Source organism: Bacteroidota bacterium (genome assembly GCA_016195025.1).
Classification (GTDB): Bacteria; Bacteroidota; Bacteroidia; order Palsa-948; family Palsa-948; genus Palsa-948.
Map to the genome: position 1 here is coordinate 1 of JACQAL010000058.1, position 45,455 is coordinate 45,455.

A 45,455-nucleotide genomic window follows, 5' to 3' on the forward strand; every position below is an offset into this window, starting at 1 on the left:
CATAATTCAATTTTTTGCCACAAAGGCACAAAGGCACGAAGAAATACACACAAAAAATACAGGGCTGTTCTTGGTGAATCTTGGTGACTTTGTGTTTTAGTGGCAAGTTGTTTTTTCTTTTCTGAAATGAATTATGAAAGAAGTCTAATAGCCCCGATCTTAAGGTCGGGGAATAGAATGAAACAGGACTTACGCAAAAACAAAAAGCAATGCCACAAAAGCACAAAAGCACAAAAAAATACACACCAAAGTTTAGTGGGATTTGGTGCTTTAGTGTTTTAGTGGCGAAACTGCGTAAGTCCTATGAAAATAAAAAATGCCTGTCTTTTTTGTTCCCGAACTCACGTTAACTGAATAAATCGCCCGCAATTTTATCTGCAAAAAGTTTTCCTTTTTGCGTAAGGAAAAGAAAATGGCTTTCTTTGGTAAGCATTTTTTCAGATACGTATTTCTTCGCTTCCTTATTTATATGCGCAATGAACTTCATTCCGAAATTTTGTTCGATGTAATTCAAATCGGTTCCCCACCGGGTGCGCAGCGAAGTCATAACATACTCGTTGTATTTTTGCTCATGCGATAAAATTTCTATCTGATAGGGAATATTATTTCTTTTCAGTGAATTAATATAAACTGCGTTGCTGCTTTTATTCCATTGCCTCGAAGCGCCATTGTAGGAATGTGCCGAAGGCCCCAACCCAAGATAAGTTTCTCCCCGCCAGTAATTGCTGTTATGCTTCGAGTAAAATCCTTCTTTGCAGAAATTGGAAATTTCGTAATGGACGAATTTTTTTTTCTTCATTTCATTCATGAGAATTTCAAATTGCTTTGCGCTTTGTTCCGGTTTAACCTTTTTAATTTTTCCTTTGCGGATATAAATATCCAGCGCGGTGCGCGGCTCTACGGTAAGTGAGTAGCAGGAAATATGCGGAACATCCAGTTCAAACGCCTGCGCAATATTTTTTTTCCATTGTTTATCCGTTAACGTTTGTGTTCCATATATCAAATCAATTGAAATGTTGGTGAATCCTTCGTGCTGCGCATTTTTTACAGAAGCGGTTGCTTGCGCTGCAGTATGAATCCGGTTCATGAATTTTAAATCTTCATCGGAAAAACTTTGTATGCCAATGCTCAGCCGGTTGACAGGCGTTTGCGCGAGTTCTTTCAGTTTTTCTTTTGTCAAATCATCGGGGTTTGCTTCCAGCGTGATTTCAGAATTTTTATCTATTAAAAAATGCCTGGAGAATTCGGAGAATAGTTCAAGCAGTTCTTCTTTTGAAAGAAGGGAAGGAGTGCCTCCTCCGAAATAAATTGTTTCAAGTTGTGTTTTTTCTGTTTCGGAGGAATTGCCAAAATAATTTTTTTGCAGTTCAATTTCTTTTTTGAGTGCGTCAATAAACTCGCGCTTCTTTTTCAGCGAGGTGGAAAAATGAAAATCGCAATAGTTGCACGCCTGGCGGCAATAGGGAATATGAATGTAAATGCCGGACATTATTTATTCAGAACAATTCGTATGGTTGTTCCTTTGCCAATTTCCGAACGCTTCACAAAAATTTTTCCTCCGTGATAGTTCTCCACAATTCTTTTCACCAGGGAAAGCCCCAATCCCCATCCGCGCTGCTTGGTGGTAAAGCCCGGTTGAAAAATGGTTTTGAATTTGGTGCGCGAAATTCCTTTTCCCGTATCGGAAACGTCTATGTAAATATATTGGAGTTGGTCGGTAACTTCAATGGTAATGGAGCCGTTTCCGTTCATGGCATCCACAGAATTGCGGCAAAGATTTTCAATCACCCATTCGAACAGCGGAACATTCAGTTTGACATAAATGGAATGAGCCGCCATTGCCTGAACAGAAAAGTCAACGCTTTTTGACGTGCGCGTTTTCATATACTCAACTGATTTTTTCACTACTTCAAGAATGTCTGTCTTTTCCAAAACGGGAATAGAACCGATTTTTGAAAACCGTTCAGTAATTGTTTCGAGGCGCTTCACATCCTGCCTTGCTTCTTCGAGCATTTTTTCATCCACTCCTTTCATTTTTAAATATTCCAGCCATGCAATAATGGACGAAAGCGGAGTACCCAACTGATGTGCAGTTTCTTTTGCCATGCCGAGCCACACCTGGTCCTGCTCCGCCCTTCGCGCAGTGCTGAAAAGAATGTAGGAGATGAGAAGAAAAATTCCGATGATGCCGAACTGGAAGTACGGATAATAGCGTAGTTGCGTGAGTAAAAAAGATTCTTTGTAGAAGATAAAATTTTTCTGCCCGTCACCCAAATCCACTTCAATGGGAGGATTTTCCTTCGCCATTTCTGAAATTGTTTTTTCCGTAAACGCAGAGTCGCGCATTTTAAGGGAATCCATGTTTCCGAAAGCGAGGATAGTTGTCCGGGTTGAATCGGTATAAATCACCGGCACCGATGCGGTGTTTACCGCCACTTCCGAAATAAATGATTTGATTAATCCGTCAAACACCGATTTGAGTTCAGTGAATAAATGCGAATCGCGGTAGTAGAGATAATTTTTTTTGCCTGGTAAATATTCTATTTCAATGGGCGTGTGCTGAAAATTCATCGTGTCAATTTGCCCGCGCAGGTACATCGTGTCTTTGAGCAGCGTGGAGTCAAGGTTTTTTGAAAGAAGCACATTTTTTTTATTGTCGGAAATAATTACGGGAATGGTTTGGTTGTTCTTGATAACTTCCAGCACAAAAGTGTAATCGCTCAACTCCCGCCCGAGTTGGCGGTTGGCTTCCGCCCAGAGTTTAATTTTCTGCCGCTCTTCGTTTTCTATTTTATGAAAAAGCTCATTGGTGTATTTTACAAGATTGGCTTTTCGCTGAATGGCTTCCGCCCACAGGCGCACTTTGTTCCGCTCATCGTTCGCAATTTTTTTTACCAGCAGGTGGGTGTACCAGAGCGAAACCATGACAATGAGCATGGCGCCCAGGAGCAAAAAAAATTTCCATCGCTGTTTACGGGAGTAAATATTCATGGGTGCGGATAATGAACCTGCTGCACGCAGGTTTCTACGAATATACGAAAGAAGAAAAAGAGAAGAAGAAAATTATTCCTTAATGGAGAAGGAAACATCGGGCTGAGCAACCTGCGTTACGCCTTTTCCGTTTGGCTCGAGCATGAGAATTTTTTCGAGCGTAAACACCGCGCCTTTGGTTGCGTATTTATTAATTTCTTCTTTTTGCTTTTCGCTCCATTTTCCCCCGGGTCCTGTTTCAGAAATTGCAGAGGTGGCATTATCGGCATTTGTTGCCGTGGTCGTGAGCGCAAAATTCCGGATTAAATATTTTGAATAATCCTTTTTATCTATGGCGCCCAGCAGCGATTGAAGATTGGGAAACGCCAGCAATTCTGCTTTTGTGAATTGCGCATTGCCTTTGGAAGCAGCGGTTGCCTGTTGCGCAAATGTGCATCCGACAGATGCAACAGTGAAGAGCGAAAGGAAAAGTAATTTTTTCATTGGTGTGAATTTATAAGCAAATGTACTATAAAAAAATAAAAAAGCAACTATCCGTGGCGCAGATATGTTTCCACTCTCAGTTTGGCATTCTCGCGGATGTTCATCCAGAAAAGATTATAGTCGAGAATATGATAGCGCCTTTTTCCCGGATAACCTTTTTTATTTTTCTTATGCACCCACAACAATCCATCGGGAGAAACTTTTGCATCGGCAATTCCTTTATCAATTCCGGTGAAGCCATAGGGCACGCTTCCGAGATTCAGCGATACATTCGCGCAGCATGTATCGTGTTTCCACGTTAACGGGTTTTCGCACTCAAGATTTTTTCCAAAATATTTATCGGCCGGCACATTCCAGCAGGTAGAATTCCAGCAAATGATGCAGCTCGTTTGCGAAGCGGAATCAGAGGCGGGAATAGTTGAGTAAGAATTCTTTTTTATTCCATAGCCAATCGCATACGCGGCAACTAATTTTTTCCGGAGTGCAGAGTCCTTTTCAAAATAATCGTGAAGCAAACGTTCTGCGTGGCCGCTTCCCTGGCTATGCGAAGCAAGGATGATGGGTCGTCCGTTATTATAATTTTTCAAATAATATTCAAATGCTTTCTTCACATCTTCATAGGCAAAATCAAGCGCCTTGCCTCCGCTTCCTTCGCGCATGGCATACGCCCAAAGGACTGCCTGCCGGTAACGCGGTGCATATATTTTGCAACTTGCGTTGAACACACTCGCCTGATGGCGAATGGTGCTCTTGTCTATTCTGCGATTTAGTTTTTTATTATTCACATCTGCGTTCCAGTGTTTTCCTGTCAGATAAATTGTCGGATAAATAAAAAACACATCTGCTTTTGCATTTGCCTGTTCGTCTTTCAGATTTGTTCCGTAGGGAATTGCGTCAGCGCTGTCTTTTTTCGTGGGAAGTGCCGCCCAATATTTTTCTTGTGAATAATCTGGCGCAGAGGGAGCTTTGCTTTTTTCAAAACTGCGAAGCGGAGCGAGGCAGGAAGAAAGAAAAATAGAAAAACAAATAAAAAAAAACTTCCTCACAAAATTATTTATTGATGTGATAACTTACCAAAGTGAATTTAGTAGTAATAACTGTGTCAAAGGGGGTATTTCTTTCTTCACGTTTAATAAGTCCAATATCTTTCGTGTAATATTCTCGAGTCATCCAATATTGTTCTGCGTTATTCATCCCGATTCCAAAATAACCAGCATCGTATTGAAGTGTTATTAATGTATGGCTATATATCGTTGGATTAATTACAACAGAAGTATCGGTTTTCCAAATAGCAAGCGACCATTGATGTCCTGAAAAATAATCCCAGTGTCCCTCTCCGCAATCTCCATTAGGATCGCATAATATAGGTACAAAATAACTTCCACACGTTCCTCCGCAAGTTGAAAGAGAATAACCTTTCACATATACAGTATCATAGAAAATTGATTTGGCTAATAATCGCGGGAGAACATATTCTTCATATTCCGGAGTAGTTCTATAATCATTCTTATTATACCTCAGGTCAACATATTTATCTGTTTTCATTGTAGCGCCATTGCTGTAAGTCCACCAGGAACCCGGATAAGTGGGGAAATAACTTTTAGGAAAAATAGTATCAATTTTAGTTGTATGAGATTGAGATACCGTTGCTATATCCTTTGAACAAGAATAAAAAGAAATATAAAAGATAGCAAGAAAACATATCGATAAGAACACTTTCATGTTTCAAATGTATGAAAAATAAATTTTAAACTACATTTGTTAAATGAACTTCAATAAAATAACGCCAACTCACATTGATTTGTTCAAAAATATATGTGGAGGTGAATTTGTTTTATATGATAAAGATTCGCTCGATAAATATTCCTCCGATGAAACAGAAGATTTGAAATTTCTTCCTGAAGTTGTTCTGAAACCAAATTCCGCAGAACAGATTTCTGCGATATTAAAAATCTGCAATAAAGAATTAATTCCTGTTACTCCCCGTGGAGCGGGAACAGGATTGAGCGGAGGCGCGCTTCCGGTTTTTGGCGGAGTAATTCTTTCCACGGAGCGATTAAATACTATTATTGAGATTGACGAACGGAATCTGCAGGCAACTGTTGAGCCGGGAGTCATCACACAAATTTTTCAGGAAGCAGTAATTGAAAAAGGTTTGTTCTATCCTCCCGACCCATCGAGCAGGGGAAGTTGTTTTCTAGGTGGGAACCTTGCCGAGTGCGCGGGTGGTCCGCGCGCGGTGAAGTATGGCGTAACGAAAGATTATGTTTTGAATCTTGAAATGGTTGTGCCCACCGGAGAAATTATCCGGACGGGCGCAAACGTTCTGAAAAATTCTACCGGATATAATCTTACTCAACTCGTGGTGGGCAGCGAAGGAACGCTTGGAATAATTACGAAAATTGTTTTCAAACTTCTTCCGTATCCGAAAAAAAATGTGGTGATGCTTGTTCCGTTTTTCTCAGCCGAGAAAGCATGTGAAGCAGTGTCGGCAGTTTTTCGCGCGGGAATTATTCCCTCCGCTATGGAATTTATGGAGCGTGATGCGATTGATTGGGCAATGAAATATGTGAGCGGAATAACTATGAAAATTAAAAATGAAATTCAGGCACATTTATTAATTGAGGTGGACGGAAATGATTTGGAAGTAATAATGAAGGATGTTGAAAAAATTTCCGAAGTACTTTCACAATTTGAATGTGATGAAATTCTTTTTGCAGATACTGAAGAGCAAAAGCAAAATCTCTGGCGTATGCGCAGAAGCATTGGCGAAGCGGTGAAATCGCATTCTATATATAAGGAAGAAGATACGGTGGTGCCCCGCGCTGAACTCCCGAAACTTTTGAAAGGCGTGAAAGGAATAGGGGAGAAGTATGGATTCAAATCGGTTTGTTACGGACATGCGGGCGATGGAAACCTGCACGTGAATATTATTCGCGAAAATCTCAGCGATGAAAAATGGAACAATGAAATTCCCAACAGAGCCATTCCCGAAATTTTTCAACTCTGCGTTTCGCTCAAAGGAACTTTATCGGGCGAGCATGGAATCGGCTGGGTGCAGAAAAATTATATGAACATTGCTTGTCATCCAAAAGCAATTTCACTTCAGAAGGAAATCAAAAAACTTTTTGACCCGAACGGAATAATGAACCCCGGGAAAATATTTGTGTGAAATTTAACTAATGAATTTGCTGTCCCACTCAAACTCGCTGAAGTTTTGATTCAGCCGTATGTAGCCGATGTGAGCGAACGTAGAGGAGAAAAAAATATTTGAGAGAAGAAAAATAAACAGGCGGGAAGGATAATCAACCGGAATTAAAATTGTAATAAAGATAGAGAGCGTAAGAAAAGTAAGAATGAAATTTTTTATTGTCCGAAGAGGGAATGCAACTATTTTCCTGAATGCATTCAAATCATTTCCCCATTTATAAATGAATAAAAATTTATTTTCTCCTACTTTGGCAAATAACAGCGGGTCTTTGTTCCTGTCTTCCAATTTGAAAAGAGAAGCGGGCGCAAGAATTTTAAACTCCGAAAACTTTACCTGATATTTTTTCTCAAGTTCTTTTACGTGAAGAATTGCTTCATAGGGAATTTCGCCCTTAAAAAGTTTTGAATCAAGAAAACGAAGGCGGTAAGTGATGGCTACATTTTTTATTTGGTCAGAAGTAAAAATATTCTCAGAGGAGATAGAAATAGTTGATAGGGAAGATTCGGGATTAAAAATCCTATCATAAATTTCTTTTTCTTTTTTAATCTCCGCGTTAAAAATAGAATACGCTTCATCTAGAGGAGAATATTTTTTCTTCTCTTTGATTAATTCATTCTCTATGTTAATGCGCGAAAACATTTTTAGAATTATCTTCAACAAAGTTAGGAATTTTTACTTTTACATCAAATTATGCAACGGATATTTTATTCACTTATTGCAATAGTGTTTTTTTGTTTAACTGCTTTTGCCGAAAATGGCGATTCGCTTAAAGCCGCTCTTTCAAATGCAAAAACTGATTCTTCGAGGTTTAATGTTTTGGATAAACTCGCGTGGGCTGCACTTTATTCAGACATTGACAAAGCCCAGTATTTTGCAAATGAAGGATTATTGTCAGCAGTAAAATCAAAAGAGAAAAAAATCATTGCTCGGGCGCACCATACGCTTGCCACAGTTTTCCTGCAGGAAAATAAAAATGACAGCGCACTGTTTCATTTTCGCAAAGCCATAAAACTTTTTTCAGAAGCAGGAATGGAAGAAAAATCTGCGGGCTCTTACAATGGAATGGGAAATGTTTGTCTTTATGAAGGCGCCTATGAAAAGGCGCTCGATAATTATTTGCAGGCGCTCCGGCTTCTCGAAAAAAATCCTAAGTATAAAGACAAAACCGGTTTGGTGCTCGGCAACATCGGCATTGTGTATTACAATCTAGATAATTTCGATAAGGCAATTGAATTTTATAATCGCGCATTGGAAATTCATACAATCACAGGAGATTCTGCGGGAATGGCAAATACATTATCCAATCTTGGAAATATTTACAAAGACAAAAATGAATTTGATAAAGCGGAAAATTATTTTAGCAAGGCATCCCTGCTTTTTGAAACTCTTCATGAATTATATGGCGCTGCAACATGTTACGCAAGTATTGGATTGATTAATGCGTCCCGGGAAAATTATGTACAGGCACTTGGAAATATTTCCCGTGCGCTGGATATGTATAAAGACCTGAAGAATGAAGATGGCATTACAAACATTTATTGCGACCTTGGACAAATATATTTTCAGATGAAGAAATATCAGAAGGCAATTGAGTATTTGAATCAGAGCATTGAAATGGCAAAAAAAATAGGAGCAAAGAACAGAATCATGGAAGCATACGGATGGCTTCATAAAGTTTACGAATCAAAAAAAGATTTTGAGAACGGATATCGCTATTTGAATTTATACCTGCATGCGAAAGATTCCATTCTAAACCAGGATAATTCTAAAAACATTGCGCGGATGCAAACCATTTATGAAACGGAAGAAAAGGAACAGCAGTTGGAAGCAAAAGAAACAGAACTGAAAAAAGAGCAAGCAGAACTCCGTCAGAAAACCATTCAGCGGAATGCATTTTTATTCGGAGGAGGATTGATTTTAATTCTGATGATAGTGATTTACATAGCGTATGCGCAGAAGAAAAAATCAAACAAGGCAATTACTTTTCAGAAGGAAATCATTGAGCAGAAAAATAAAGACATTACCGACAGCATTAATTACGCCAAGCGGATTCAGACGGCAATTCTTCCCGGAAAAGAATTTGTGCAGAAATTATTTCCTCAGTCATTTGTTTTTTATCATCCGCGCGATATTGTGAGCGGTGATTTTTATTTTTTCGCAGAGGCGGGAAAGAAAAAAATTGCCGCTGCCTGCGATTGCACCGGGCATGGTGTTCCGGGCGCATTCATGAGCATGATTGGAAATGATTTGCTTCATAAAATTGTGAATGAAAATAAAATTACTGATACTGCAAAAATTCTGAGTGAACTTCATAAAAATATTTTGCAGGCATTGAACCAGGATATTCAGAACAGAACATCGTTTGACGGAATGGATGTTTCCATTATTTGCTATGACGAAGAGAAAAAACAAATTCAGTTTTCCGGAGCAATTCGCCCGTTGTATTATTTTACTTCAGCAGGATTTCAGGAACTGAAAGGCGACAGGAATTCCGTTGGAGCGGAAGGCGCAGCATTTTCTTCGCAGCAGATTTCTTTGAACGGCTCTTCCACTTTTTATCTTTTCTCCGATGGATATGTGGACCAGTTTGGCGGGAAGAATGGGAAAAAATTTATGGCGAAAAAATTTAAAGACGTTCTGAATTCTGTTCAGAAGAAATCCATGCAGGAGCAGGAAGAAATTTTATCGAAAGAATTATTTGAATGGAAAAATGACAGAGGGCAAGTAGATGATGTGCTTGTAATCGGAATCAGGATTTAATGTAATCTCTCCACAACTTTATTATTGTTTTCATATCATCCGGCAAATCAGTTTCAAAATCCATTTTCTTTTTTGCAGTGGGATGTTCGAACGAAAGATATTTTGCGTGAAGCGACTGCCGCGGACAAATCCGAAAACATTTTTCAACCATCTCTTTATATTTTCCGTGAGTGGAACTTTTCAGAATTTTATTTCCTCCATAATCCGCATCTCCAAAAACTGTGTGCCCGATGTGTTTCATGTGAACTCTGATTTGATGCGTGCGCCCGGTTTCCAATTTACATTCAACCAGCGAAACATACTTGAAATTTTCCAGAACTTTATAAAGCGTAATTGCGGGCTTGCCGTGATTTCCCTCCGGGAATGCCGCCATTTTTTTCCGGTCGCTTAAACTTCTTCCTATGTGAACATTGATGGTTCCTTCTTTTTCTTTCGGCTCTCCCCAAACCAGCGCAACATATCTTCTTGAAATTTTTCTGTCGAACATTTCCTTTGCAAGTTTTGCAAGTGATAATTCATTCTTCGCGACAATTATTAATCCGGAAGTTTCTTTGTCGAGGCGATGAACTAATCCGGGACGAACCGAAGCATCTTGCCCTTGCCCTGAAGGGAGTAGGGGAGATTGCACTTTTTTCTTTTCTCCTTTTAGCGTTGAGATTTGGTTGAGATAATACAACAACGCATTAATGAGAGTTCCTGAATAATTTCCGTGCGCGGGATGAACCACCATTCCGGCTTTTTTATTTATGACAAGCAAATCATCGTCTTCATAAATTATTTCAAGCGGAATATTTTCAGGAAGAATATTTATTTCCTTCGGAGGATGTGCGAGCACAATGCTGATTTCATCGGCAGGTTTTACTTTGTAACTCGATTTTATTTGCCTGCCGTTCACCAAAACATTTCCGGCTTCAATGGCAGATTGAACTCTCGTGCGCGTGGAATTGGCAATGTGAGTGAAAAGAAATTTATCTGCGCGAAGCGGTTCTTGTCCTTTGTCAACGACAAATTTTTTATGTTCGAACAATTCTTTTTCTTCGGTTATGCTTTCCAAATCTTCAGACATAGTACAAAAGTAAAAATCCCCCGATTGTGTCGGGGGATTCTTCGAGCGGAAGACGGGACTTGAACCCGCGACATTTACCTTGGCAAGGTAATGCTCTACCAACTGAGCTACTTCCGCATTGGATTGCAAAAATAGAAAAATCTATATCTTGTAAAATAGGGAAGGAGATAAGTATTTTTGTAACTTCGGGTATGAACGAAAACCATAATCCTCTTTTTGCTGTTTCACCGATTGACGGGCGCTATCATTCGCAAACAAAAGAGCTTTCAGATTATTTTTCAGAATACGCTTTAATCAAGTACCGTTTGTTTGTTGAGGTGGAATATTTTATTGCGCTTTGTGAATTGCCCCTGCCTCAACTGAAAAGTTTTGCAAAAAAGAATTTTGAGAAACTCAGAAAGATTTATATGGAATTTTCTCAGAAGGATGCGGAGAAAATAAAACAAACGGAAGCCATCACCAATCACGATGTGAAAGCAGTTGAATATTTTCTGAAAGAAAAATTTGACGCGCTGAAGTTTTCCGAATACAAAGAGTTCATTCACTTCGGGCTTACTTCCCAGGATATAAATAACACCGCCACTCCGCTTCTTTTTAAAGATGCGATGAATCACGTTTATCTTCCGTTGCTGGAGAAAATTATTTCCGATTTAAAATGGATGAGCCAGGAATGGAAAGATATTTCCATGCTTGCGCGCACGCACGGGCAGCCGGCTTCTCCCACGCGCTTGGGAAAAGAAATGCTTGTGTTTGTCGAGCGGCTTGCCATGCAAAGAAAATTGTTGCAGGAAATTCCTTTCTCTGCAAAGTTTGGCGGAGCAACAGGAAATTTCAACGCGCATCACGCAGCATACTCAACTATTAACTGGGTGGATTTTGCAAATCATTTTGTGAAAGATAAATTGAGTTTGCACCGCTCGCAGTACACTACGCAGATTGAACATTACGATAATCTTTCCGCGCAACTGGATGCAATGAAAAGAATAAATACCATTCTCATTGATTTATGCCGCGATGTGTGGATGTATGTTTCGATGAATTATTTCAAACAGAAAATTAATAAAGATGAAATTGGTTCTTCGGCAATGCCGCATAAAGTAAACCCGATTGATTTTGAAAATGCAGAAGGAAATCTTGGTGTTGCAAATTCTTTCTTCGAACATTTATCTGCAAAGCTTCCCGTTTCGCGCCTGCAAAGGGATTTGACGGACTCAACTGTGTTGAGAAATATTGGAGTGCCGTTCGCGCACACAGTCATTTCATTCAAATCAGTCCTGAAAGGTTTTGGAAAATTAATTGTGAATGAAAAAGCAATTGAAAAAGATTTGGAAGACAACTGGGCTGTGATTGCAGAAGCCGTGCAGACAATTTTAAGAAGAGAAGCTTACCCGAATCCTTATGAAGCGCTGAAAGAACTCACGCGCAAAAATTCTTCCATTACTAAAAAAGATTTTGAAAAATTTATTTCCGCACTGAAAGTGGAAAAGAAAGTAAAAGATGAATTAAAAAAACTTTCTCCTGCAAATTATACCGGAGTTCATTAATTGTTCCAGATTCTCCATGCTTCTTCCGCCTGCAAATGCAGCATCTCTAATCCGTTTTTGATTTGCGAGCCCTTCTCTTTTCCTTTTTTCAGAAATAATGTTTCCTCCGGATTATAAATTAAATCGTAAAGGAGATGCTTGCGGGTAAGAAACTCAAAGGGAATATCCGGGCAATTATTACTATTTGGAAACATTCCAAGGGGAGTTGTATTGATTATTAATGAACATTCCTGAATAATACTTCGGTTTATATCCGAATAGGAAAAATGATTTTTACTTCTTGACACTGACCTAAAACTAATTTTAAGCATGTCTAAAATATACTTTACTGCTTTTGCTGCACCGCCTGTTCCAAGTACCAATGCTTTTTTAGGATGCAGTTTTAGCAGCGGCTGAAGAGATTTTTCAAACCCAACAATATCTGTATTGTATCCCTTCAATTTATGATTTGAAATTTTTATACAGTTAACCGCTCCAACTTTTTTTGCCGCTTCATCTATCTCATGAAGAAACTTCAGTATGCCTTGCTTGTGCGGAATGGTTACACTCAGCCCTGCGAGGGAAGGGTTTTGTTTGAGCAATTCGGGAAATTCATTTATGTTTTCAATCGGGAGGTTTCTGAACTCGCAATCAGAAATATTTTCACGCTTGAATTTTTCTGTAAAATATTTCTGCGAGAAAGAGTGGGCGAGAGGATAACCAATCAATCCAAACAGCCGTTTGATGTTTGATGTTTGATGTTTGATGTTCATGAAGTTCGCTGCGGGCTTTGCGTCTTTGCGAGAAATATTTTACTTCTTAGAATGCTTGATGAATTCAAAAACAATAGGAAGAATGGAAATAAAAATAATTCCGATAGCAACCAATTCAATATTCTTTCTTATCCATTCAATTTCTCCGAGAAAATATCCAGCGAATATCAAACTTGCAATCCAGATTCCTCCTCCGAGAATATCGAACGAAAAAAACTTTTTATAATTCATTTCGGCAACTCCGGCAACAAACGGTGCGAACGTTCTCACAATGGGAACAAAACGTGCGAGGATAATTGTTTTCACTCCGTATTTTTCATAGAAGGAATGTGTTTTATCCAAATGTTTTTGCTTGACTAAATTTCTATTTCCAAATTTCAAACGGGTTACTTTCAATCCGAGTATTCGCCCAATCCAGTAATTGGAATTATCTCCCAGAATGGCGGCAGCAAACAGAAGCAAAACCAACACACTCACATCCATAAACCCGGAACGCGCAAACAATCCGGCAGTGAACAGCAGCGAATCTCCCGGGAGAAAAGGAAAAATCACTACACCTGTTTCAATAAAAATTACAAGAAACAAAATTACATACACCGCTGTTCCGTATTGTTGAAACAGCCATTGGAAATCAAGATGAAGAATATGTTTGAAAAGTTCGAACAAGCGGAATTAATATTTTGTAATGGCGGCATCAATTTCATCCGCCCACCGATGAATTCCGCCTTTAAGATTGAAAACATTGGTAAAGCCCTGCGCTTCGAGCGCCTGTGTGATTACACCCGAACGGTTTCCGGTTCTGCAATAGAAGACAACTTTTTTGTCGCGAGAAATTTTATCGAGATTAGTCATTACTTCTCCCATGGGAATTAATTCTCCGCCAATGCTCGCAATATCTCTTTCATAGTCCTCGCGCACATCAATTAACTGGAAGTCCTCTTTAGCGTCTTTCATTTTTTTTAATTCGGTACAGGTGATTTCTTTCATAAAAAATTATTTGATTGCTTTAGAAAATTCTTTCGGAAGAAAAGTGAAAAAAGTATCTCCGCGCAAACCAAGGCGCAATGTTTCAAGCGGCAATGCTTCTTCCGGAGCAATGTTTCCAAGATTCACATTTGCTCCTAATTGTTTTATCCACCAGACCTGCTGTGATTTTTTGGGCGCTTCCCAGATAATATTTTCTTGTTTCACTTTCGCTTTTATTTTCTGAACAAGCGTTTCGTGCGCGTGTCCGCTTGCGCGGTAAATTCCCACCGTTCCGCTTTCACGCGATTCGGCAATCACTTTCCATGAACCGGCTTCCAGTTCTTTGTTCATCATACTAATCCACAGGTTCGGGTGAATGATGATTCCTTCTTCTTTCGAACCCACTTCAGAAAGCACTGTATAATTTTTTGCGAGTTTGGAAATGTATTCACATTTTTTATTGTGGCTGAGTTCAATGGAACCGTCAGATACCTCGGCTGTATCGAGTTTGAATTTATCGAGGAACGCGCAGTATTCGTCAAACAATCCGCGAATGATGAATGATTCGAAGAGGGTTCCGCCAAAATAAACTTTGAGTCCGGCATCTTTGTATAATTTTATTTTCTCAGAAAGATTTTTTGTGATGACGGATGTTCCGAAGCCGAGTTTTACAAAGTCAATAAATTCTTCGGAAGAATGAATCATGTCTTCCGCCTGGCGCAAACTCAATCCTTTGTCCATCACCATGGAGATGCCGTCTTTTCTCGGCTTCTTCGTTCGTTTGGGAATATGAGGCAAGGAAACGTTCATGGGCAATTTTAAAAGTTGAACGGCAAGTATAGGGAAATTTCAATTTCGCGAACCTGATTCTTCTCAACGTTTTATTTTGTTATTCGAAAACTTCTTTCACTTCCTTCTCAATCTTATTAGCAAACTCTTCGACATTCATCGTTCCAACATCGCCTTTGCCGTGTTCGCGCAGAGCAATGGAGTTTGCAGCAATTTCTTTTTCGCCAAGGATTGCCATATAGGGAACTTTCATTGTTTCCGCATCGCGGATTTTCTTTCCAATCTTTTCCGAGCGGTCATCTACCGATGCGCGTATGTTATGCTTTCGGAAAAGTTCGAGAATGTTTTTTGCATTCTCGTTGAAGCGGTCGCTGATGGGAAGAATAGTAACTTGTTCAGGCGCGAGCCACACAGGGAAATTGCCCGCGTAATGTTCTATGAGAAAACCGATGAAGCGCTCGTGCGTTCCCAGCGGTGCGCGGTGAATGCAGATGGGAGTTTCCGCGTGATTATTTTTGTTAATGTATGTCAAGCCGAATCTTCTCGGCTGCGCAAAGTCAACTTGATTTGTTGCCAAAGTAAATTCTCTTCCAATGGTGCTCCAGATCTGCACATCAATCTTTGGTCCGTAGAAAGCGCCTTCATCGGGAACTTCCTTGTAAGGAATTTTTGAATCAATCAAAACATTGCGCACCATGTCTTCTGTTTCAATCCAGAGTTCGGGTTCGTTCACATATTTCTTTCCGAGTTTTTCTTTTGAATGCGTGGAGAAGCGCATTACATATTTATCTATTCCGAAGATTTTAAAATACTTCAGGTACATTTCATTCACCGCTATGAATTCCTGCTCGAACTGTTCCTTGGTGCAATAAATATGCGCATCGTTCATTTGCATGGAACGCACGCGCATCAATCCGAATAATTCACCGCTTTGTTCGTAGCGGTAAACAGTTCCGTATTCCGCAAGGCGGAGCGGCAACTCTTTATAACTCGGATTCAGCGAAGCAAATATTTTATGATGGTGCGGACAGTTCATCGCCTTGAGATAATATTTTTCATTGTCCATTTCCATGGGAGGAAACATGCTGTCGGCATAGTAGGGGAGATGCCCGCTGGTTTTGTACATAGATTCTTTTGCGAGGTGCGGAGTGCGCACGCGCTTGTAACCCGCGCGCTCTTCGGTAACTTTCGCAAGCGTTTCCAATTGCTCAATCATCACGCCTCCGTTCGGAAGCCATAGCGGAAGACCGGGGCCCACATCATCATCGAAGGTGAAAATCTTTAACTCCTTTCCAATTTTTCTATGGTCGCGCTTCTTTGCTTCTTCAAGCATTTTCAAATACTCGTCCAGTTCTTTCTGCGCAGGGAAAGTGATTCCGTAAATGCGCGTGAGTTGCTTGTTCTTCTCGTCACCGCGCCAGTATGCGCCAGCAATGTTGAGCAACTTCACTGCTTTTATGAATCCTGTATTAGGAATATGCGGACCTCTGCATAAGTCAACAAAATTTCCCTGCTGGTAAAAAGTAATTTGTCCGTCCTGCAAATCGTTAATCAGTTCGAGTTTATATTCATCTCCTTTCTTCTGAAAATATTCGAGTGCATCTTTCTTCGAAACTTCTTTTCGCACGTAGGAATTTTTCTGCCGCGCGAGTTCGAGCATTTTATCTTCTATCTTTTTAAAATCTTCCGAAGAAATTGTTTTGCCTCCAAGATCAACATCGTAATAATATCCTGCATCAACAGGAGGACCGATTCCGAATTTAATTCCCGGATAAAAAGTTTCAAGCGCTTCCGCCATCAAATGTGCGGATGAATGCCACATCGCGCTTTTTCCTTCGGCATCGTTCCATGTGAGAAAAAGAATTTTAGAATCTTCTTTTATCGGACGGGTTGCATCAATGACATCCCCCGCCTCCGCTGCGCGGAGTCGAACTTCGTTCCCAACCTTCCGGTTGCCTTCATTAAGGGGGACAACTTTTGCTGCAAGAACATTGCGCGCAAGCCCTTCGCTTATGCTTTTGGCAATATCAAGCGCGGTGGTTCCTGCTGCGTATTCTTTAATCTTTCCGTCAGGAAAAGTTATTTTAATCATAAGGACGGCAAAGATAGAAAAAGAAGAAGAAGGAATAATTCAACTAAGATTAATTGCCGAACCGGAGGTGAATTTCTTGTACAGAAATATCAAATGATTCTAAACTAACGCATACATGAGGACGGAAGACCTGACGGCAGTTAAAAATAAGAAAAGGAAATTTATTCCTTTATTCCGCTGCTCGTATTTTTCAATTTCCCGTTTCATATATTTTATATACTGGCTGCACATAAAGTTTCTGAAAATGTCTATATTGTTTTTTTCTCTTGAATCATTTAATGCTTTTATGTAAGCGGATTTGTCTTCAAGAAATACAATGGAGAGCGGTTTCTTATGTGCTGCCTGAATATAATTCATCAACAGGCGGGCAGTGCGCCCGTTGCCGTCAAACCAGGGATGAATGCTCACTAAATAATAGTGCGCGTTAAACGAGAGTTCATATACTTCTTCATTCGTTTTTATTGAATTGATTTTGCTTTGCAGTTTTTGACAAAGTTCATTTACCATAGAAGGAACTTTATCGTAGTTCACAAAATAAGTTGTTCCTGCCGTAACATTGCCGAGCCGGAAGTCGCCTTTTGTATCATCGCACATTCCAAGCGGAGTGCTGCGCTGCTGCCCTGTGTTTTTATTCACGAGTGCGTTTATCTGTTTCAGAAATTCAGGGGTAATCCCGATTCTGTTTTTTGCTTTGTCAAGGCAAAACAGCAATGCTCTGTAATGGTCTTTCACCATTTCATGTTCACTCATTGATTTTCCCTTTGCAGTAATGCCTTCGGTTATGAGCAAAGTGGTTTCTTCGAGTGTGAGCGTGCTGCCTTCAATGGCGCTGCTGTGGTGCACAATGGCAATGCGGTTGAACTGCTCAAAGTCAACAACTATATTTAGTTTGAGCGATTCAAACTTTTGAACCCATTTATTTAGTTCATCCCATTGCATGATGCAAAGTTAATTTGTTTAGAGATTGGAGAAGTCACAGACGCGCGCCACATTATGGGTTGAACACTATTCACAATAAAATTCATTTATAGCCATTTCAATTCTTATTTCTTTTTTCCGTTCAGCAACCTTCCGATTACTTTATCTTCTAATTGTCACGATTGAAAGTAACTGTCTGTCCGCTGTGTTTCTTTATTTGTCAGTCTTAGAAATAAACCCCGCCCACGATTCGAGAGTAAGAAACACGCAGTGAAAAATAAGTCCTCCGGTGCGCATAAAAAGTCCACCCTCAATAGTCGGGAAAAAATTCCAGTGGATAACATATACGATAAGAATCAGCGCATGAGCGGCAGCGCCAACGCGGTTCCATTTTCTCACATTTTCCTGGCGCGAACCCATCAGCAAAACAACTCCGATGAGCGCAAACAGCGTGTATGCCTGAAACAAACCAACATGCCCCAATTTATCTGCCTGAAGAAATTTGAAAACACCAATGCCATTCATCATTCCTATTGTTGAAGCGATGGCAAAACCTGTTCCGGCTGCCACGGCAATTGTACCATGAACTTTTAAGATTTTTTTTCGGATCAGTTCCATGGGCTGCCACGGCAATTGTACCATGAACTTTTAAGATTTTTTTTCGGATCAGTTCCATGAGTTTTATTTGATTAGTTACTTTTTGTTGTTTTCAAAGTTAAGAATAGTTTGTCTGGTCTGCCGAGCGCAACTGTCAAGCCGAGAAAATTATTTGTCGGTGATTACTAATTTCTCCGTAACAACCTCACCCCCGCCCTCTCCTTGCAAAGGAGAGGGAGTTGTCAGCCGAGCGAAATTGTCGAAATCTTTATTTGCTATATTGCTCTGGTGTGACCTTTATATCAAATAAATATTTCCCGTCTTTGTCTTTATAGTAATAAATTAAAGTGACTTTATTGTCTCGCATTATTTTATAGCTTGGATTTGATGTTGCTTGATTGATAATAGAAGGTTCATAGATTTTTTTAATTGCGTCTATATTTGAAATTCCTTTTTGAACATTAACTAAAGTATAATTCCACTGCATTTCATTATTTGGATAAGCAATGCAATCGTCCAAGCGAATATCTTTATTAACAGTGATTGGACAATCTTTGTTTAGCTTATTTGCTGATTCTAATAATTCCTCGTGAATTGCTGAAGTAGATTTTCCGCGAAAAAGCTGGACGATGAGTATTATTCCTATTACTGCAAGTATTACAAAGAATTCTCTTTTTAGAAAATTTTTGATTGTCCATGGTTTTTTTTCAAGTGGATTCATTTTAAATTTTATTTATAAAGTTATTGTCGACCATGCGCAACTGTCAGCGAAAAATTGCCTGGGTGAAAACTGCCGTCATGGTTTTTGATTTTGGAGATGAGAATTGCTATCGAGATGAGAAAAAGGTTTTTCATTTAATATTTTTTAGTTAACGAAAAATTACTGTATCATTATTTTTTTCGTTGCAGTTCCTTTTTCGGAATTTACTTTGATGAAATAAATGCCTTGGGGTTTGTTTGATAAATCAATAGTGAGATTCATCGCTCCGATCGGAATGACACGCAGTATCATTTTTTCTCCTATGAGATTTGAGATTTCAATGTTTGAAAGTTTCTCTGAACATTGAAGTGAAATTACTCCGCTTGTTGGGTTGGGAGAAATAGTAAAAAGCAATCCATCAGCATAATTTGTTTGACCGTTTGGATTTGAAAATGTAATATGAATGGTATCGCTGCCCCAGCATCCTACGCTATCGTAAACTTCTACAATATATGTTCCCGTATCCGTTACAAAAATCGTCTGTGTATTGTCGCCTGTTGACCAGTAATATGTATTCCAAGGTCCGGGGTTTCCAGCATCAAGTATTATAGTATCACCCGGTGTTATTACCGTATCGTTACCGAGATTAACAAATGGACCAATTGTTAGAGTTTTTATTATTGTATCCACCCCGTCAACTATTAGCGTTACTGTATAATAGCCGGCAGAGTTAAAAATATGACATGCGTATAGTGAGCTGTCAATATTTGCAAAGCCAGAAGCGGTATCACCAAAATTCCAAACCCAATTTTGTCCGGGACAGGTAATTGGATCAGGATAAAAGCAAACCGAACTCCATGTACAAGAATCACTATAAGTAAAATTAGTAATAGTTTGTCCGGAAATTATCAAGGTTTTTATTATTGTATCTGTTCCGTTCACTATGAAAGTAACTGTATAGTTGCCGGGTGTATTATAAAAATGGCTAGGGTAAAGTGTCGTGTCAATATTTGCCGGACCGGAAGCAGTGTCTCCAAAATTCCAAAGCCAACTTTCACCTGCACAAGCAGAGAAAACGGGATTAAACCAAACCTGACTTCCCACACAAGAGTCACTATAAGTAAAATCAGTAATGGTCTGACCTGAATTAATTGTGACAGTATTTATTATTGTATCTCCACCATTCATGATTAACATGACTGTATATGTTCCGGCAGAAGAAAAAGTATGCAAAGGTGTCCATGAAGTATCAGTATTTGCAGGACCGGAAGCAGGATCGCCAAAATTCCAAAGCGTATTTAGCGCAGGACAAGTAGGCCAAGTAAGAAGATATGGATAAAACTGAATTGGATTTCCTGTACAATAACCACTATAATAAAGACCATAATAATTAAAATTAGAGGCAGGAGGAATACCACTTGTTGTTACATAAGCCGAAGTTGAAGGAGAAACGCAGCCATTGGTTAGGTTAACTGCCACATTGAAGGAGCCATAAGTATTAACGGTTATACTTTGTGTTGTTGCCCCATTCGACCAAAGATAATTGCTTCCGGCAGTTGCAGTTAATATTACACTGTCACCAGGACAAATAATAGTTGTTCCGCTTGCAGAAATTCCTGCCTGACAGGTATCTGTCCATTCCCAAAAATCTTTCAAATAACCTGCATAATTACCTGTTCCTATATATCCTTTATTTCCTATGGAAAACCCGACTGCTTGCCAACGTGCTAGTCCACAGAAGTTGGATATTTGTTTCCAAGTATCTGTTGCTTGGTTCCATTGCCACACATCCTGTTTTTCTCCGATTGAATCAACGCCTGTTCCTATATATCCTTTTGTGCCGATAGAAAAACCTACAGCAAATCTTCTTTTCGTTCCTCCAAAGTTTGCCTTTTGCACCCAAACATTTGTTGCTTGTTCCCATTCCCAGAAATCATTGAAGAAAGTAGTACCGTTAAGTCCAGTTCCAATATATCCCTTGGTGCCGATTGAAAAGCCAACAGGATTTTGTCTTACTACGCCAAGAAAGTTTGCTTTTTGTGTCCAGGTATTGTAGGATGGGGAAGCCATGTCGCCATCCCACTCCCAAAAGTCACTTCTTAAAGAATCATCATCTAAGCCCGTTCCTATATATCCTTTTTTACCTATGGAAAATCCAACAGCAAAATATCTTCCAGTTCCTCCAAAGTTGGCTTTCTGTGTCCACATATTTGATGCTTGATCCCATTCCCAAAAGTCATTCAAATTATTTGGAAATTTATATCCAGTACCTATATACCCTTTTTTTCCAATAGAAAATCCCACAGCATAACCTCTTCCTATTCCTGGAAAATCTGCCTTTTGAGTCCATGTATCTGTTACTTGATCGTATTCCCAGAAATCATCTGGATTGCTGCCCGATGCAGTACCAATGTATCCTTTCAAACCAATAGAAAATCCAACAGCGCCATCTCTTGCATTTCCGCCAAAGTTTGTTTTTTTAATCCAGTCGCATGGAGGAGGAGGAGCCGGTGGATTCAATTCCCAGAAATCCTGAAGAGAAAAACCTGATGAGTTATCATGTCCTGTGCCTATGAATCCTTTTGTGCCTATAGAAAAACCAACAGCATGGTCTCTTTTTGCAACAGATGCTATTTGCGTCCAGTTATCATATCCTGGATTGTATCGCCAACAATCGAACAATGAGGCGCCATTACTATTTGCTTCGCCAGTACATATTAATCCTGAATTTCCGATTGCAAAACCAACTGCATTTTTTCTTGATGTTCCGCCAAAGTTTGCTCTTTGTATCCATGTATCTGTAGTTTGATTCCATTCCCAAAACTGATTGCCATTATTTCCGGTTCCTATATACCCTTTTGTTCCGATAGAAAATCCAACTGCACCATAGGCAGCAACGCCACCGAAATTCGATTTTTGAATCCATATATCGCTTGCCTGATCCCATTCCCAAAAATCATTATATGTATTTGACAAATCTTCTCCAGTTCCGATGTATCCTTTTGTTCCGATAGAAAAACCTACGGCATATTCGCGTGGCGCTCCTCCAAAATTAGATTTTTGCGTCCAAATATTTGTTGCCTGATTCCATTCCCAGAAATTATTTGTATATCCTGTTCCGTCATATCCTGTTCCAACATATCCTTTTGTACCTATGGAAAAGCCAACCGCCCCATAACTTCCGGTAACACTTAAACTGGCTTTTTGTGTCCATGAACCTGCAACTGTATCATATTGCCACAAGTCGTTCATGAAATTTCCAAGGTCATCATTACCCATTCCAATATAACCTTTAGTTCCAATGGAAAAACCAACCGCACCCTGTCTCAATCCTGCTCCATAAACCGCTTTCGGTGTCCATGTGCCTTGTGCTGTTGTCTGTTTGTGGACGACTGTTAAGAGGAGGGAAACTGTCGAGATGAGAAAAAGTTTTTTCATTTAATATTTTTTAGTTTTCTTTTTTTACTGCGGTTTATATTCATACCAATCTTTTGATTTTCCTGCGCCTGCTCTTTGTCCCAATCCTCCGAAAATACGATTGCCAATTGTAATTGCTATTGCTCCTTTATTGCCGCTGAAAATTCTTCCGAATTCTGTTACCTCATTTATAGCGGGATCGTACTCAAATAAATCTCGCGGAACTGTATTATCTCCGCATTCTCCGCCACCGAAATATGCTTTTCCTTTATATGTAAAGCAAAACTCTCCCCCGCATGTTTTGCCTTTATATTTTGTCTTTTCGCTCCATTGTCCAGAAACAATATCATAAGCATTAATAATTTTTTTTTCTGAATTTATAAAGTAAGCAATATTATCCGCTACAAAAATCTGCGAGCCGATTCCTTTTACATCAATTCCTGATTTCTTTGACCATGAATCAGCAGCTGGATCATATTCCCACACACCATAGTTTTCACGCTTGGTGAAAAAATGTCCGAAGTCAAGTACGTAACCTTTTCCTCCGGCTGTGAATCCGTTTGAAGGATAACCTCTGGGAAAATTAGATTTTTTTGTCCATTTATTTGTTGTGGGGTCGTATTGCCAGAAATCTGTTAACTCATCTTCTTTTTTAGAATCGGAAGATTTACCCGTCCAACCTGCTATTACATATCCTTTTCCTTCCAGAGAAAAACCAATACCGTTTCTATGCGCTAACGGCATATTTGCCTTCTGCGTCCATTTATCTTTTGCCGGGTCATATTCCCAAAAATCATTAGAAAGTTTCGAGCCGGAAAAAGAAGTTTGAGAAAGGTCGCCTGCACCTACGTAACCTTTATCTCCAATTGAAAAATAAATACATCCGCTTCTGCCTGAACCTGCAAAGTCCGCTTTAGGAATCCATGATTCATCATCCTTGGAAAAGAAACAACTGAAAATAAGAATGAGAAGAGAGTAATTTTTCTTCATGATATATTGATTTTATTCGGTTATTACTAATTTGTCTACTGATATGGTTTTGTTTTCTTCTGTCAGCCGAACGAAATACAGTCCGCTTGCGAGATTGTCGCGGTTGAAAGTGATTGTCTGTCCACGGAGATTTTTTATTTGCGCAACTGTCTGACCGAAACAGTTGTCCACCGTGAGAGTTGCGTTGTGTAAAAGATTGTCTGTCTGCAAAGTTGTCTGCGTGGAAAAAGGATTGGGAAAAATATTTATTGAATTATAAAAATAATTCTCCTCTATGCCTACGACTCCATTGAATTTGACAATAAAGATGTCATAAGTATTTCCAGTATTGTCTGCATTGGTTAAAGTAGTTGAGCCGAAAGTAATTGATGGGGCACTGAAAATACCTGTGGCGACAACATTTCCATTAGCATCGGCAGAACAATTTAATCCTTCGTCCGTACCGTTTCCTCCTGTTCTTACAGCCCAAATAGCATTACCAAAGGAATCGTATTTTGCAAAATAAATATCCATACTACCTGCACTAGTTATAGTATCTGTTCCAAAAGTAATAGTGCCAAGAAATTCTCCAGTTAAATAAATATTTCCGTTTTGGTCAGTGCAAATTCCATAACCCATACCTCCGCCACTGGTTTGCCATGCTTGTCCGCTTACTTTTGCCCAAAGAACATTTCCTGAAGAATTATATTTTGCAACGAAGGTTACGCCATTGTCAGTAATGAGTGAAATAGTATCTAATAATATAGTAGAACCTTGAAATTCTCCTGTTACATATATATTACCATTAATATCGCTTGTAATGCTATTGCCAAACTGAGAATATGATGTATTGCCCGCTCTTTTTGCCCATAATGAATTACCTGCATTATCATATCCGGCAATAAAAAAATCAGTGTTGGTTGTAGAAGAAGCATTTAATGTTGTTGAGCCAAATGAAAGTGTAGTGCTACGGAATTCTCCGGTTATGTATACATTTCCATTATTGTCAGCAGTAACGCTATGGGCAAAATCATCACCATTTCCTCCATTACCTTTTGCCCATAGTGCATTTATTTGAGAATCAAATTTGGCAACGAAAACATCTTGCGTATTAGAATTTGCGCTGTTGATTGTATATGAACCAAAGGTAACTGAATTGCTCTCAAAATTTCCTGTTATATAAATATTACCATTGCCAGATACATAGATGCCATGAGCAGTCTCCCACCATGAACCGAAACTTTTTGCTATAAGAATATTGCCTTGAGAATCATATTTGACAATAAAAAGATTTGAAATACCATTTTTTGTTAGTGTGGTTGAACCAAAAGTAATTGAAGTGCTATTGAAATTCCCCGTCACATATACATTACCGTTATTGTCAGTTGAAACACCTGCGCCTAAATCTCGTCCATTTCCGCTTGCGGATTTCGCCCAAAGTACATTTCCATTCGCGTCATATTTTACAAGATAAAAATCACCATATCCCGAACTTGTATTTGTTAAAGTAATACTTCCAAAAGTTATTGAGGGGCTCGAAAATTCTCCTGTCACATATATATTTCCGCTATTATCTATCGCAGTTCCATAACCAGCATCCCAACCTTGTGTTTGTATTCCTCCTGCGCTTTTTGCCCAAAGACAATTTAGTGATTGTGCATCTGTCTGCTTGTGCGCAGTTGTCAGCGCGAGAACTGCTGTCGAGATGAGTAAAACTTTTTTCATTGTCTTTGAATACTGTAAAGATAGAAAGTTGCTGTCAAACGTTGCATTGTTTATTTGTCCGCGATTACAAATTTGTCTACTGCGATTATTTTGCTGTCTTGTGTCAGCCGAACGAAGTACAGTCCGCTTGCGAGATTGTCACGGGAGAAAACAACCGTCTGCCCGCTAATATTTTTTATTTGTTTTACTGTCTGCCCGAAACAGTTGTCCACAGTGAAAGTTGCGTTATAGAAAAGACTGTCTGTCTGCTACCACCACCAACTATAATCTTTTATAGGAAGTTTTTTATAAATACTTTCTATTGAATCTTCTCCTTGCAGACCTTTTAATAAAAGCGAACTATCTTTATCATTGTAAAAATAAGTACCCGTGAAATTATTAATGTGATTAGTTTTTGCAGAGTCCTGATAAATCGGATTAATTTTAACAGAGTCATTTGCGGCATTTTCTCTATACAGCAATCCTGTTGCATTTGCTTCAACATTATTTTTATCTTTTAATGTATTCCAGTCATCCGATTCAATATATAGTTTTTTCCAATAATTATAATTTGTAACATCTAAATTCTGTAATACTGAATTTGTTTTTAATTCAGTAATTTGAAAAATTCCGCAAGAGAGTTTTTTATCTTTATTCATATTTATTTTTGTTTTGTGATAAATGCGGGTCGCCAAAGGATAAATTACACAAATCCAAAACAATATTTTTCCTGCTTTAAATAATTTGTTTGTGAATTGATTTGAATCTATTGCACTTGTTTTCTCAGATAAAATGTTCCAGATAATTTTTAATTTGTCAGGATAAGAAATAATAATATATATTGTCATTATAAAAATAAGTACAGATGTCAGCAATGTTGCGTACTGAAAATCATTAAAAGCATTTATCATTACTACATTTCCTGCGACAGGTATCATCAAAATTGCACCTAACAACATCGTTTTTCGAAACATTAATAAACAAGATGGTATTAATTCCATAAGAGATATTATCAATATCTGCCAATTTGATCTGCCATAGAAATAGCTCATGAGAGCCCACGGATTCGCCTCACGCATTGGCGCATCTAAATAATAATAGGATACATCCATTTGTTTGTGCGTAAGTTTTACAACTGCGTAAAAAAACATGATGTAAGCAGAAGTAAACCTGATTATATTAATAATAATATTTTTAAATATTTCTGCTTTTGGTGGATTTGTATGTTCCAGACTTTTCCATTTGAATGAAATAATGAATGAAATAATTAAATATGAAATAGGAAATAGTATGCTTCCGATTCTGTCTTTATAAGCCCAATCTAAAGGCCAATCCATGAAACCTATGAAGTTTCCCAGGAAATAACTTATTCCCAAAGGAAAAATGCAAGCCAATGCCAGAAAAATTCCTAAACATTTATAGAGGTAACTGGTTTGAGTTTTCATTCAAAATAATTTTGTTTTTATGGCAGTCAGTTTGTCTGTTTGCGAGTACTGTCGAGTGTTGTATTGTCTTTTTGTATTTGGGCATTATTGCCAACGTTCCGCGGGCATGCGAAGTGCGGGATTAAAAAGCACTTCACTGTCCGCGAGAACAAATATAATTAAATACTGAAAACATTTTTTCAAAATGTAAACCCGCATTGCGCACGCCCGCTGTTAGGCACTGGGCATTTTGTCTACCGATGGCGGAACTGTCTACGGAGAAATAATTGTATTTAATTGCTTTTGTGTCTGCCGAGATTTTTTGTATGCTGTCCATCGAGTGCGAAACTGTCGAGCGAAAAACTACTTGCATAGAATTTTATAATTAAGTCCAAGTGCAAAGCCGTAATTTACAATGTTTGGAAAAGTACTGTGATTAGGAAAGAGATGATGTGCAGCATCTACTTTTGTACTTAATATATTTTGAAGCAGTCTTGCCTCAACAAAAAAAGAAAATTGTTTTGTAAATTGTTTTTCTAAACCTATTGCAGAAATTGTCCCGAAATTTATTTTTCTGTCTGCACTTGCATCTCGTATGAAGCCATTGCCTTGTTTGCTGTATCCGTCCAAAACACTTGTAGAGAATAAATAGTCGGTATAAAAACCTATTGAAAAATAAAAAAGTCTCGTGTCATACCGTAAACAAATTGGTAAACTAAGATTGTGATAACTGATAGGTAAAGTATAATATCTGCCGAAAGGAAATGCAGTGTCTGGAATGAAGTAAGAATTTTCATATACATTATTATAGTAATATAGTCCGCTTTCTAAACTGAAGTTTGATTTTTTAATTCTGTCAATGATTTGAATGCCTCCGCTGTAAGCCGGATACATTTCAGGTGATATTGCTCTATCACCACTTTTTTCAGAAATAAATTTTCCTCCTATTTTAAATTTATAATTGTCGGTAACGATGATTGTGTCCTGGGAGTGCGCAACTGTCAACCCGAAAACGACTGTCGAGACGAGGAGAAGTTTTTTCATTGTCTTTGTGAACGGTCAACCGAGGGAAAAATTGTCTGCCGATGCACTGCGTTGTCTGGTTTTTTGCCTTGTGCCTAACTTCCGGCTTGCCACACCTCCAACCGATTGTAAATGTTTGTTTTCGTTTGCAAGTGTTTGTAAATGCAAATATATCAATAGAACTTACGCAGTTTATGGTTTTTAGTTTATTAGTTTTAGTTTTTCAGTTAGTGGTTATAGTTTTCATCTCGAACTAAAACCAGAAACTAATAAACCGTAACCAAAAACCAACAAACTATAAACTATGCGTAAGTCCTAATCAATTATCTTTTTTTTGCAAAGGGCAGGGGAGAGCAGAATTTTTTCTTCCAAGCATCAAGTCCCAAGTCGCAAGTCCCAAGAAACAGCAAACAGCAATGGCTGTTCCCTTGGAATTTGGAACTTGGGACTTAACTATTTCTTTATTTCTTTTCTCCTTCCAGTTTCTTTATTTCTTCCTCCGTTTCCAGCGCGCATAGGGCAAATTCTTTTCTGCAGTGAAGCAAATATTCCATGTATTGTTCGCGTGTAATTATTTTTTTATCGTACCCCCATTTGGCAACCTGGTGCTGCGGTGTGTTAAAGCGCATGAAACTACACGCCACAATGCTCTTGGTAGGGCGCTTGTATTTTTGAATAGCGGTTTTTACGCGGTTGGTAATGTAGTTTTTTTTCTTCTTCAGAATATCTGTCGCTTCCTGGTCGCACTTTGACCATATAAGGGCAAGATAAACTTCCTCTTCAGTGGAATCTAATAAATTTTCTTTTACTTTCAGCATATAAAATTGTTTGTAGGTTTCTGAAAAAATACAATTTCACGTGCTGAAATTTTTTACGATTAATCGTAAGCCGATTTTCTGTTCCTGATTATTTAATCGTTTACTATTGCCGCGTTTTAGAAACGATACCAGACAAAACAGAGTTTCAGAATGAAAACGAATAGGGGAGGCAGGCAACAATGGGTTTTTCTCCCTTCGTATGCAGCAATAGAATGAGAGAGATAAAAGATAGAATGAATACATTGAGAAACACATTCAGTACATTAAAAGACATAATGAATGCATTGAGAGATACATTCAGTACATTAAAAGACACCATGAATGCATTGAGAAACACATTCAGTACATTAAAAGATAGAATGAATACATTGAGAGATACATTTAGTACACAAAAAGACATAATGAATACATTGAGAGATACATTTAGTACACAAAAAGACATAATGAATACATTGAGAGATACATTTAGTACACAAAAAGTCATAATGAATGCATTGGGAAACACATTTAGTATACCAAAAGACACAATGAATGCATTGGGAAACACATTCAGTACACCAAAAGACACCATGAATGCATTGGGAGGCACATTCAGTAAACAAAATGCTGCAATGAGCGCACCGAAAGTCATTTTTATAGGACGTACGCAAAACGGTGTCATTCCGAGCACATTCACTTCGTTCAGTGTAAACTCCGCGAGGAGATTTCTCCCTATGGTCGAAATGACACAAATGAAATTTATATTGTTGCCCGCTTCTCTTCTGTTCGCGGTTTTTATTTTTACCGGCTGCGAAAAGCAGCCCATTGCTGATTTCACTTCTTCCAGTTATTATTACCATGCGGGAGAAACCATTCACTTGAAAAACACTTCGCTTGATGCAGAGAGTTATAAATGGACAGCACCCGATGGAAACACCTACACCACGCAGGATTTGGATTACAACTCCGATGTGAACGATACCAGCAGCACCTTAAAATTCACACTCGAAGTTTTTTCAAAGAAAGGAAAGAAGAGCAACTCCGTTACAAAGTCAGTTCAACTGAAGCAAGCCATTCTGCCGACAGATTTTTATTCGGTGGGCGGCACCGTATACAAGCCGAATGATAAGAGTTTGAATAAAAATTCCTTCTACTGGTGGATTGAGGCATCAATATCCACCTCCAATTCAGTATTCATTGAGTTTAATGGAACCAATCCACCGGCAGCAGGAACTTATTCTGTGACTGATTACAGCCCAAGTCCTGGTCAGGCAGAAATACAAATAAAAGATGCAACAGGTTATCATTATTCCAACACTGGAACTCTTACAGTAACGGTTCCGAGTGCCGGAATAGTGCGAGCAGTGTTTACTAATCTTCCTGATTATTATAATTCCAGCATTCTGCTTTCAGGAGATATAACCGTTCGCTAAAACGGATTTGAAAACTTAGGGTCGGTAGCAAAACTCACATCGGTGAGTGTTTTCAGAAATGCTTCGAGGGCTTTCTTTTCATCTTCGGTTAAATTTAATTTCACCACCGGAAATGAACTGAAATTGGGAGGAACAACTGAGGCTGTATCGACACTGGGAAAATCCCTGAACACCCAACTTAAGTTTTTACTGTCCTGAATGGCGTTGTCGTAATGGTCAATTACTTCGCGCAGCGTGTTGTATCTTCCATCGTGCATGTAAGGCGCAGTGAGTTCAATGTTGCGCAAAGTGGGCACGGCAAATTTTCCATCGTCAGTTGAATTGCCGGTGATTCTCGCTCTTCCTTTATCGGCATAAATCACTTCCAGCCCTATGTTTTCATAATCGGAAACATAGCCGTTGAAATCACCTCCGTTATGACAACTATAACATCTTCCTTTGCCTTCAAAAACAGTTAAGCCCTGTTGTTCCAGCGGTGAAAGTGGAATCCCCTGCCATTGAAGATCCCATTTGCTGTTGTTCGAATAAAGATTTGCTGCAAAGGCAGCCAGCGCATGGCGTATGCGGTATACATTGATTTCAGAAGTGCCGTATGCTTTGGTAAACAAATCGGGATAATAGGAAACCATGGAAAGTTTTGGCGGCAAAATAGTCAAATCGAAAACATGCATTTCGAGTTTGTTCATTACGGGCATAAACACAGCGGTATCGAAATTAGCCGCTCTTCCGTCCCAGAATTTATTATGCTCTGGCGAACTTAAAACAGTGGAAGCGTTTCTTCCGGTCAGTCCGTTATCCAGCCCTTTGCTGAACTGGTGGTTGTCGGCAAAAGCGAATGCCTGTTTATGGCACGAGCCGCAGGAAATGGAATTGTTGAGCGAAAGGTTGCGGTCATAAAATAAAACTCTTCCCAGAGTGGCAAGGTCATTATCTCCGTTAAAGTATTGATATGGCTGCGCGGGAAGTTTGGGCTGAGCAGGAGAACCGTTCACTTTTAATTCTTTTTCCTTGAAACAGGAAGTGAAAAAGATAAACAGGCAAAGGATGCAAGCAAGGATGGCGGGGATGATTTTGGGAAATGAAAAAAATGTTTTCATCTTTATATGTATTTAAAACTTTAATGCCAGATAAAGAGTAACAGGAGCGATAACCGATAGTTTCATGGTTTTGTTGGTGGTGATTTGTTTGCTGTCTTCCGAAACATAGTTGCCTGAAAAATCTAACAGGTTCTGATATGAATCGGTGTTTTCCGTTTGTGTTGTGTATTGAAAGTACAACGGCATTTCGGTGAACAAACTTAATTTCTTTGCAATAAAAACCTGGAATCCGAAAACAGGACCGCCTCCGTATGCCATTGTTTTTATCTCATCGGTTGTTTTCAAATACTCGTATTGCGTTGGCAGATTGTTAAACACCTGTGAACTCTGCGAGTTTGAACTTCCGACCTGCCCGGCAAAATCCAAACCGGCATAGCCCATAATTCTCTTATCAAAAGAATGCCTGCATTCCCATCCGATGCGGTAAAAAACATTTCTTGAATTGTTAATGGTAGGCACCACCGGGTCGGGACCGGGAATCACAGCAGGATTTGTACCGCTGGTGGTAACAGTGGTAGAAGATTCAGACGAAGAATTATTAATGGTAATGCCCGCGCCTGCCCGAATCGCCCATTTATCTTTGTGAATTAATTTATACGTTAAATCATACGGAAGCGTTGTAAACGTACTGCTTGATAAATTAAAAACCTGCTTCATGAAAAGAGTCATGTTAGCGCCCACCTCGTGGCTGAATGCGCACGAATGGCGGCACTGTTTTTTTGCAGTGTCTTTCACCGCAGATACTTTGCTCGTATCCTGCGAAAAAGATTTTACTGCAAGCAAAATAAAAACGAAGAGAATTATTTTTTTCATAATGAAGAGGTAGGAATCTGAAACAAATGTAGGCAAAGAATTTGTAATGAACAAATTCAATGGTTTTAATTTTTCAACTCTCTCTTCTTATTTCTTTTATAGTGTGTACGATAAATTTTCTTTTGATTCTCGTCTCTTCAGTTACTTCTGCTACTTTTGCGCCATGCAAAACAAGAAAATCAGATGTTTGATGTTAGAGGTTAGAGGTTCAACTTCAAACTTCAAACTTCAAACCTCTGACTCCAAACGGCTGTTTTGTATTTCCCTTATTTCCTTATTCCCTTACTTCCTTATCCCTTCCTCTGCGCAGGACTCTGCATGGACAGTAAATAATTATTACAAGATGGAACGAATGCTCCCCATGCGCGATGGAGTAAAACTTTTCACTTCCATTTATATTCCAAAAGATTCCTCCACCAAGCATCCCATCATGCTCACGCGCACGCCTTATTCCTGCGCGCCTTACGGCTCAGCCAAATTCAGAGACCTCTGGACAAGAAACACCCGGGTTTATCTCAAAGAAAAATATATTATAGTAATTCAGGATGTGCGCGGAAGGTATATGAGCGAAGGCGAGTTTGAAGATATAAGACCCTATAATCCAAAAGCCCATTCCTCCCCTAACGGGGGAGGTCAGGAGGGGGCAGTGGATGAAGCCAGCGATACGTATGATGCCATTGACTGGCTCATAAAAAATATTCCCACCAGCAACGGCAATGTGGGCGTGAGCGGAATTTCTTATCCCGGATTTTATTCCACCATGGCAGCGCTCAGCGGTCATCCCGCGCTGAAAGCCGTCAGCCCCCAGGCACCCGTCACCGATTGGTTCATTGGTGATGATGTGCATCACAAAGGCGCATTCTTCGTGATGGATGATTTTGACTTTGATTATTTCTTCGGGCAGCCGCGCCCCAAACCCACTTCGCAAGATGCAAAGGGCTTTGAGTATCCCACCGAAGACAACTATGATTTTTTTCTCCGCGAAGGCACACTGAAAAATTTAACGAAGCATTACATGGGCGATACCATGAAGTTCTGGCAGCAGGAAATGAATCATTCCAACTACGATGAGTTCTGGAAAAAGCACACGGTAACGTATTCCTTATATAGTGTAAAGCCCGCCATGCTCCTTACAGGCGGATTGTTTGATGCGGAAGATTTATGGGGCACGTGGAATGTGTATAAAACCATTGAGAAGCAAAGCCCGTCCACCGTAAATAAAATCTGCATGGGTCCCTGGTCTCATGGCGGATGGGCGAAAGGCGATGGAAGCAAACTCGGAAATGTTCAGTTCGGAAGCAAAACATCGGAATGGTATTTTCAGAATGTGGAACTTCCATTCTTCAATTATTATTTGAAGGGAGAAAATGTCCCCCTTAACAAAGGGGGAAAGTCCGAAGGACAGGGGGATATTCCGGCTGAAGCCACCATTTTCATTACCGGAGAAAACAAATGGAAAACATTTTCCGAATGGCCTCCGAAGAATTCGGAAGAGAAAAAAATTTATCTCGGTGAGAAAGACGAATTATCTTTTACCAAGCCCTCTGCCGAAAAAGGTTTTTCGGAATACGTGAGCGACCCCGCGCATCCTGTTCCCTATACCGAAGATGTTCACCTGCACCGCACCACTGCCTACATGAGCGATGACCAGCGCTTTGCCTCGCGAAGAAGCGATGTAATAACTTTCAAAACCGAACCGCTGAAAGAAGAGATAACATTAACAGGACCTGTGATTGCCGATTTGTTTGTAAGCATTTCCACCACCGATGCCGATTTTGTGGTGAAGTTGATTGATGTTTTCCCAGATGATTTCAAATACGATACTTTGAAAACAAAAGTTACCCATGATAACAAACGGAATCCGAAAAAAGAATACCCGATGGGCGGCTATCAAATGCTGGTGCGCGCAGAAATCATGCGCGGAAAATTCAGAAACAGTTTCGAGAAAGCCGAAGCGTTTGTTCCCAATCAGATTTCCGAAGTAAAATATGAATTGCCCGATGTGGCGCACACGTTTCAGAAAGGGCATCGCATCATGGTGCAGATTCAAAGCAGTTGGTTTCCGCTCGCTGACAGAAACCCCCAGCAGTTCTGCGATATTTACCATTGTGATGAAAAAGATTTTGTGAAATCAACCATCCGCATTTATCACGATGCGAAGAATGCTTCTTCATTATTACTTCCTGTTTTGAAAAAGCAGTAATCATTTTTCGTTTTGTCATGAGCGAAGTCGAAGTGTCCCTTTTCGAAGATTTATCTACCTTTGCTTCATGAAAAAAATTCTTCTGCTTCTTTTTATTGCTTCTTTCATTCGCTGCGGCTCTTCCAAAGAAAATTCAATTTCGTTTTACAAAGTTCCGCTGGTATGCGGAGCCGATGATGAAATTGCCTGCGGCAGCCGCGTGAAGCCCTTGTTCATTGAAACCGGGCAACTGAAAGAAATCAAAGAATCGTGGGTGAACCGCAGGGGAACCGTAGTTGCAATTGTATGGAACGACCCTCTTTCGCAGGATGAAAAAGAAAAAATCATGCAGCCGCTTTTTCTCAAATATGAAATTGCCGCCACGCTGATTTCGGAGGAAGAAAAACTAAAACAACTTTCAGAAAGTTTTGCTGCCAGTGCAGCGCCTTCGCAGAAAGGGATGGATAAATGGTATAAGGGAATGGATGTGGACCAACTGAGCATGGAAGAAGCGCATGCCATGGGCGATTCGGCAACTTTGTTTGCAGTAAAAGCAGGATTAATGAACGAGGCGGAAGCATCGTCCATTAAAAAAGAAATTGAGGACTATATGAAAACAGAATTGGTGAAAGTGCGAACGCTCAAAGAACTCATGAGCCCCGAAACCGATTTGAAATGGAAACAGCACGGCTACGAAATTTTTGTGAAGTACCTCGGCATTGATCGTGCCGAAAAAGCAAGAGATTATTATATGGACTATCAGAAAAAAATTATGCGCAACAATCACACAACCGAACAAAGTTCGCAATCGGAAATAACTTGTCCGTATTGCGGGCACAAGAAAACCGAAACCATGCCCACCGATGTATGCCTGCTGAAATACACCTGTGAGAATTGCAAAAAGGAAATCACCAAGAAAGAAGGCGACTGCTGCGTGTTTTGCAGTTACGGCTCAAAGAAATGCCCTTCGATGCAGTGATAGGATTCTGCCTCCCGCATAATTTAGTTTTCAATCAGGTTTGATTTTTGATTCAAAGCAAATATTAAATTTGCATTCCTTATGAAAAACAGCGTAAGCGAAATGGTACGAACAATGGTACGGATAACTAATCTTCTTCGAATCTGCGAATGAATACAAAATACAAAGAAAAATTACTTGGCTGTTATTCGAAGATTCGCAGCCAATTCGCTATCCGCACTCTCTGCCTTTTTCTTATTTCCTTATTTCCTTATTCCCTTATTCCTTCTCACGCGCAAGGTTATGTAATCAAAGGAAGAATTAAAGGATTGCACGACACGGTTTGCTATTTCGGAAATCATTACGGAGCCAAGCAATATGTGAGAGACACCGCCAGGGTAGATAAGAACGGCAACTTTGTTTTCAAAGGAAATAAAAAATTAGAAGGAGGAATTTATCTCATTGTTCCTCCCAGTAAAAAATATTTTGAAATGCTCATTGACAAAGAACAGGATTTTTCTTTTGAAACCGATACCTCCACAAAATTTGTGGAGCACATGAAAATAAAAAACTCGGAAGACAATAGTTTGTTTTATAAATATCTCACCTATATAAATGAAGAAGGAAGAAAAACAGAGCCGTTCCGGAAAAGAATTACCGAAATAAAAAAGGACTCGCTTGCTGCCATCTCCAAAAAAGATTCGTTGAAAATTCTTCAGGATAAAATTTCAGCCATTGACAAAGAAGTGCTCAAGTACCAGGATGATTTCATGAAAACACATCCCGCTTCTTTCCTCTCGGTAATTTTTAAAGCCCAGCGCGATGTGGAAATTCCCGAAGCGCCCATGCTTCCGAATGGAAGAAAAGATTCTACCTTTCAATATAAATATTACAAAGCGCATTACTGGGATAACCTTCCATTGTCGGACGGGCGGCTGCTGCGCACACCTATTTTTCACAACAAACTGAAATATTATCTCGATAAAATTATTTTGCAGCATCCCGATTCGCTGAACAAAGAATTGGACTGGCTGGTGGAGCAGACAAAAGGCGACAAGGAAATGTTCAAGTACATTGTCTGGTACGCCACCACCACCTATGAAACTTCCAACATCATGGGAATGGATGCCGTGTTTGTTCACATGGTGGATTTATATTACGCAACATGGAAAGCATACTGGGTGGATTCCACGCAAAACCAAAAAATAATTCACCGCGGAATGACGCTGAAACCGCTGCTCATAGGCAAACCGGCTCCGGTTATCATCATGCAGGATTCGCTCGATAAAAATATTTCTCTCTATGAAGTGAAATCAAAATACACGGTTTTAATTTTCTGGGACCCCGATTGCGGACACTGCCAGAAAATTGTTCCCAAACTGAAAGAACTCTACGATTCAAAACTCAAGGCGAAAGGAGTTGCGGTGTATTCTGTGGACATTGAACATGTGGATGAAAAATGGAAAAAGTTCATCAACGACCATAAACTCAACTTCATTAATGTGCACGATAAATACTCGCAGTATTTTCTCCGCGAGTTATTTGATATTTACAGCACGCCCGTTATTTACCTTCTCGATGAAAAAAAACGCATCAAAGCCAAGCGCCTCGATGTTGAACAACTCGATGGCTTCATTGACCATCTGGAAAAGATAAAGGAGAAGTAAAAGGCAAACCCTGCCCTAAAGGGAGTAAATGCAGAATGCAAAAAACGCCAGCAGCATTTAGAATATTTAGGAATAACTTTTATTCGCTTTACAAACCAACAAGTATTAACACAAATGGAATCTGTATTAGAAATGATAAAAGAAAAAATATTAGACATTATTCAGATTAGATATTTATAGAGGTTTGTCATTTCGAACCCTGCTTTGAGGGTGAGAAATCTCCCCCTGAATGAGGAGATTTCTCCCTTCGGTCGAAATGACAACATACACATAGTTTCTTATTTTGAAAATCCGGCTGCTCCTCCCTTTAGGGCCGGGGTCATTGCTTTTCCTCCGCCTTATACAGCACCGAAAAAATAAACAGCACGATTGCCGAGGCAACAAAAATTACGAGCAAGGTGGTTAATGACTTCTGAAGGATTTGCTCAATCTTGATGATGTCCCAGATGGCAAGAATGGAAATGATGGTGAAGAACAAAACAAGCGCAACCAGCGCCATGGCGGAAATTTTTCTGACGAGTGAAATCATTGTTTGAAAATTTAAAATTAAAAGTTAAGAATTAAGAATTATCTTTGTTCTTACAAAAATAAATAATATGCAATCAAAAATTTTCACTTCACGGTTTCTGTTCATAAGTATTGCAATTCTTGCTGCTGCGCTGTTTCGCCTTCTCCCCCACCCTTTCAACTTCACACCCGTTGGGGCGATGGCATTATTCGGAGGAGCGTATTTTACAAATCGCATTCTTGCTTTTGTTGTCGTGACAGCATCATTGTACCTCAGCGATTTAGTTCTCAACATTCACTACTTCGGCAAGTTTATTTTTTTGTACGATGGATTTTATTGGACTTACGCGGGATTTTTTCTCATCATCTTCATCGGGTTCTGGCTTTCTTCACGAATCAAATTGCAAAATATACTTGGCGCAAGTTTAATCGCATCCATTATTTTTTTTCTTGTCACAAATTTCGGATGCTGGCCAGGAAGCACAATTTATCCGCAAACATTCGGTGGACTTCTCGCCTGTTACGCAGCAGGCATTCCATTTTTCTCGAACACCATAGCAGGTGATTTATTTTATACTGCGGTTTTATTCGGCTCCTTTGAATTAGCAAAACGAAGATTTCCCATCCTTCAAGCAAAGTAAAAGTTGTGAAAGCTTGTTCCTTTCTTCCCGCTGCCACTAAGATGATTTATCAAATGGGACTGGAAGAATATTTATGTGGAGTAACTTTTGAATGTCCATCCGATAAACCAAAAGTAGTTCGTTCCTGTCTCGAAAATAATTCTTACAGCAGTGAAGAAATTGACCGAATTGTTTCGCAATCAAAAGCGCAGGGAAAAAGTTTGTATTACATTGATGAAAAATTATTAGAAGAAATTTCTCCCGATATTATTTTCACGCAGGATGTATGTGATGTGTGCCAGATTGATACGAGTTTTGTGCAGCGCGCCATAGCGAAATTGAATAAGCAGCCGCAGATTATCCCGCTGATTCCCCGCAACCTGAATGATGTATACGAGAATGCAATTACCATTGCAAAAACTCTTGGCAAAGAAGAAAATGCTTACCATCTTCTTGCTTCTATAAAAAAACGAACTGATAAAATTATTGATACGCTTCGTGCGAACAATGCACCGCTCAGAAGAGTGATGGTGATGGAATGGCTCAACCCGATTTATAATTGCGGGCACTGGATTCCTTACCAGATTGCGCAGGCGGGCGGAGTGGATATGCTTTCCAATCCTTCGGGATATTCGGTAATCACGGAGTGGGAAAAAATTTTACAATATAATCCTGAAGTATTTGTAATCGCTCCCTGCGGATTTCACATTGAGCGTTCCATGAAAGAAATAAATTCATTGACTTCAAAACCAAACTGGAATGAATTGAACGCAGTAAAAAATTCTTCTGTGTTTATTGCTGATGCAGATTTATTCACTTGCCCCAGTACCGCGCTGGTAGATGGAATAGAATTATTAGCCGCGCTTTTTCATCCCGATTTATTTTCTGTTCCCCAGCACCTAACACAAAAAGTAATTTTGCTGGAAAAAATTTCAGTTAATCGGTTCTAATATTCCTCTGTAAAAAATAATTTTATTTCAACAGCACTTTCACCGAATAACTTCCCGTGTTGCTGGCGTTGTAAACCGTTTCGTAAACGGAAAGAAACAACATCCCCGAACTTTGAACAGTGCCGTTGAATTTCGCTCCCGCTTTTAATACCGTTCCGGTTTCCCCTATTTTATAAACCACATTTCCATAGGTGGGATACGCAGAGCCGCCATAATCTCCCTCTCCGTAATCGTAATCGGTGGTGGTGGAAGTTGTGCTGCCGGCAACTTTTCCATCGGGCTTGTATTTATTGTTACTCAAACTGGCAAACGAAATTTCTCCGCTTGCAGTAATAGTTATTTTCTGCCCTTGCTTGAGCATGATTCCTGTTTTCAGCCAGCCGCCATTGCTGTTCGCGCTGATATGTTTTGAGCCGAGTAGAATGAAGTTTTTATCCGAGCCATCGCCAGTGGGAGTGTAAAGCACATCCACGTGTTTTATTTTTTCTTTGGGAATGGAAAGCATTCCGAATTCTGTTTTCAAATCAATTTTTTTCAAATCGTACCGCCCGCCCATCGTGTATTGCCCGTCAATGGTAATCACATCTTTATCGGAAACGCTTTCATCAATTCCGTAAATGGATTTTAATTCGCTCAGCGCGCTTTCGGGAGTGTAATCGGTAAATTCTGCCGGCTGGTATTTTTCGGAATAAATAAAATCACTAATCACTTGTATCGCGCCAACAGTCATCTTCGTCAATTCTTCGTAAGCGCTCTTGCGCATGTTTTCATCCGAGTTTCCCATCTGCTTGATGAGGTTGATTATTTTACTTTCGTTTGATTTATCGGAAGGAATTCCCAAATCAAGCGAAGTAACATTCTGCAAAGGGATTTCGAGTTTCCCGTAATCGGTAATGAGCGTAACATTTCCCATAGTGGTTTTACCGCTGAACGAACTTCCATCGCGAAGCGAAAGGCGGACTTCGGTTTGATTTTGAGAATATGTGATTACACCGATGAATAAAAGGCAAATGATTACACCGATAATTTTTTTCATTTTCTTGTTTTCGTATTTTTCGTACTATTTCGTTTTTCGAGGATTTATTTCGATTCGTTTTCAAACGCCACTTCCGAAATAGGTTCATTGTCTTTGTAGCAGTAAACTCCGCCCCAGTTATGAGTTACTTTTGTATAGACAGCGGCATCTTCTTCGCTGATGACCACTCTGCGCAAAACAGTTTTTCCGTTATCATTGAATTCCTCCTCGGTAACTCCTATCGGATATTTTGCGCGCAGTTCAGACACATATTGCTTTTTCTTTTCCTCGACATTCACAGGCGGAGGCGCTTGCTTCGTTTCTTTTTTTGTGTTCTGCGCCAACTGCGATGCCTTGATAATATCTTCTATCTGCTTTAATTTTTCCTTCGGATATTTTTCTTCGGGCTTAATGTCGGATGCCTGCTGGTAATTTGTTCTCGCTGCCGGATAATTTTTCATCTTGAAGAAATCATCTGCCTTGCCGATGGCAATCGCATAATTATTTTCCCGCTCTTTCTGCGCGGCAGCATCGGCTAAACCTTTTTCTAACTTTTCTATCTCGGCAAGTTTTTGTTTCGGATAGGGCTCATTGGGTTTATACGTGAGCGCTTCGTTGAAAGCGGCTTTGGCATTGGCATACGTTTTCGAATTGAATGCCAAATCACCGCGCGTGATTGCCGACTGGTAATTATCATTCAGCGTTTTGTCGGAAGCATTTTTAGCAGCAAGGTCGGCAAGAATTTTTTCAATCTCCGCAAGCCGGGTTTTCGGATACTGCTCCGCAGGTTTTATTCCGCTGGCATCGGTGTAAGAAGTTTTTGCAGCGGCATACTCTTTCGAAGTGAAGGCGGCATCGGCTTTCGCAATGGCGGCTTTGTATTTTGCATCGAGTTCTTTTTGCTTGTCGGCTGCTGATTTTGCAGCATCAAGGTCGGCAAGAATTTTATCTATCTCTGCGATTTTTTGCTTCGGGTAGGGTTCAGTTGGTTTGACCGCAAGCGCATCGTTGTAAGAAGTTTTTGAGTTGGAATAATCTTTTGCGGCAAAAAGTTTATCGGCTTTTGCAATTGCATCTTTGTACTTCTGCTCTTTTTCAGCAGCCGATTTCTGCGAGTCAAGGTCGGCAAGGATTTTATCTATCTCGGCAATCTTTTGTTTCGGATACGCTTCTGCCGGTTTCAAAGAAGAAGCATCGGAGTAAGAACTTTTAGCGGAAGGATAATTTTTCTGGGAGAAAAGATTATCCGCCTTCGCAATTAAATCTTTATACTTCTTGTCAAGTTCTCCTGCTTTTGCCATTTCAGCAAGGAGTTTGTCTATCTCGGCAAGTTTTGTTTTCGGATATTGCTCGGCAGGTTTTATTCCCGAAGCCAGCGTGTAAGATGTCTTCGCGCCCGCATAATCTTTGGATGCAAACGCGGCATCGGCTTTGGCAACGGCATCTTTGTACTGCTGTTCTTTTTGTTTGTCGGCTTCAAGCGCGCCAAGAAGTTTATCTATCTCCGCAATTTTCTGTTTAGGATATGCTTCATTCGGTTTTATTCCCGATGCTTCCGAATAAGCGCTGCGCGCATTGGAATAATCTTTTGTACCGAAGGCATTATCGCCTTTCGCGACAGCGGCTTTATATTTTTCATCGAGTTCTTTTTGCTTGGCGGCAGCAGCGGCACCGGCAAGAAGTTTTTCTATCTCGGCAAGTTTTTGCTTGGGATATGCTTCCGCAGGTTTTAATCCGCTCGCTTCCGTATAAGAAGTTTTTGCAGAAGGATAATCCTTTGAACCAAATGCGCCATCACCTTTCGCAACAGCCGCTTTATATTTGTCCTCAATATCTTTTTGTTTTGCCAAATCACCCAGCAGTTTATCAATCTCGGCAAGTTTTTGCTTGGGATATGCTTCCGCAGGTTTTAATCCGCTCGCTTCCGTATAAGAAGTTTTTGCAGAAGGATAATCCTTTGAACCGAATGCGCCATCACCTTTCGCGATAGCCGCTTTATATTTTTCATCAATTTCTTTTTGCTTGGATAAATCTCCCAGTAGTTTATCAATCTCCGCGAGTTTTTGCTTGGGATATGCTTCCGCAGGTTTTAATCCGGCTGCTTCCGTATAAGAAGTTTTTGCAGAAGGATAATCCTTTGAACCGAATGCTCCATCACCTTTCGCAACAGCCGCTTTATATTTTTCATCAATCTCTTTTTGCTTCGCCAAATCACCGAGCAGTTTATCTATCTCCGCGAGTTTTTGCTTGGGATATGCTTCGGCAGGTTTTAATCCGCTGGCTTCGGTGTAAGAAGTTTTTGCCAAAGCATAATCTTTCGCGTTAAACGCTCCGTCTGCTTTCGCAATGGCGGCTTTATATTTTACATCGAGTTCTTTTTGCGCGTTTGCATTGGAAAGTAACTTTTCGATTTCGGCAAGTTTTTGTTTCGGATAGGGCTCCGTTGGTTTCACATTGCTGGCTTCGGTATAAGATAATTTTGCATTGGCATAATCCGCACTTCCGAATGCTTTATCGGCTTTTGCAATGGCGGCTTTGTATTTGGTGTCAATCTCCAGTTGCTTCTGGGCTTCGAGCGCGGCATTTTTTGCTTTTTCCTGTTGTTCTTTCTCCACTTGTTTCTGCAACTCGGCAAGTTCGGCTAACTTCTGCTGAATGGACTCGGTGTATTTTTCATCGTAGTTAAAATTATTTTCCCCAGGAATATATTGGTAAATGGCAATGGGCGCGCTGAGAATTGCTTCCACGCGCTTGGCGACTTCGGGCGCGGTGGGCATTTCAAAAAGCGATACATCGGGCTCGAACGGATTGAAGTTGCCGGCTTCTGCGCGGTCGGCAGGAACATTGGCGGTAACGATTTTAAATTTCTTGGTTACATAGCCCGGCTTTGTTACGGCAATTAAATATTCTGCGTTAGGCGTAAGTTCAAAAGAAAATTTTCCGTTCGAAGTGGTAACAATCTGCTGAAGTTGCTGTCCGTTTTTGTAAAGCGTAACAATGGCTCCGGTTGCTTTTTGCTGCCCCGCCATTACTTTTCCATCTACGGGCATGGACCAGTTTTGGGAATAGGAAGAAGAAAAATTACAAAGAAGAGAAATAAAAAAAACAAGCAGCGCAGAGCGAAAAATAAAACCCTGTAAAATAGTATTCGTAGTTCTGTTCATTCGTAATTCGTAGGGCTGCAAATGTCGTCAAATTTATGAATTAATCTCATAGCGTTCCAACTTCCATGCCGAATAAAACGAACTTCATAGGGAAATGTTTCAATCCTTTTTCAACAAATCGCAAAACCAAAATCCTTTTGTTTGTGACTGAGGATGGTTAAAAGAGTGAGCGGTTTTTATTTCAAGCGGCTTGTAAATCTTTTCTCCTGCCTGAACAGAAACCGGAGAACTGAAAATGGGCCCATCAAAACAAAAAGTATGATACTCGCCATTTTCTCCGCAGGCATCCACATTGGAAGGAAGGGAAGAAAGAAAATGGATATCAATAATTTTTCCGGCAAATTCTTCTCCAAGATAGGCATCGTTGGTGCAGCAGATAATTGTTTTGAAATTCAGTTCGAGAAATTCTTTCAGCAGTTCTTTCGTATCTTTTTTCCATAGCGGAAAAACCCCCGTCATGTTTACTTTCGATAAATTATTTTCTCTGTATTGCCTCAAATCTTCCAGGAAAATATCTCCGAAGATTACGTGTTCAATTCCTTCCGATTTGAATTGCAGAAGCGTTTCTCCCATCTTCTTTTCATACTCCGCGTTTGTTCCTTCGCTCACATACATCTTTACTAAAGGAATTCCGGTTTGCTTCGCCTGCTCATCCAGCAATTCTTCACGAACTCCGTGCATGGAAATCCGCTTGAACTGTTCGTTCACATTTGTAAGCAGATATTTTACCTCAAATTCTTTTTCCTGAAAAACTTTATAGAGACACAACGCGGAGTCCTTTCCTCCGCTCCAGCACATGACAGCTTTTTTCATAATTCAAAAATAAAAGTATGTACAATACGTCATGTAATATACGGAGATAGTACAAACTGCCCGTTAAAATATGTTAAGAAGGAGTTGGACTCTGATTTGTTCTTACATTTACGTATTAGACATTATTCAGATTAGATATTTATAGAGGTTTGTCATTTCGAACCCTGCTTTGAGGGTGAGAAATCTCCCCCTGAATGAGGAGATTTCTCCCTTCGGTCGAAATGACAACATACACATAGTTTCTTATTTTGAACTTTGCGCTCGGGAATGAGCGGAAAAGAAGTGGCGGAAAAAATGCTCCGCGATAACGGAATCATGGATGTGAAAGTAACTTCCGTGGAAGGACAGCTGACCGACCATTATAATCCGCTGGAAAAAACCGTGAACCTCAGCAAAGAGGTCTACGAAGGAAGAAGCATTGCTTCTGCCGCAGTTGCCGCGCATGAATGCGGGCACGCAGTGCAGCACGCGCATGCGTATTCGTGGCTAACGCTTCGCTCCACGCTGGTGCCGGTGGTTAACTTCAGTTCAAAAGCGATGAACATAATTATTATTGCCGGATTTTTTCTGGGCGCATTGTATCATTGGTACAATCAAATGCTGCTCATGATTATTATTTTCCAGGGAGCAATCACCTTGTTTTCTTTAATCACCCTGCCCGTGGAAATGGATGCAAGCAAACGCGGGCTTATTTGGCTGAACTCCGCCAACATTGCGCGCGGTGATGAACACGCAAAAGCCGAAGACGCTCTCAACTGGGCGGGAAAAACTTATTTTGTTGCCGCGCTCGCTTCGCTCGCGCAGTTGCTTTACTTTATCATGCTGCTGATGGGAAGAAGGCGGAATTAAATTTAACGGTAATAATTTTTCTATTAACTTTGCGTCCTGTTTTCAACTTCAACCATTCATTTATTTCAAAATGAAACCAAAAAAAGAATCACTTTTAAGTGTTACACATTCTTCCGTTGGAATATCTATTCACAAACTTTTTATCTATTATTTCGATGCTGTCCCGTCTCAACTCGACATTTTTGGGTGTGACGGAGTGGCGCTGTACAAAACATTAAGAAAAAAACATGCAGGCGAAATACTACTGGAGTTTGAAGCCGCCATGTACGACATTAAGAAAAAAGAAAACGAAGATGATTTTTTTTCTAACCGCTGCCTTTATTCCACAAAAGAAATGATTGTGTCTGTCAACGATGGCATTTCTTATTTATATGTGAAGGAAAAAATTTTTTCGAAAGAGAAACTGCTGAAACTTGCAAAAGCGCATCCGGCTAAAAAAGACAAAAAAAATTCTCAAATAGGTTTTGGATTGGGCAATGGAAATACGGTAAAAGAAGAAGAACTCCTTGGCAGCGAGGAAGTATAAACATTGTTGGGTATAAGTCAGACCTGACGGTGCAGCAGGCAGGACTATTTTCAGCGTATTTTTCTCATTTCAGGTCGTAGTTGCTGCTTTGCAGATAAGAAAAATTATTTTGCTTATCTGCATAGCAACTTTGCAGAGAGTAGTTGCTGCTTTGCAGATACACATAGCCACTTTGCAGACCTGCATCGCTGCTTTGTAGAACTGCAAAACCACTTTGATGAACTGCAACACTGCTTTGCAGATAAGAAAAGTTATTTTTCTTATAGTAGTTGCTGCTTTGCTTATAGTAGAAATGACTTTTCCAATAGTAAAGAGCACTTCTCCTTTAGTAAAGAGCATCTTTACTACTTGCAAAGTGGTTTTTTTCTACGAAATCACAACATAGATGAAGTCAGTCCACTGGTAGTGGTCATCAGTGGTGTGGTTGAACAAAGGATGCCCCGCTTTGCTCAGGGCTATTTTTGAGGTGGTTTTGCTGGTTTTTGTTTCCGTAACGGTGGTTTTTTTGGTGTGTTTCACACTCGTTATGCTCGCATGCTGAATGCCGATGATGGCTGCGCTTGGCAGGTTGGAAATCACCGCATGGGCTTCGAGGGTAAAGAGGATGGGACGGAGCACGGCAGGGGCAATGCCTTTTGCGGTGGTCATGCCGTATCTC

At 39.9% G+C, this 45,455-nt stretch carries 42 protein-coding genes and 1 tRNA gene; 12 read left to right on the forward strand and 31 right to left on the reverse strand.

The genetic code is table 11. The features are described from left to right. Window positions 1–346: 346 nt before the first annotated feature. From hemW to HY063_11605, 5 genes are all read right to left on the reverse strand, one after another. Window positions 347–1,489 carry a radical SAM family heme chaperone HemW gene (gene hemW, locus HY063_11585; protein ID MBI3502423.1) on the reverse strand — a complete coding sequence of 381 codons (1,143 nt, stop codon included), beginning with the start codon at window positions 1,487–1,489 and terminating at the stop codon, window positions 347–349. Next, entirely contained in the window at window positions 1,489–2,991 is a 1,503-nt protein-coding gene (locus HY063_11590) for a HAMP domain-containing histidine kinase (protein MBI3502424.1), read from the reverse strand. Before HY063_11590 ends, hemW begins: the two co-directional genes overlap by 1 nt. Before the next feature lie 72 nt (window positions 2,992–3,063). Next, window positions 3,064–3,474: a hypothetical protein gene (locus tag HY063_11595; protein MBI3502425.1), complete on the reverse strand. Its 411-nt coding sequence runs from the start codon at window positions 3,472–3,474 to the stop codon at window positions 3,064–3,066. A gap of 47 nt (window positions 3,475–3,521) precedes the next feature. Further along, complete coding sequence (locus HY063_11600; protein ID MBI3502426.1) at window positions 3,522–4,520, reverse strand: DUF3089 domain-containing protein; 999 nt, start codon at window positions 4,518–4,520, stop codon at window positions 3,522–3,524. A 4-nt stretch (window positions 4,521–4,524) separates the two neighbouring features. After that, the gene (locus HY063_11605; GenBank protein ID MBI3502427.1) at window positions 4,525–5,196 is read right to left on the reverse strand and encodes a hypothetical protein; all 672 of its coding nucleotides are present in this window, start codon (window positions 5,194–5,196) and stop codon (window positions 4,525–4,527) included. A 43-nt stretch (window positions 5,197–5,239) separates the two neighbouring features. On the opposite strand from HY063_11605, the gene HY063_11610 reads away from it, so the two are divergent. Continuing rightward, window positions 5,240–6,646: an FAD-binding protein gene (locus HY063_11610; protein MBI3502428.1), complete on the forward strand. Its 1,407-nt coding sequence runs from the start codon at window positions 5,240–5,242 to the stop codon at window positions 6,644–6,646. Window positions 6,647–6,649: 3 nt separating this feature from the next. Here the strand turns inward: HY063_11610 and HY063_11615 are convergent, their stop codons facing one another. Continuing rightward, window positions 6,650–7,324, reverse strand: a complete 675-nt coding sequence (locus tag HY063_11615) for a hypothetical protein (protein ID MBI3502429.1) — start codon at window positions 7,322–7,324, stop codon at window positions 6,650–6,652. 51 nt (window positions 7,325–7,375) lie between these two features. Between HY063_11615 and HY063_11620 the strand changes: the two genes are divergently transcribed. Next, the gene (locus HY063_11620) at window positions 7,376–9,445 is read left to right on the forward strand and encodes a tetratricopeptide repeat protein (GenBank protein MBI3502430.1); all 2,070 of its coding nucleotides are present in this window, start codon (window positions 7,376–7,378) and stop codon (window positions 9,443–9,445) included. Here the strand turns inward: HY063_11620 and HY063_11625 are convergent. After that, window positions 9,435–10,511, reverse strand: coding sequence for an RluA family pseudouridine synthase (locus tag HY063_11625; GenBank protein ID MBI3502431.1), 1,077 nt, complete (start codon window positions 10,509–10,511; stop codon window positions 9,435–9,437). The two genes, HY063_11620 and HY063_11625, sit on opposite strands and share 11 nt — an antisense overlap. A 44-nt stretch (window positions 10,512–10,555) precedes the next feature. Then, window positions 10,556–10,628: transfer RNA gene (locus tag HY063_11630), tRNA-Gly, on the reverse strand. Between the two features lie 74 nt (window positions 10,629–10,702). On the opposite strand from HY063_11630, the gene purB reads away from it, so the two are divergent. After that, a complete protein-coding gene (gene purB, locus HY063_11635) occupies window positions 10,703–12,055 on the forward strand; it encodes an adenylosuccinate lyase (GenBank protein MBI3502432.1) in 1,353 nt (450 codons plus the stop codon). Here the strand turns inward: purB and aroE are convergent. The 15 genes from aroE to HY063_11710 form a co-directional block, all read right to left on the reverse strand. Next, window positions 12,052–12,807, reverse strand: coding sequence for a shikimate dehydrogenase (gene aroE, locus HY063_11640; protein ID MBI3502433.1), 756 nt, complete (start codon window positions 12,805–12,807; stop codon window positions 12,052–12,054). The genes purB and aroE overlap by 4 nt on opposite strands. Before the next feature lie 39 nt (window positions 12,808–12,846). Further along, window positions 12,847–13,473, reverse strand: a complete 627-nt coding sequence (locus HY063_11645) for a VTT domain-containing protein (protein MBI3502434.1) — start codon at window positions 13,471–13,473, stop codon at window positions 12,847–12,849. 6 nt (window positions 13,474–13,479) lie between these two features. Next, window positions 13,480–13,794, reverse strand: a complete 315-nt coding sequence (locus HY063_11650; protein MBI3502435.1) for a rhodanese-like domain-containing protein — start codon at window positions 13,792–13,794, stop codon at window positions 13,480–13,482. Between the two features lie 6 nt (window positions 13,795–13,800). Then, on the reverse strand, window positions 13,801–14,583 hold the full coding sequence (locus tag HY063_11655; protein MBI3502436.1) for a phosphosulfolactate synthase: 783 nt from the start codon (window positions 14,581–14,583) through the stop codon (window positions 13,801–13,803). 79 nt (window positions 14,584–14,662) lie between these two features. Next, window positions 14,663–16,654 (reverse strand): threonine--tRNA ligase, encoded by a 1,992-nt coding sequence (thrS, locus tag HY063_11660; GenBank protein ID MBI3502437.1) that lies wholly within the window; start codon window positions 16,652–16,654, stop codon window positions 14,663–14,665. Between the two features lie 99 nt (window positions 16,655–16,753). Then, the gene (locus HY063_11665; protein MBI3502438.1) at window positions 16,754–17,593 is read right to left on the reverse strand and encodes a Fic family protein; all 840 of its coding nucleotides are present in this window, start codon (window positions 17,591–17,593) and stop codon (window positions 16,754–16,756) included. Between the two features lie 192 nt (window positions 17,594–17,785). Next, window positions 17,786–18,190 (reverse strand): hypothetical protein, encoded by a 405-nt coding sequence (locus HY063_11670; GenBank protein ID MBI3502439.1) that lies wholly within the window; start codon window positions 18,188–18,190, stop codon window positions 17,786–17,788. Window positions 18,191–18,437: 247 nt separating this feature from the next. After that, on the reverse strand, window positions 18,438–18,890 hold the full coding sequence (locus HY063_11675) for a hypothetical protein (GenBank protein ID MBI3502440.1): 453 nt from the start codon (window positions 18,888–18,890) through the stop codon (window positions 18,438–18,440). A 159-nt stretch (window positions 18,891–19,049) separates the two neighbouring features. Continuing rightward, window positions 19,050–22,307 (reverse strand): T9SS type A sorting domain-containing protein, encoded by a 3,258-nt coding sequence (locus HY063_11680; protein ID MBI3502441.1) that lies wholly within the window; start codon window positions 22,305–22,307, stop codon window positions 19,050–19,052. A 24-nt stretch (window positions 22,308–22,331) separates the two neighbouring features. Further along, window positions 22,332–23,276: a hypothetical protein gene (locus tag HY063_11685; protein ID MBI3502442.1), complete on the reverse strand. Its 945-nt coding sequence runs from the start codon at window positions 23,274–23,276 to the stop codon at window positions 22,332–22,334. 12 nt (window positions 23,277–23,288) lie between these two features. Next, window positions 23,289–24,980 (reverse strand): SBBP repeat-containing protein, encoded by a 1,692-nt coding sequence (locus HY063_11690; protein MBI3502443.1) that lies wholly within the window; start codon window positions 24,978–24,980, stop codon window positions 23,289–23,291. Between the two features lie 50 nt (window positions 24,981–25,030). Next, on the reverse strand, window positions 25,031–25,192 hold the full coding sequence (locus HY063_11695) for a T9SS type A sorting domain-containing protein (GenBank protein ID MBI3502444.1): 162 nt from the start codon (window positions 25,190–25,192) through the stop codon (window positions 25,031–25,033). A gap of 36 nt (window positions 25,193–25,228) precedes the next feature. Then, window positions 25,229–26,404, reverse strand: coding sequence for a hypothetical protein (locus tag HY063_11700; protein MBI3502445.1), 1,176 nt, complete (start codon window positions 26,402–26,404; stop codon window positions 25,229–25,231). Window positions 26,405–26,746: 342 nt separating this feature from the next. Beyond that, window positions 26,747–27,427, reverse strand: a complete 681-nt coding sequence (locus HY063_11705) for a hypothetical protein (GenBank protein MBI3502446.1) — start codon at window positions 27,425–27,427, stop codon at window positions 26,747–26,749. A 440-nt stretch (window positions 27,428–27,867) separates the two neighbouring features. Then, a complete protein-coding gene (locus tag HY063_11710) occupies window positions 27,868–28,224 on the reverse strand; it encodes a hypothetical protein (GenBank protein MBI3502447.1) in 357 nt (118 codons plus the stop codon). Window positions 28,225–28,751: 527 nt separating this feature from the next. Here HY063_11710 and HY063_11715 point away from each other — a divergent pair. After that, window positions 28,752–29,636 carry a hypothetical protein gene (locus tag HY063_11715; GenBank protein MBI3502448.1) on the forward strand — a complete coding sequence of 295 codons (885 nt, stop codon included), beginning with the start codon at window positions 28,752–28,754 and terminating at the stop codon, window positions 29,634–29,636. On the opposite strand, the gene HY063_11720 is transcribed toward HY063_11715, so the two are convergent. Further along, window positions 29,633–30,733, reverse strand: a complete 1,101-nt coding sequence (locus HY063_11720) for a c-type cytochrome (protein MBI3502449.1) — start codon at window positions 30,731–30,733, stop codon at window positions 29,633–29,635. The two genes, HY063_11715 and HY063_11720, sit on opposite strands and share 4 nt — an antisense overlap. Before the next feature lie 12 nt (window positions 30,734–30,745). After that, entirely contained in the window at window positions 30,746–31,546 is an 801-nt protein-coding gene (locus tag HY063_11725) for a hypothetical protein (GenBank protein ID MBI3502450.1), read from the reverse strand. A gap of 190 nt (window positions 31,547–31,736) precedes the next feature. On the opposite strand from HY063_11725, the gene HY063_11730 reads away from it, so the two are divergent. The 4 genes from HY063_11730 (at window position 31,737) to HY063_11745 (ending at window position 36,533) form a co-directional block, all read left to right on the forward strand. Continuing rightward, on the forward strand, window positions 31,737–33,749 hold the full coding sequence (locus HY063_11730) for a CocE/NonD family hydrolase (protein ID MBI3502451.1): 2,013 nt from the start codon (window positions 31,737–31,739) through the stop codon (window positions 33,747–33,749). Between the two features lie 751 nt (window positions 33,750–34,500). After that, window positions 34,501–34,707, forward strand: a complete 207-nt coding sequence (locus HY063_11735; GenBank protein MBI3502452.1) for a hypothetical protein — start codon at window positions 34,501–34,503, stop codon at window positions 34,705–34,707. A gap of 149 nt (window positions 34,708–34,856) precedes the next feature. Beyond that, window positions 34,857–36,353 carry a DUF5106 domain-containing protein gene (locus HY063_11740; GenBank protein MBI3502453.1) on the forward strand — a complete coding sequence of 499 codons (1,497 nt, stop codon included), beginning with the start codon at window positions 34,857–34,859 and terminating at the stop codon, window positions 36,351–36,353. Window positions 36,354–36,425: 72 nt separating this feature from the next. Then, window positions 36,426–36,533: a hypothetical protein gene (locus tag HY063_11745; protein MBI3502454.1), complete on the forward strand. Its 108-nt coding sequence runs from the start codon at window positions 36,426–36,428 to the stop codon at window positions 36,531–36,533. Between the two features lie 139 nt (window positions 36,534–36,672). Here HY063_11745 and HY063_11750 read toward each other — a convergent pair whose 3' ends face one another. After that, on the reverse strand, window positions 36,673–36,882 hold the full coding sequence (locus HY063_11750; GenBank protein MBI3502455.1) for a hypothetical protein: 210 nt from the start codon (window positions 36,880–36,882) through the stop codon (window positions 36,673–36,675). A gap of 67 nt (window positions 36,883–36,949) precedes the next feature. Here HY063_11750 and HY063_11755 point away from each other — a divergent pair, with 67 nt between their 5' ends. Continuing rightward, the gene (locus tag HY063_11755; protein ID MBI3502456.1) at window positions 36,950–37,501 is read left to right on the forward strand and encodes a hypothetical protein; all 552 of its coding nucleotides are present in this window, start codon (window positions 36,950–36,952) and stop codon (window positions 37,499–37,501) included. Window positions 37,502–37,506: 5 nt separating this feature from the next. Then, window positions 37,507–38,430, forward strand: a complete 924-nt coding sequence (locus HY063_11760; protein ID MBI3502457.1) for an ABC transporter substrate-binding protein — start codon at window positions 37,507–37,509, stop codon at window positions 38,428–38,430. Between the two features lie 22 nt (window positions 38,431–38,452). Here HY063_11760 and HY063_11765 read toward each other — a convergent pair whose 3' ends face one another. The 3 genes from HY063_11765 to HY063_11775 form a co-directional block, all read right to left on the reverse strand. Further along, window positions 38,453–39,466 carry a hypothetical protein gene (locus tag HY063_11765; protein MBI3502458.1) on the reverse strand — a complete coding sequence of 338 codons (1,014 nt, stop codon included), beginning with the start codon at window positions 39,464–39,466 and terminating at the stop codon, window positions 38,453–38,455. Window positions 39,467–39,510: 44 nt separating this feature from the next. Continuing rightward, the gene (locus HY063_11770; GenBank protein ID MBI3502459.1) at window positions 39,511–42,609 is read right to left on the reverse strand and encodes a hypothetical protein; all 3,099 of its coding nucleotides are present in this window, start codon (window positions 42,607–42,609) and stop codon (window positions 39,511–39,513) included. A gap of 99 nt (window positions 42,610–42,708) precedes the next feature. Beyond that, entirely contained in the window at window positions 42,709–43,422 is a 714-nt protein-coding gene (locus HY063_11775) for a diphthine--ammonia ligase (protein MBI3502460.1), read from the reverse strand. A gap of 267 nt (window positions 43,423–43,689) precedes the next feature. Between HY063_11775 and HY063_11780 the strand changes: the two genes are divergently transcribed. After that, the gene (locus tag HY063_11780; GenBank protein ID MBI3502461.1) at window positions 43,690–44,271 is read left to right on the forward strand and encodes a zinc metallopeptidase; all 582 of its coding nucleotides are present in this window, start codon (window positions 43,690–43,692) and stop codon (window positions 44,269–44,271) included. 70 nt (window positions 44,272–44,341) lie between these two features. Continuing rightward, window positions 44,342–44,797: a hypothetical protein gene (locus tag HY063_11785; protein ID MBI3502462.1), complete on the forward strand. Its 456-nt coding sequence runs from the start codon at window positions 44,342–44,344 to the stop codon at window positions 44,795–44,797. Between the two features lie 69 nt (window positions 44,798–44,866). On the opposite strand, the gene HY063_11790 is transcribed toward HY063_11785, so the two are convergent. Next, a complete protein-coding gene (locus tag HY063_11790) occupies window positions 44,867–45,136 on the reverse strand; it encodes a hypothetical protein (GenBank protein MBI3502463.1) in 270 nt (89 codons plus the stop codon). 27 nt (window positions 45,137–45,163) lie between these two features. Beyond that, window positions 45,164–45,445, reverse strand: coding sequence for a hypothetical protein (locus HY063_11795; GenBank protein ID MBI3502464.1), 282 nt, complete (start codon window positions 45,443–45,445; stop codon window positions 45,164–45,166). Between the last annotated feature and the right edge of the window lie 10 nt (window positions 45,446–45,455).

Excerpts from the sequence above, each read along its gene's own strand:
- HY063_11710 (MBI3502447.1), bottom strand. The coding sequence starts at position 28,224 with ATGCTGAAAGTAAAAGAAAATTTATTAGATTCCACTGAAGAGGAAGTT.
- HY063_11755 (MBI3502456.1), top strand. The coding sequence starts at position 36,950 with ATGCAATCAAAAATTTTCACTTCACGGTTTCTGTTCATAAGTATTGCA.
- HY063_11725 (MBI3502450.1), bottom strand. The coding sequence starts at position 31,546 with ATGAAAAAAATAATTCTCTTCGTTTTTATTTTGCTTGCAGTAAAATCT.
- HY063_11655 (MBI3502436.1), bottom strand. The coding sequence starts at position 14,583 with ATGAACGTTTCCTTGCCTCATATTCCCAAACGAACGAAGAAGCCGAGA.
- HY063_11715 (MBI3502448.1), top strand. The coding sequence starts at position 28,752 with ATGAATGCATTGGGAAACACATTCAGTACACCAAAAGACACCATGAAT.
- HY063_11700 (MBI3502445.1), bottom strand. The coding sequence starts at position 26,404 with ATGAAAACTCAAACCAGTTACCTCTATAAATGTTTAGGAATTTTTCTG.
- HY063_11680 (MBI3502441.1), bottom strand. The coding sequence starts at position 22,307 with ATGAAAAAACTTTTTCTCATCTCGACAGTTTCCCTCCTCTTAACAGTC.
- aroE (MBI3502433.1), bottom strand. The coding sequence starts at position 12,807 with ATGAACATCAAACATCAAACATCAAACATCAAACGGCTGTTTGGATTG.
- HY063_11605 (MBI3502427.1), bottom strand. The coding sequence starts at position 5,196 with ATGAAAGTGTTCTTATCGATATGTTTTCTTGCTATCTTTTATATTTCT.
- HY063_11790 (MBI3502463.1), bottom strand. The coding sequence starts at position 45,136 with ATGCTCTTTACTAAAGGAGAAGTGCTCTTTACTATTGGAAAAGTCATT.
- purB (MBI3502432.1), top strand. The coding sequence starts at position 10,703 with ATGAACGAAAACCATAATCCTCTTTTTGCTGTTTCACCGATTGACGGG.
- HY063_11735 (MBI3502452.1), top strand. The coding sequence starts at position 34,501 with ATGCGCAACAATCACACAACCGAACAAAGTTCGCAATCGGAAATAACT.
- HY063_11705 (MBI3502446.1), bottom strand. The coding sequence starts at position 27,427 with ATGAAAAAACTTCTCCTCGTCTCGACAGTCGTTTTCGGGTTGACAGTT.
- HY063_11650 (MBI3502435.1), bottom strand. The coding sequence starts at position 13,794 with ATGAAAGAAATCACCTGTACCGAATTAAAAAAAATGAAAGACGCTAAA.
- HY063_11610 (MBI3502428.1), top strand. The coding sequence starts at position 5,240 with ATGAACTTCAATAAAATAACGCCAACTCACATTGATTTGTTCAAAAAT.
- HY063_11785 (MBI3502462.1), top strand. The coding sequence starts at position 44,342 with ATGAAACCAAAAAAAGAATCACTTTTAAGTGTTACACATTCTTCCGTT.
- HY063_11770 (MBI3502459.1), bottom strand. The coding sequence starts at position 42,609 with ATGAACAGAACTACGAATACTATTTTACAGGGTTTTATTTTTCGCTCT.
- HY063_11595 (MBI3502425.1), bottom strand. The coding sequence starts at position 3,474 with ATGAAAAAATTACTTTTCCTTTCGCTCTTCACTGTTGCATCTGTCGGA.
- HY063_11750 (MBI3502455.1), bottom strand. The coding sequence starts at position 36,882 with ATGATTTCACTCGTCAGAAAAATTTCCGCCATGGCGCTGGTTGCGCTT.
- HY063_11690 (MBI3502443.1), bottom strand. The coding sequence starts at position 24,980 with ATGAAAAAAGTTTTACTCATCTCGACAGCAGTTCTCGCGCTGACAACT.
- HY063_11620 (MBI3502430.1), top strand. The coding sequence starts at position 7,376 with ATGCAACGGATATTTTATTCACTTATTGCAATAGTGTTTTTTTGTTTA.
- HY063_11775 (MBI3502460.1), bottom strand. The coding sequence starts at position 43,422 with ATGAAAAAAGCTGTCATGTGCTGGAGCGGAGGAAAGGACTCCGCGTTG.
- HY063_11765 (MBI3502458.1), bottom strand. The coding sequence starts at position 39,466 with ATGAAAAAAATTATCGGTGTAATCATTTGCCTTTTATTCATCGGTGTA.
- HY063_11740 (MBI3502453.1), top strand. The coding sequence starts at position 34,857 with ATGAATACAAAATACAAAGAAAAATTACTTGGCTGTTATTCGAAGATT.
- hemW (MBI3502423.1), bottom strand. The coding sequence starts at position 1,489 with ATGTCCGGCATTTACATTCATATTCCCTATTGCCGCCAGGCGTGCAAC.
- HY063_11665 (MBI3502438.1), bottom strand. The coding sequence starts at position 17,593 with ATGCAATGGGATGAACTAAATAAATGGGTTCAAAAGTTTGAATCGCTC.
- HY063_11670 (MBI3502439.1), bottom strand. The coding sequence starts at position 18,190 with ATGGAACTGATCCGAAAAAAAATCTTAAAAGTTCATGGTACAATTGCC.
- HY063_11625 (MBI3502431.1), bottom strand. The coding sequence starts at position 10,511 with ATGTCTGAAGATTTGGAAAGCATAACCGAAGAAAAAGAATTGTTCGAA.
- thrS (MBI3502437.1), bottom strand. The coding sequence starts at position 16,654 with ATGATTAAAATAACTTTTCCTGACGGAAAGATTAAAGAATACGCAGCA.
- HY063_11795 (MBI3502464.1), bottom strand. The coding sequence starts at position 45,445 with ATGACCACCGCAAAAGGCATTGCCCCTGCCGTGCTCCGTCCCATCCTC.
- HY063_11685 (MBI3502442.1), bottom strand. The coding sequence starts at position 23,276 with ATGAAGAAAAATTACTCTCTTCTCATTCTTATTTTCAGTTGTTTCTTT.
- HY063_11615 (MBI3502429.1), bottom strand. The coding sequence starts at position 7,324 with ATGTTTTCGCGCATTAACATAGAGAATGAATTAATCAAAGAGAAGAAA.
- HY063_11720 (MBI3502449.1), bottom strand. The coding sequence starts at position 30,733 with ATGAAAACATTTTTTTCATTTCCCAAAATCATCCCCGCCATCCTTGCT.
- HY063_11590 (MBI3502424.1), bottom strand. The coding sequence starts at position 2,991 with ATGAATATTTACTCCCGTAAACAGCGATGGAAATTTTTTTTGCTCCTG.
- HY063_11675 (MBI3502440.1), bottom strand. The coding sequence starts at position 18,890 with ATGAATCCACTTGAAAAAAAACCATGGACAATCAAAAATTTTCTAAAA.
- HY063_11730 (MBI3502451.1), top strand. The coding sequence starts at position 31,737 with ATGTTAGAGGTTAGAGGTTCAACTTCAAACTTCAAACTTCAAACCTCT.
- HY063_11780 (MBI3502461.1), top strand. The coding sequence starts at position 43,690 with ATGAGCGGAAAAGAAGTGGCGGAAAAAATGCTCCGCGATAACGGAATC.